Source organism: Streptomyces cavernicola (assembly GCF_029968035.1).
Classification (GTDB): domain Bacteria; phylum Actinomycetota; class Actinomycetes; order Streptomycetales; family Streptomycetaceae; genus Streptomyces; species Streptomyces cavernicola.
Genome location: NZ_JASCIQ010000028.1, coordinates 1 through 56875 on the forward strand (window position 1 = coordinate 1; position 56875 = coordinate 56875).

The 56875-nt window shown below is 71.4% G+C and carries 47 protein-coding genes, 1 pseudogene and 2 riboswitches; of the genes and pseudogenes, 21 read left to right on the top strand and 27 right to left on the bottom strand.

The window, feature by feature from the left end; all coding sequences use genetic code 11:
• Positions 1-207 precede the first annotated feature (207 nt).
• The 5 genes from QIS96_RS24515 to cycA all read left to right on the top strand — a co-directional run bounded on the left by QIS96_RS24515 (position 208) and on the right by cycA (position 6815).
• The gene (locus QIS96_RS24515) at positions 208-1050 is read left to right on the top strand and encodes a nitrilase-related carbon-nitrogen hydrolase (protein ID WP_282544893.1); all 843 of its coding nucleotides are present in this window, start codon (positions 208-210) and stop codon (positions 1048-1050) included.
• Positions 1047-2327, top strand: coding sequence for an aspartate aminotransferase family protein (locus tag QIS96_RS24520; RefSeq protein ID WP_282544894.1), 1281 nt, complete (start codon positions 1047-1049; stop codon positions 2325-2327). Before QIS96_RS24515 ends, QIS96_RS24520 begins: the two co-directional genes overlap by 4 nt.
• A 40-nt stretch (positions 2328-2367) precedes the next feature.
• The gene (gene hydA, locus QIS96_RS24525; protein WP_282544895.1) at positions 2368-3774 is read left to right on the top strand and encodes a dihydropyrimidinase; all 1407 of its coding nucleotides are present in this window, start codon (positions 2368-2370) and stop codon (positions 3772-3774) included.
• A gap of 30 nt (positions 3775-3804) precedes the next feature.
• Entirely contained in the window at positions 3805-4827 is a 1023-nt protein-coding gene (locus QIS96_RS24530) for a TIGR03842 family LLM class F420-dependent oxidoreductase (protein ID WP_282544896.1), read from the top strand.
• 52 nt (positions 4828-4879) lie between these two features.
• Positions 4880-4977, top strand: a riboswitch (glycine riboswitch).
• A riboswitch (glycine riboswitch) is annotated at positions 4978-5067 on the top strand.
• A gap of 254 nt (positions 5068-5321) precedes the next feature.
• A complete protein-coding gene (cycA, locus tag QIS96_RS24535) occupies positions 5322-6815 on the top strand; it encodes a D-serine/D-alanine/glycine transporter (protein ID WP_282544897.1) in 1494 nt (497 codons plus the stop codon).
• An 88-nt stretch (positions 6816-6903) separates the two neighbouring features.
• Here the strand turns inward: cycA and QIS96_RS24540 are convergent, their stop codons facing one another.
• The 3 genes from QIS96_RS24540 to QIS96_RS24550 all read right to left on the bottom strand — a co-directional run bounded on the left by QIS96_RS24540 (position 6904) and on the right by QIS96_RS24550 (position 11514).
• Complete coding sequence (locus tag QIS96_RS24540; RefSeq protein ID WP_282544898.1) at positions 6904-8706, bottom strand: vWA domain-containing protein; 1803 nt, start codon at positions 8704-8706, stop codon at positions 6904-6906.
• A complete protein-coding gene (locus tag QIS96_RS24545; RefSeq protein ID WP_282544899.1) occupies positions 8703-9764 on the bottom strand; it encodes an ATP-binding protein in 1062 nt (353 codons plus the stop codon). The genes QIS96_RS24540 and QIS96_RS24545 overlap by 4 nt, the downstream gene beginning before the upstream one ends.
• Positions 9765-9966: 202 nt before the next feature.
• Positions 9967-11514 (bottom strand): NCS1 family nucleobase:cation symporter-1, encoded by a 1548-nt coding sequence (locus QIS96_RS24550; protein WP_282544900.1) that lies wholly within the window; start codon positions 11512-11514, stop codon positions 9967-9969.
• A 285-nt stretch (positions 11515-11799) separates the two neighbouring features.
• Between QIS96_RS24550 and QIS96_RS24555 the strand changes: the two genes are divergently transcribed.
• Positions 11800-12225: a hypothetical protein gene (locus tag QIS96_RS24555; RefSeq protein ID WP_282544901.1), complete on the top strand. Its 426-nt coding sequence runs from the start codon at positions 11800-11802 to the stop codon at positions 12223-12225.
• Between the two features lie 6 nt (positions 12226-12231).
• On the opposite strand, the gene QIS96_RS24560 is transcribed toward QIS96_RS24555, so the two are convergent.
• Positions 12232-12867: a hypothetical protein gene (locus tag QIS96_RS24560; RefSeq protein WP_282544902.1), complete on the bottom strand. Its 636-nt coding sequence runs from the start codon at positions 12865-12867 to the stop codon at positions 12232-12234.
• A gap of 165 nt (positions 12868-13032) precedes the next feature.
• A complete protein-coding gene (locus tag QIS96_RS24565) occupies positions 13033-14127 on the bottom strand; it encodes a carboxymuconolactone decarboxylase family protein (RefSeq protein WP_282544903.1) in 1095 nt (364 codons plus the stop codon).
• A gap of 206 nt (positions 14128-14333) precedes the next feature.
• Here QIS96_RS24565 and QIS96_RS24570 point away from each other — a divergent pair, with 206 nt between their 5' ends.
• Entirely contained in the window at positions 14334-15593 is a 1260-nt protein-coding gene (locus tag QIS96_RS24570) for a sensor histidine kinase (RefSeq protein ID WP_282544904.1), read from the top strand.
• Positions 15590-16270: a response regulator gene (locus tag QIS96_RS24575; protein WP_282544905.1), complete on the top strand. Its 681-nt coding sequence runs from the start codon at positions 15590-15592 to the stop codon at positions 16268-16270. Before QIS96_RS24570 ends, QIS96_RS24575 begins: the two co-directional genes overlap by 4 nt.
• 19 nt (positions 16271-16289) lie before the next feature.
• Here the strand turns inward: QIS96_RS24575 and QIS96_RS24580 are convergent, their stop codons facing one another.
• The 3 genes from QIS96_RS24580 to QIS96_RS24590 form a co-directional block, all read right to left on the bottom strand.
• Positions 16290-17345, bottom strand: a complete 1056-nt coding sequence (locus QIS96_RS24580; RefSeq protein ID WP_282544906.1) for a lipoate--protein ligase family protein — start codon at positions 17343-17345, stop codon at positions 16290-16292.
• Between the two features lie 213 nt (positions 17346-17558).
• Positions 17559-18851 carry a TIGR02569 family protein gene (locus QIS96_RS24585; protein ID WP_282544907.1) on the bottom strand — a complete coding sequence of 431 codons (1293 nt, stop codon included), beginning with the start codon at positions 18849-18851 and terminating at the stop codon, positions 17559-17561.
• Between the two features lie 239 nt (positions 18852-19090).
• Positions 19091-20335, bottom strand: coding sequence for a S8 family peptidase (locus QIS96_RS24590; protein WP_282544908.1), 1245 nt, complete (start codon positions 20333-20335; stop codon positions 19091-19093).
• A 300-nt stretch (positions 20336-20635) separates the two neighbouring features.
• On the opposite strand from QIS96_RS24590, the pseudogene QIS96_RS24595 reads away from it, so the two are divergent.
• Together QIS96_RS24595 and QIS96_RS24600 are read left to right on the top strand one after the other, a co-directional pair.
• A pseudogene (locus tag QIS96_RS24595) lies at positions 20636-21362 on the top strand (gamma-glutamyltransferase); the annotation flags it as partial.
• Positions 21363-21513: 151 nt separating this feature from the next.
• Positions 21514-22353: an inositol monophosphatase family protein gene (locus QIS96_RS24600; RefSeq protein ID WP_282544909.1), complete on the top strand. Its 840-nt coding sequence runs from the start codon at positions 21514-21516 to the stop codon at positions 22351-22353.
• A 104-nt stretch (positions 22354-22457) separates the two neighbouring features.
• Here the strand turns inward: QIS96_RS24600 and QIS96_RS24605 are convergent, their stop codons facing one another.
• Positions 22458-23027 carry a hypothetical protein gene (locus tag QIS96_RS24605; protein WP_282544910.1) on the bottom strand — a complete coding sequence of 190 codons (570 nt, stop codon included), beginning with the start codon at positions 23025-23027 and terminating at the stop codon, positions 22458-22460.
• Positions 23028-23115: 88 nt separating this feature from the next.
• On the opposite strand from QIS96_RS24605, the gene QIS96_RS24610 reads away from it, so the two are divergent.
• Together QIS96_RS24610 and QIS96_RS24615 are read left to right on the top strand one after the other, a co-directional pair.
• Positions 23116-24531 (top strand): phytoene desaturase family protein, encoded by a 1416-nt coding sequence (locus tag QIS96_RS24610; protein WP_282544911.1) that lies wholly within the window; start codon positions 23116-23118, stop codon positions 24529-24531.
• A gap of 211 nt (positions 24532-24742) precedes the next feature.
• Positions 24743-25255, top strand: coding sequence for an O-acetyl-ADP-ribose deacetylase (locus tag QIS96_RS24615; protein ID WP_282544912.1), 513 nt, complete (start codon positions 24743-24745; stop codon positions 25253-25255).
• A gap of 259 nt (positions 25256-25514) precedes the next feature.
• Here the strand turns inward: QIS96_RS24615 and QIS96_RS24620 are convergent, their stop codons facing one another.
• Positions 25515-26741 (bottom strand): sensor histidine kinase, encoded by a 1227-nt coding sequence (locus QIS96_RS24620; protein WP_282544913.1) that lies wholly within the window; start codon positions 26739-26741, stop codon positions 25515-25517.
• Positions 26734-27399, bottom strand: a complete 666-nt coding sequence (locus QIS96_RS24625; protein WP_282544914.1) for a response regulator transcription factor — start codon at positions 27397-27399, stop codon at positions 26734-26736. Before QIS96_RS24625 ends, QIS96_RS24620 begins: the two co-directional genes overlap by 8 nt.
• Positions 27400-27596: 197 nt before the next feature.
• Here QIS96_RS24625 and QIS96_RS24630 point away from each other — a divergent pair, with 197 nt between their 5' ends.
• Positions 27597-29165 carry an alpha/beta hydrolase gene (locus QIS96_RS24630; protein ID WP_282544915.1) on the top strand — a complete coding sequence of 523 codons (1569 nt, stop codon included), beginning with the start codon at positions 27597-27599 and terminating at the stop codon, positions 29163-29165.
• Between the two features lie 72 nt (positions 29166-29237).
• Here the strand turns inward: QIS96_RS24630 and QIS96_RS24635 are convergent, their stop codons facing one another.
• A complete protein-coding gene (locus QIS96_RS24635; RefSeq protein ID WP_282544916.1) occupies positions 29238-29912 on the bottom strand; it encodes a helix-turn-helix domain-containing protein in 675 nt (224 codons plus the stop codon).
• Between the two features lie 293 nt (positions 29913-30205).
• Between QIS96_RS24635 and QIS96_RS24640 the strand changes: the two genes are divergently transcribed.
• The 4 genes from QIS96_RS24640 (at position 30206) to QIS96_RS24655 (ending at position 34530) form a co-directional block, all read left to right on the top strand.
• Positions 30206-31645: an NCS2 family permease gene (locus tag QIS96_RS24640; RefSeq protein ID WP_282544917.1), complete on the top strand. Its 1440-nt coding sequence runs from the start codon at positions 30206-30208 to the stop codon at positions 31643-31645.
• A 97-nt stretch (positions 31646-31742) separates the two neighbouring features.
• Complete coding sequence (locus tag QIS96_RS24645) at positions 31743-33221, top strand: AlkA N-terminal domain-containing protein (protein ID WP_282544918.1); 1479 nt, start codon at positions 31743-31745, stop codon at positions 33219-33221.
• A 10-nt stretch (positions 33222-33231) separates the two neighbouring features.
• Complete coding sequence (locus QIS96_RS24650) at positions 33232-33741, top strand: methylated-DNA--[protein]-cysteine S-methyltransferase (protein WP_282544919.1); 510 nt, start codon at positions 33232-33234, stop codon at positions 33739-33741.
• A gap of 54 nt (positions 33742-33795) precedes the next feature.
• Positions 33796-34530 carry a hypothetical protein gene (locus QIS96_RS24655; protein WP_282544920.1) on the top strand — a complete coding sequence of 245 codons (735 nt, stop codon included), beginning with the start codon at positions 33796-33798 and terminating at the stop codon, positions 34528-34530.
• Here QIS96_RS24655 and QIS96_RS24660 read toward each other — a convergent pair.
• The 3 genes from QIS96_RS24660 to QIS96_RS24670 form a co-directional block, all read right to left on the bottom strand.
• Positions 34527-35267: an SIR2 family NAD-dependent protein deacylase gene (locus QIS96_RS24660; protein WP_282544921.1), complete on the bottom strand. Its 741-nt coding sequence runs from the start codon at positions 35265-35267 to the stop codon at positions 34527-34529. The genes QIS96_RS24655 and QIS96_RS24660 overlap by 4 nt on opposite strands.
• Positions 35268-35282: 15 nt before the next feature.
• On the bottom strand, positions 35283-35711 hold the full coding sequence (locus QIS96_RS24665; RefSeq protein WP_282544979.1) for an NUDIX domain-containing protein: 429 nt from the start codon (positions 35709-35711) through the stop codon (positions 35283-35285).
• A 109-nt stretch (positions 35712-35820) separates the two neighbouring features.
• Positions 35821-36906: an ADP-ribosylglycohydrolase family protein gene (locus QIS96_RS24670; protein ID WP_282544922.1), complete on the bottom strand. Its 1086-nt coding sequence runs from the start codon at positions 36904-36906 to the stop codon at positions 35821-35823.
• A 234-nt stretch (positions 36907-37140) separates the two neighbouring features.
• Here QIS96_RS24670 and QIS96_RS24675 point away from each other — a divergent pair, with 234 nt between their 5' ends.
• On the top strand, positions 37141-38316 hold the full coding sequence (locus QIS96_RS24675) for a glycerate kinase (RefSeq protein WP_408907245.1): 1176 nt from the start codon (positions 37141-37143) through the stop codon (positions 38314-38316).
• A gap of 713 nt (positions 38317-39029) precedes the next feature.
• Here QIS96_RS24675 and pssA read toward each other — a convergent pair.
• The 9 genes from pssA to QIS96_RS24720 form a co-directional block, all read right to left on the bottom strand.
• Positions 39030-39815, bottom strand: a complete 786-nt coding sequence (pssA, locus tag QIS96_RS24680) for a CDP-diacylglycerol--serine O-phosphatidyltransferase (protein WP_282544924.1) — start codon at positions 39813-39815, stop codon at positions 39030-39032.
• Between the two features lie 58 nt (positions 39816-39873).
• Positions 39874-40530: a phosphatidylserine decarboxylase gene (locus QIS96_RS24685; protein ID WP_282544925.1), complete on the bottom strand. Its 657-nt coding sequence runs from the start codon at positions 40528-40530 to the stop codon at positions 39874-39876.
• A gap of 171 nt (positions 40531-40701) precedes the next feature.
• Positions 40702-41907, bottom strand: coding sequence for an acyl-CoA dehydrogenase family protein (locus QIS96_RS24690; protein ID WP_282544926.1), 1206 nt, complete (start codon positions 41905-41907; stop codon positions 40702-40704).
• 2 nt (positions 41908-41909) lie between these two features.
• A complete protein-coding gene (locus QIS96_RS24695) occupies positions 41910-42422 on the bottom strand; it encodes a MaoC family dehydratase (RefSeq protein ID WP_282544927.1) in 513 nt (170 codons plus the stop codon).
• 5 nt (positions 42423-42427) lie between these two features.
• Positions 42428-43390: an HpcH/HpaI aldolase/citrate lyase family protein gene (locus QIS96_RS24700; protein ID WP_282544928.1), complete on the bottom strand. Its 963-nt coding sequence runs from the start codon at positions 43388-43390 to the stop codon at positions 42428-42430.
• Positions 43387-45435 (bottom strand): protein meaA, encoded by a 2049-nt coding sequence (locus QIS96_RS24705; RefSeq protein ID WP_282544929.1) that lies wholly within the window; start codon positions 45433-45435, stop codon positions 43387-43389. Before QIS96_RS24705 ends, QIS96_RS24700 begins: the two co-directional genes overlap by 4 nt.
• Positions 45436-45457: 22 nt before the next feature.
• Entirely contained in the window at positions 45458-46795 is a 1338-nt protein-coding gene (gene ccrA, locus QIS96_RS24710) for a crotonyl-CoA carboxylase/reductase (protein ID WP_282544930.1), read from the bottom strand.
• A 439-nt stretch (positions 46796-47234) separates the two neighbouring features.
• Positions 47235-48071 carry a TetR family transcriptional regulator gene (locus QIS96_RS24715; RefSeq protein ID WP_282544931.1) on the bottom strand — a complete coding sequence of 279 codons (837 nt, stop codon included), beginning with the start codon at positions 48069-48071 and terminating at the stop codon, positions 47235-47237.
• A 73-nt stretch (positions 48072-48144) separates the two neighbouring features.
• Positions 48145-49929 carry a 3-hydroxyacyl-CoA dehydrogenase family protein gene (locus QIS96_RS24720; protein ID WP_282544932.1) on the bottom strand — a complete coding sequence of 595 codons (1785 nt, stop codon included), beginning with the start codon at positions 49927-49929 and terminating at the stop codon, positions 48145-48147.
• A gap of 392 nt (positions 49930-50321) precedes the next feature.
• Here QIS96_RS24720 and QIS96_RS24725 point away from each other — a divergent pair, with 392 nt between their 5' ends.
• A complete protein-coding gene (locus QIS96_RS24725) occupies positions 50322-50915 on the top strand; it encodes an adenylosuccinate lyase (RefSeq protein WP_282544933.1) in 594 nt (197 codons plus the stop codon).
• Positions 50916-50999: 84 nt separating this feature from the next.
• On the opposite strand, the gene QIS96_RS24730 is transcribed toward QIS96_RS24725, so the two are convergent.
• The 3 genes from QIS96_RS24730 to QIS96_RS24740 all read right to left on the bottom strand — a co-directional run bounded on the left by QIS96_RS24730 (position 51000) and on the right by QIS96_RS24740 (position 54426).
• Positions 51000-51578, bottom strand: coding sequence for a GNAT family N-acetyltransferase (locus tag QIS96_RS24730; RefSeq protein WP_282544934.1), 579 nt, complete (start codon positions 51576-51578; stop codon positions 51000-51002).
• Positions 51579-51676: 98 nt separating this feature from the next.
• Entirely contained in the window at positions 51677-53299 is a 1623-nt protein-coding gene (locus tag QIS96_RS24735) for an alpha/beta hydrolase (protein ID WP_282544935.1), read from the bottom strand.
• A 113-nt stretch (positions 53300-53412) separates the two neighbouring features.
• Positions 53413-54426: an Rv2578c family radical SAM protein gene (locus QIS96_RS24740; RefSeq protein WP_282544936.1), complete on the bottom strand. Its 1014-nt coding sequence runs from the start codon at positions 54424-54426 to the stop codon at positions 53413-53415.
• Positions 54427-54590: 164 nt separating this feature from the next.
• On the opposite strand from QIS96_RS24740, the gene QIS96_RS24745 reads away from it, so the two are divergent.
• Positions 54591-55190: a TetR/AcrR family transcriptional regulator gene (locus tag QIS96_RS24745; protein WP_282544937.1), complete on the top strand. Its 600-nt coding sequence runs from the start codon at positions 54591-54593 to the stop codon at positions 55188-55190.
• On the top strand, positions 55187-56362 hold the full coding sequence (locus QIS96_RS24750; protein ID WP_282544938.1) for a GDSL-type esterase/lipase family protein: 1176 nt from the start codon (positions 55187-55189) through the stop codon (positions 56360-56362). The genes QIS96_RS24745 and QIS96_RS24750 overlap by 4 nt, the downstream gene beginning before the upstream one ends.
• Positions 56363-56875 lie beyond the last annotated feature (513 nt).

Sequence of the window (56875 nt, forward strand, 5' to 3'; positions counted from 1 at the left end):
CACGTGGGTGGGCCCTATGTGGGCGGGCCACATGTGGTCACTTCACCCGCAAGAGTGCCGAAAGCCGATCGACTCCGCCGGTTCACGACGATGGTCTTGCCCAGGACTGTGACGCGGCTTACGTTCGTGACTCCACGCTCGGCTCTACGGGCGTAGAGGCTCGGAAGCTTGGAAGCTTTATCGGCGGGTCTGTCGAAGGAGCAGCTCATGGCGCACGTCGTACGCGCGGCCCTCGTCCAGGCGACCTGGACGGGCGACACCGAATCCATGATCGCCAAACATGAGGAGCACGCCCGGGAGGCCGCCCGGCAGGGCGCGAAGGTCATCGGGTTCCAGGAAGTCTTCAACGCCCCCTACTTCTGTCAGGTCCAGGAGGCCGAGCACTACCGCTGGGCCGAGCCCGTGCCCGACGGCCCGACCGTGCGCCGGATGCGGGAGCTCGCGCGCGAGACCGGCATGGTGATCGTCGTCCCGGTCTTCGAGGTCGAGCAGTCCGGCTTCTACTTCAACACCGCCGCCGTGATCGACGCCGACGGCAGCTACCTCGGCAAGTACCGCAAGCACCACATCCCGCAGGTCAAGGGCTTCTGGGAGAAGTACTACTTCAAGCCGGGCAACCTCGGCTGGCCGGTCTTCGAGACCGCCGTCGGCAAGGTCGGCGTGTACATCTGCTACGACCGGCACTTCCCGGAGGGCTGGCGCCAACTCGGCCTGAACGGCGCACAGTTGGTCTACAACCCGTCGGCCACCTCGCGCGGCCTCTCCGCGTACCTGTGGCAGCTGGAGCAGCCCGCGGCGGCCGTCGCCAACGAGTACTTCATCGCCGCGATCAACCGCGTCGGCCAGGAGGAGTACGGCGACAACGACTTCTACGGCACCAGCTACTTCGTCGACCCGCGCGGCCAGTTCGTCGGCGAGACCGCGAGCGACAAGACCGAGGAACTCGTCGTGCGCGACCTGGACTTCGACCTCATCGACGAGGTCCGCACCCAGTGGGCGTTCTACCGAGACCGCAGGCCCGACGCCTACGACGGGCTGGTGCAGCCGTGACCGACCTCTACCAGCGCCACCGCGCGGTCATGCCCGACTGGCTCGCGCTCTACTACGAGGACCCCATCGAACTCACCCATGGTGAGGGCCGACATGTGTGGGACGCACACGGCAACAAGTACCTCGACTTCTTCGGCGGCATCCTCACCACCATGACCGCGCACGCCCTGCCCGAGGTCACCAAGGCCGTCAGCGACCAGGCCGCGCGCATCATCCACTCCTCGACGCTCTACCTCGACCGCCCGATGGTCGAACTCGCCGAGCGCATCGCCCAGTTGTCCGGCATCCCGGACGCCCGGGTCTTCTTCACCACCTCCGGCACCGAGGCCAACGACGCGGCCCTGCTGCTCGCCACCGCGCACCGCCGCTCCAACCAGATCCTGGCGATGCGCAACAGCTACCACGGCCGCTCCTTCTCGGCCGTGTCGATCACCGGCAACCGCGGCTGGTCGCCCACCAGCCTCTCGCCGCTGCAGACCCTGTACGTCCACGGCGGCGTCCGCGGCCGCGGCCCGTACGCGCAGCTGTCCGACGCCGAGTTCATCGACGCCTGCGTGGCCGATCTGGAGGACATGCTCGGCCAGACCCGCGGCGTCGCCGCCCTGATCGCCGAACCCATCCAGGGCGTCGGCGGCTTCACCTCCCCGCCCGACGGCCTGTACGCCGCGTTCCGCGAAGTCCTGCAGCGGCACGGCATCCTGTGGATCGCGGACGAGGTGCAGACCGGCTGGGGCCGTACCGGCGAGCACTTCTGGGGCTGGCAGGCGCACGGCCGGAACGGGCCGCCGGACATCCTCACCTTCGCCAAGGGCATCGGCAACGGCATGTCCATCGGCGGCGTCGTCGCCCGCGCCGAGGTCATGAACTGCCTCGACGCCAACTCCATCTCCACCTTCGGTGGCTCCCCGGTCACCATGGCGGCGGGCCTCGCCAACCTCACGTACCTCCTGGAGCACGACCTGCAGGGCAACGCGCGGCGCGTCGGCGGACTGCTCCTGGAGCGGCTGCGGGCGATCGGCGCGAGCACCGAGCACGTACGGGAAGTGCGCGGGCGCGGCCTGATGATCGGCGTCGAACTGGTCAGGCCGGGCACCGACGAGGCCGACCCGCAGGCGGCGACCGCCGTCCTGGAGGCCGCCCGCGAAGGCGGACTCCTCATCGGCAAGGGCGGCGGCCACAACACCAGCGTCCTGCGGATCGCCCCGCCCCTGTCCCTGACGGTCGCCGAGGCCGAGGAGGGCGCCGCCGTACTCGAACACGCCCTGCGCGGCCTGTAGTTCAGCCCCACCGCCCGTTTGCGACCTGCGAGGGGAAGCCATGAGCACCCGCACCCTGATCCGCGGCGGACTCGTCGTCACCGCCGCCGACGAGACCCACGCGGACGTCCTGATCGAGGACGGCCGGATCGCCGCCCTCGCGGCCCACGGCAGCGAACAGGCCGCCTCCTGGACCGCCGACCGCGTCATCGACGCCACCGACAAGTACGTGATCCCGGGCGGCGTCGACGCCCACACGCACATGGAGCTGCCCTTCGGCGGCACCTTCGCCTCCGACACCTTCGAGACCGGCACCCGCGCCGCGGCCTGGGGCGGCACCACCACGATCGTGGACTTCGCCGTGCAGAGCCAGGGCCGCTCCCTGCGCGAGGGGTTGGACGCCTGGTACGCGAAGGCCGACGGCAAGTGCGCCATCGACTACGCCTTCCACATGATCCTCTCCGACGTCAACGAGTCGACGCTCAAGGAGATGGACCGCCTCGTGGAGGAGGGCATCACCTCGTTCAAGCTGTTCATGGCCTACCCCGGCGTCTTCTACAGCGACGACGGCCAGATCCTGCGTGCCATGCAGCGCTCCGCGGGCAACGGCGGGCTGATCATGATGCACGCCGAGAACGGCATCGCCATCGACGTACTCGTCGAACAGGCCCTGCAGCGCGGCGAGACCGACCCCCGCTACCACGGCGAGGTGCGCAAGGTCCTCCTCGAAGCCGAGGCCACCCACCGCGCCATCCAGCTCGCCCGCGTCGCCGGCGCCCCCCTCTACGTCGTGCACGTCTCCGCCGAGGAGGCCGTCGCCGAACTCGCCGCCGCCCGCGACAAGGGCCTCCCTGTCTTCGGCGAGACCTGCCCGCAGTATCTGTTCCTGTCCACGGACAACCTCGCCGAGCCGGACTTCCACGGCGCCAAGTACGTCTGCTCCACCCCGCTGCGCCCCCGCGAACACCAGGCGGCCCTCTGGCGCGGCCTGCGCACCGACGACCTGCAGGTGGTGTCCACGGACCACTGCCCGTTCTGCTTCGTCGGCCAGAAGGAGCTGGGCCGCGGCGACTTCTCCAAGATCCCCAACGGCCTTCCCGGGGTGGAGAACCGCATGGACCTCCTCCACCAGGCCGTCGTCGACGGCCACATCTCCCGCCGCCGCTGGATCGACATCGCCTGCGCGGCCCCGGCCCGCATGTTCGGCCTGTACGGCAAGAAGGGCACGCTCGCCCCCGGCGCCGACGCGGACGTCGTCGTCTACGACCCGACGGCCGAGCAGACCCTCTCCGCCGAGACCCACCACATGAACGTCGACTACTCCGCGTACGAGGGCAAACGTATCCGCGGCCAGGTGGAGACGGTCCTCTCCCGCGGCGAAGTCGTCATCGACCGGCGCGAGTTCACCGGACGCGCGGGGCACGGGCACTACACGCCGCGCGGGACCTGCCAGTACCTGAACCACTAGAGCGACTCGAAACAACTAGGAGGCCAGCGCATGGACTTCGGACTCGTCCTGCAGACCGATCCCCCTGCCGCGCAGGTCATCAGCCTCATGAAACGTGCCGAGCGGAACGGCTTCCGGTACGGGTGGACGTTCGACTCCGCCGTGCTCTGGCAGGAGCCGTTCGTCATCTACAGCCAGATCCTGGCCAACACCCGGCGGCTGATCGTCGGCCCGATGGTCACCAACCCGGCCACCCGTACCTGGGAGGTGACCGCGTCCACATTCGCCACGCTCAACGACATGTACGGCAACCGCACGGTCTGCGGCATCGGGCGGGGCGACAGTGCGATGCGGGTCGCGGGGCGGCCGCCGAACACCCTCGCCCGGGTCAGCGCCGCGATGAAGGTGATCCGCGCCCTCGCCTCCGGCCAGGAGGCCGACCTCGGCGGGGGCACGACCGTCCACTTCCCCTGGGCGGGGCAGGACGCGCGGCTGCCCGTGTGGATGGCGGCGTACGGGCCCAAGGCGCTGAAGATGGCGGGGGAGGAGGCCGACGGGTTCATCCTGCAGCTGGCCGACCCGTATCTGACGCGGACCATGGTGCAGGCCGTGCGGGACGCCGCGGCCGCCGCGGGCCGGGACCCGGGCGAGGTCACCGTCTGCGTCGCGGCCCCCGCGTACCTCACCGAGGACGACTCGGCCGAGTCCCTGGCGCACGCGCGCGAACAGTGCCGCTGGTTCGGCGGCATGGTCGGCAACCATGTGGCCGACCTGGTCGCCAAGTACGGCGCCCACTCCGACCTGGTCCCGGAGGCGCTCACCGACTACATCAAGGCCCGCGAGGGATACGACTACGCGCACCACGGCCGGGCCGACAACCCCGACACCGCCTTCGTACCGGACGACATCGTCGACCGCTTCTGCGTCATCGGGACCGCCGAGCAACACATCGCCAGAATGCGGGAGTTGAAGGACCTGGGCGTCGACCAGTTCGCGCTGTACGCCATGCACGACGCCCGGGAGCGGGTCATCGACGGGTACGGGAGCTCGGTCATCCCCGCTTTGCGTGGCTAGTACACCCTTGATTTCCGGGGGAACTCGGCCTAGCCTCGCGGCAACTTGCCGTTCACCCCGCAGCGGGAGAGCACCGGAGCAGCCAGCCCCGGGCGCCGAAGGAGCAACACCTCCCCGGAAACTCTCAGGCATCCCTACCGCGCGGGCAGGCAACTCTGGAAAGCAGGCGTTGCGGCGTCTCGCCCACGGTGCAAGCGGCCTCAGGACCGTGAAGCTCTCAGGCTCGATGACAGAGGGGGAGGCTCACTTCGCAGCACGGGTAACCGGCCCGTGCTCGACCTGCGAGGAGCCCCCGATGGCTGTTCCGATGCCCGAGCCGTGGCCACCGCCCGCCCGCCCGACGGCGGCGGGCTGATCTCCTGCTTTCTCCTGCTTTCTGCTGCTTTCTCCGGCCCGAGCGGCCTCAAGGCCTGCCCCGAGCGGGCCGAACTCCCCTGTGGAACGAGTGTGTAGAGTGCGCGCCCGCATGCGCGCGAGATCAGTGAGGTTCGTCCATGCACGACAGCAGTGACTCCGGTTCGACCGCGACGGCGGTGTCAGGCGGTGGCGGCGGCTCCGGCACGGCGGGCGCCCCGGCCACGGCCGGCGAAGGCCCCCAGCTCGACCGGCAGTTGTCCAACCGGCACATCCAGCTCATCGCGATCGGCGGTGCGATCGGCACCGGCCTGTTCATGGGCTCGGGCAAGACGATCTCCCTCGCCGGCCCCTCGGTGATCTTCGTCTACATGATCATCGGCGCGATGCTGTTCTTCGTCATGCGCGCCATGGGCGAACTGCTCCTGTCCGACCTGCGGTACAAGTCCTTCGCCGACTTCGCCTCCGACCTGCTCGGCCCGTGCGCGGGCTTCTTCACCGGCTGGACGTACTGGTTCTGCTGGATCGTCACCGGTATCGCCGACGTCGTGGCGATCTCCGGATACGTCGCCTTCTGGTGGGACGACGCCCCGCTGTGGATCCCCGCGCTCGCCGCGGTCGTCGTGCTCATCGGGCTCAACCTGCCCACGGTGAAGGCGTTCGGCGAGACCGAGTTCTGGTTCGCGCTGATCAAGATCGTCGCGATCGTGTCGCTGATCGTCGTCGGCCTCGTCATGGTGTTCAAGGGCTTCGAGTCCACCAGCGGCGCCACCGCGAGCTTCGCCAACCTCTGGAACGACGGCGGCTTCTTCCCGACCGGGCCCATGGGCTTCGTGGCCGGCTTCCAGATCGCCACCTTCGCGTTCGTCGGCATCGAGCTCGTCGGCACCACCGCCGCCGAGACCAAGGACCCGGAGAAGAACCTCCCCAAGGCCATCAACTCGATCCCCGTGCGCGTGATGCTCTTCTACGTCGTCGCCCTCGTCGTGATCATCTCGGTCACGCCCTGGCGGCAGATCAACGCCGACAAGAGCCCGTTCGTCGTGATGTTCACGCTCGCAGGCCTCGCCGTCGCCGCCTCGGTGATCAACTTCGTCGTCCTCACCTCGGCCACCTCGTCCGCCAACTCCGGCATCTACTCCACGTCCCGGATGGTCTACGGCCTGGCCCACGAGGGCGACGCGCCCGCCTCGTTCGGCAAGTTGAGCTCGCGCCGGGTGCCGGTCAACGCGCTGCTGCTCTCCGGGGTGTTCCTGCTCGGCGGCGTCGTCATGGTGGCGATCGGCGGCTCGATCATCGAGGCGTTCACGCTGGTGACGACGATCTCCTCGGTGTGCTTCATGTTCATCTGGACGATGATCCTGATCAGCTACATCGTCTACCGCCGTCGCCGCCCGCACCTGCACGAGGCCTCGAAGTTCAAGATGCCCGGCGGCGTCGCCATGTGCTACGTGGTGTTCGCGTTCTTCGCGTTCCTGATCTGGGCGTTCACGCAGAAGGAAGACACCCTGCAGGCGCTCCTGGTCACCCCGGTCTGGTTCCTGGTCCTCGCCGTCGCATGGCTGGCCATGGGCCGCAGCCGCGCCCGCCAGGCCGCCGCCGAGCCGGCGTCGACGTCGGTCGAGAAGGACTGACACAACACCGGTACGCGGCAGTACGCGTACGAGTGCGCGTACGAGGAGACGGCGGCGGTCAGCGCGACCGCCGCCGTCTGCCGCAGCTTCAGTGCATCTCGAAGACCGGACCCCGCGGAGTGAACGGCAGACGGGCCCCGCGCGGCAGCAGGAAGGCGTGCTCGCGCCGCACCCGCAGAACGTCGCAGGCTCCGTCGGTGATCAGCAGCACCGGAGCGCCCGGCGGGAAGTCCTCGGCCGCGAGCAACAGCTCCACCCCGGGTTGCAGCACGGTCCCGCCACGGCCCCGCACCCGCACCCGGTTCGCGATCTCGGTGGCCGGCAGGTAGCCCGCGTCGAAAGGCGCCGCGTCGCAGAAGACCACCCGGGCCGCCGGCACGTCACGTGACTCGGCGTACGAGGCGATCGCGCCCAGCGCCTTGCCGAGGAGCCGCCGGTCCATGGAGCCGGAGGTGTCAAGGACCACCCCGAAAGTGCAGCGCTCCAGCTCATCGGGCGGGAAGTACCGTCCCGCGCGCGGGATATGGGGGGTGGATGCCTGCCGGCGGGCGGGGCGGGCGAAGCTGCGCAGCGGCTCCGGACGGGGCACGTACTCGTCGAACCAGCGGGCGAGCCGCACGTCCCAGGGCAGTGGAGGATGGGCGAGCGCCTGGATCTCCTCCACGAGTCCGGCGGGCAGCGCCCCGCGCCTGCGGTCGTGCAGGTCGAAGCCCTGGAGCAGGCCACGCTGGTAGAACTCGTCCAGGTCGACGTAGTCCGCCGGGGCGCCGGAGTGCGGCAGCGGCTCGTCCAGGACGTCGCCGCGGCCCTTGCCGCGCAGGGTGGCGAGGCGGCGCTTGCGGCGGGCGTCGGTGGTGATCCGGTCGTACACCTCCTCGGCGGACAGACCGGCCAGCTCCGGGTCGTGCAGCACCCCCTCCGGCATCTCACCGACGCCCATCTCCAACAGCCAGCCGTTGATCACGTAGTCGCAGGCGACGTTGAAGAGGTACGGGTCGCGGGCGCCGCGGCGGTCGGCGTGACGCAGGGCGGCGTGCAGCATCTCGTGCGCCAGGATGAACCGCCACTCCTCCTCGGTGTGCGTGCGCCGGGGGTTGACGTAGATCTCGCCGACGGCGGCGTTCACCGCGGCCACCGAGATCTGGTGGGTGCGGGCCAGGTCCGCGTCCGCGATCACCGTCATCCCCGAGGCGATGCCGCCCAGGAGCGGATACGAGGAGACGAACCAGTCGAGCGCCCGGTCCCACGGGCCCTTGGGGGCGCCGTCTGGTCCGCGGCCTGCGGCGTTCATCGCGGTCGAGATCCTGCGCGTCAGCGCACGGGCGAACACCTCCCGCCAGTCCTCGGGGTCCCGGCCGTACGGCCAGGGTTCCAGGCGCTGGTCGGGCTCCGGCCCACCCACCCCGCAGTGCGCGAAGCGCTCCGGGATGCCGTCGCGGCGGAAGCGCTCAGCGAGCTGTTCCTCGTCCCCGCCCGGAAACGACTCCGGAAGCTCGAACGGCGGGCGGCCCACCGGGAACGACTGCTGGAAACGGTTCACCACCACGCAGCGGGCCGCCAGCTCGTAGCGGTCCGGCTGCACCCGGGCGCCCCGGGCCGCCGGCACATGGCCGAAGCCCAGGTGCAGCAGACAGTGTGCGAGGACCCAGGCCCACTCGCTGGGTTCGGCCAACCGCTTCGGGTTCACATGGACGCAGCCGTCGGACTCCACCAGCGCCCAGCCGTCCTTCGGGGCGACGTGGCAGCCGTAACGGCAGAAGTCCGCGTCGAGTGAGTTGAGGGCGGCGTCACGGCGGACGATGTCCAGGCCGCGCCGGTAGTTGGCCTCGATGAGGGGGTCGGGACGGGGTGGTTGCCGTCGTGGGCCCCTGCCGCGTGCGGGCCCGCTCACCGGCGGGCCTCCACGAGCCGGGGCATGTCGCGGGCGGCCTCCACCAGGAACCAGGCGGGCAGCACCGGGTTGCCGTCCTCGTCGTCCGCGATCACCGTCTGCGCGACCTCGACCGATACCTCGGCGAGCTGCACAAGGAGGGCTTGCGCCCGGTACGCGGTCTGCCGTACGGAGGGCGAGGCGTGCTCCTTGTTCGCCGGAAGCTCCTTGATCAGCCGACCGCGGAAAGACTCGGCGAGGTAGTAGAGCAGGTCGCGGTCCTGCACGCGGTTCGGCCATCGGGCATCGCCCTTGATGATCGCGTCGATGCCGAACTCACTCCGCACGATCTTGACGTAACCGCAGAACGCCGAGGCGTGGGACGGGGTGAGCGTGCCATGGGCGAGGACCTTGAGCGTGTCCTCGTCCAACGCAGGGCCGAAGGACTGGATCGCGTCCGAGAGCATGTGCCAGGAGCGCGGGGTGGAGAACGGCTCCTCCGTCTTCGGCGGTTTGGACCACAGGTGGTGCGGACGGTCGGTCAGGTAGTCGGTCACCCACGGGTGGATGCCGGCCCCGGCCGCCCAGCTCAGCCAGTGCTTGGGCGACGCCTGGAGATGGACGTGGGTGAGCCGGTTGACCAGAGCGGACGCCAGCGGGCGGGCGAGGGCGTTGTCGGTGGAGCGGTTGCCGGCGCCGATGACGATGCTGCCCTTGGGGAGTTCGTAGTTCCCGATACGGCGGTCCAGGATCAGCGAGTAGAACGCCTTCTGCACATCGGGTGTCGCCGCGTTCAGCTCGTCCAGGAACAGGCAGTACGGCTCATCGCGGGCGATCACCTCGGGCGGACAGAACACCGAGCGGCCGTCCCGGATCTGCGGTACGCCGATGAGGTCCTCAGGGGCCAACTGGGTGCCGAGGAGGCTCACGCACTCCAGGCCGAGCGAATCGGCGAACTGCCGTACCAGCGAGGACTTTCCGATGCCGGGCGCGCCCCAGAGGAACACGGGGCGGACGGTGGCCAGGCCGAGCAACAGCTCGGGCACCTGGGCCGGGTTCACGGCGACGGCGGCCTGCACGGGCGGATCAGCTCCTGGAAGGGTCGGGTGACGGCGGCCGAGAACAGCTCCAACTCCTGGAGCGTCGGGCGCTGTTCATGATCTACGGCTGATGGAGACGCCGCATCCGACTTTCGCGGTTCCGAGGGCCATGGGTAGATCCTTGGGCTCACCTGCCGTCAGGCCGAGGGGGAGTACGGGCAGGAGAGGACGGCGGCGGTCGTCACGACCGTCGCCGTCTGCCGTGTCCGGCCGGTCGGCGGCTGGTGGCCGCGTACAGCACGAGCGCCGTCACCAGGCCGACCGCCCAGCCATAGTCCGCGAGCGGGCGCAGCGCGGGGATCAGGCCGTCCTCGGGGAACGGGCCCTTGCCGGGCGCGGAGTGCGAACCGCCCACGGCGAGCAGTCCGCCGACGCCGAAGGCGAGCAGGGCCCGCCAGTTCCAGCCGCCCGCGTACCAGTACGGGCCGTGCCGGTCGTAGAGCCCCGCCAGGTCCAGGGCGGTGCCGCGGACGAGCCAGTAGTCGGCGATCATCACCCCGGCCACCGCGCCGAGCAGGCCGCCGACGACGCCGAGCCACGTGAAGATGTACAACTCGGGCGTCGCGGTCAGCTTCCACGGCATCACGAGGACCCCGACGACACCCGTGATCAGTGCCCCCGTACGGAAGTTCACGACCTTCGGCAGCAGGTTCGACAGGTCGTACGCGGGCGACACCACGTTGGCCGCGATGTTCACGGAGATCGTCGCGATCAGGACCGTGACCAGGGCGAAGAGCAGCCCGAAGACGTTGTCGGTCTTCGCCGCGAGCTGTACGGGGTCCCAGACCGGAGCCCCGTACACCACCTGCGAGCCGGAGGTGACGAGGACGGAGAGCAGCGCGAAGGCCGTCATGGTGGTGGGCAGGCCGAGCGACTGGCCCCAGACCTGGGCCCGTTGGCCCTTGCCGAAGCGGGTGAAGTCGGGGATGTTCAGGGACAGCGTCGACCAGAAGCCGATCATCCCCATCAGCGCGGGGAAGAACACCGGCCAGAAGTCCGCGCCCCAGCCCAGCTTCGACGGCTGGTCGAGCAGCGGGCCGAAGCCGCCGGCCTTCACCGTGATCCACACGAGCAGCGCCACCGCGCCGACGAGTACGAACGGGGCCGCCCAGTTCTCGAAACGGCGCAGCGCCTGCATCCCCCGGTAGATGATGGCCAGTTCGAGCGCCCAGAAGAGCACGAAGCAGAGCCACAGCGTCCACGGGTGGCCGCCGATCTCCGTGGCGGTGGTCCAGCCGCCGAACACCTTGCCCAGGAGCAGGAAGACGCCCTGCCCGCCGATCCACGTCTGGATGCCGAACCAGCAGCAGGCCACGGCGGCGCGAAGCAGCGCGGGCAGGTTGGCGCCCCGGAGCCCGAACGAGGCCCGTACGACGACCGGGAACGGAATGCCGTACTTCGGTCCCGCGTGCCCGGTGAGCAGCATCGGGAGCAGCACGATCACATTGGCGAGGGCGATGACGAGCACCGCCTGCTTCCAGTCCATGCCGAGCGCGACGAGGCCGGAGGCGAGCGTCCACGACGGGATGTTGTGGGCCATGCCGATCCACAGGGCCGTGTAGTTGTAGACGCCCCAGGTGCGGCGCTCCATCGGCACCGGCAGCAGGTCGCCGTTGGCGAACCGCGGATCGTCGAGGGTCACGCCCTCGGCGAGCGACACCCGCCCGTCGGGGTGCGTGCGTTGGGTGACCGGCGTCGCGCCGGGCGCGGATGGAACCGTCGATGACATCGTGCCCTCGCTCTGCTGAGTCCGTCGGATACGTCAGATACGTCGGATGCGCCGGGAGAGTCGGAAGAGGGGCGAAGCGGGTGCCGTCGTGCGGGTGGGGGAGGACTCTACAGATCCGGGGCGGGTTGCGGGAGTGGTTGTGCGTATACCTGGGTGCCGGGGCGGTGTAGGCGGACACACCGGTACGAGCCCGGTGTTTCGGGCACTGTCGAAAGGCGTGGAGGTGGAGGCGCACCGGCCTCTACGGTCGGCGACGACATCAGGGGGAACACGGATCGGAGAAACATGAAGCGCAGGGCGCTCACCTTTCTGGCGGCGACGGCGGCCGCGGCCGGGGCACTGACCACCACGCAGGCCCAGGCCGGACCGGCCGAGACCCACAACTACAAGGCGAAGACGGCGAAGTTGGACGGGGCCAAGGCCACCTGTGACCTGGTCACCTGGGGTGCTCTGCAGGACCACGCCCGGCTGACCTGCAAGGTCAAGGACACCGAGGCCGACGGGTATCAGCCCTACGTGGTGTGGCGCCAGGACGGCTTCGGCGAGGTCGACTTCGGCTACAACAGCGAGGGCGCCGGCCACACCATCACGGCGTCGGACGCGCGGGTGAACCTTGACGCGGGCTTCCAGAAGATCTGGTTCAGGACCTGCATGACCACCCTGGGCTGGGACGACTGCAGCAACGAGAAGTCGTGGAAGGTGAAACGGTAGGGCTCGTCAGGGATGTTCCGGGAGCGCGGTGACCGCCGCTCGGGCCGCCCGTACGGCACCGTCGCGCATCTTCTCCGCCTTCGGCGCGGACTGGGACTCGAAGTCGCTGCCGGTGTACGTGACCGTCACCAGGGCGTTGCCGGAGCGGACGACCAGCTTGGCCTCGCGGCTCTGCTGGTCGTCCTTCTCGCTCAGCCTCATGACGACGGCGGCCTGCTCGCCGAGCCCCTCCACGGCCTCGGCGGCGCCGCCCGCGCGCGTGGCGAACGCGGAGCGGGCGGCGGCCGCCGAATCCCGCAGGTCGTAGCCGACGTCGAGCCAGCGGTAGTCGTACCCCTTCAGGGCGCTCCACGAGCAGGTCCGGCGGCGCTCCGGGTCGGTGAGCCGCAGTTCCTTGCCGTCGTGGTCCGCGTCCGGCACGAGAGCGTCGACCGTGTCGGCCGGCAGCGCCTCGCAGGGCGCGGGCGGCTTGTCGTACGCCTGCTCGTCCTCGGTCACCTCGGCGGCCTTGGGCTCGGCGGCGATCGCCGGGCGGTCCTCCTCCTCCGGTGCGAGCGGGCCGCTCGTCCAGGCCCAGCCCGCCGTGGCCAGGGCGGCGACGGGCAGCAGCCGTGCGGCGAGCAGCAGCGGCAGGGAACGCACGGTCGGCCTCCTCGTGCGGCGGGACGCGGTCGATCGGTGGGGTGCATCGATGCCTGCATCGGCGATGCGTATCAGCGATGCGTATCAGCGATGCGTATCGGTGAGGTGTGAGGCACGAGAGTGTCACATGGGAAGCGGTACGGGATAGGGGCGTCGGGCCGAAACCTACGGACGGGTACGGCCCGCAGCGGGAACGCCCGTCCAGGCGGCCGCGAGGGCCCGCTCCACCCGCTCCACAGCCAGGAACGCCCCGTACGCCACCAGGTGCACGAGGCAGTGGTCCGTGTGCGGCGGCGTCAGCCAGGCCGCGACGTCCTCCTCCGTGATCCGGTACGGGGCGAGGGCCGCGAGCACCGCGAGGCGTGCCCCCGGACGGTCCGCGCCGGGCAGCTCGGGCCAGTGGAGCGGGGGATGAGCGCCGTCCCAGCCGTCGACCGTCCCCCTGACCAGGGCCTGGTCCTCCTCGCTCAGCAGTCCGGCCCCCATCGAGGCGGCCGCGCGCAGGGCCTCGTAGGCGGGAGCGACGGGGGTGCCTGCGGCCCAACTCGGGGCGTTCGAAGGCTGGTTGGGGTCGGACTGCGGTGTGGGCGGCAGGAAGCGGAGGCTCGCGCCCGGCTCCGGGGTGCGCCGCATGGCCTGCGCGAGGGCCTCGCCCGCCGGGCTGCGCAGCACGTCCTGCGGGCGTACGCCCTCCGGCATCAACTCGTCGTGGAGCAGGGCCGATGCGATGCGGTTGATGAAGTGGAACGCGAGCACGGTGCCGATGTACCCGGCTGCGTCCGCCGCCGCGAACGGGACCTGCGCCAATTCGGGCGCGCCCGGCGTGCGCGACGCCTGCGCCCAGGCCAGCACGCGCGCGTGCTGCACGGTTTCGGGTACGCCGCCCCCGGTCACCGTGTCGGCGAGGTCCCGCTCGCCCGTGGCGTGCAGCAGCAGCGTGTGCGCGTCCACGCAGAACGGGCACCGGTTCGCGAGCGAGACGCCGAGGGCCGCGACCTTCTTCCCGGTACGCGAACCGGGCCCGGCGAGAAGCGACTCGCGCATCAACGCCCAGGCAGGGGCGAAGAGTTCGGGCGCAGAGGAGAGGACGACGAACGGGGCGGGCTCCGGGATGCCGAAGTCCACGGCCATCTGCGCATACAGCTCGGCGGCCGTTCCCGTCGCCTCCTGCGGGGGCGTGGGGTCGGTGTAGCGGTAGGGGGTGCGGGGGGTGGCTGCCTGCGCTTGGGGCTGGGGCTGGGGCTGGGGCTGTCCGGTCATGAGGAGTCGTCCTCTCGGTGGTGTAGGTGCTGTGCGATGTGGGTCGATGCTCGTCCGGCGCGGGGGCTCGGGGCGTCGTACGGCCGGAGTGAGTTGGGGCTCGGCGGAGGGGTGCGGGGGCGGCCGCGACTACTCCCGGGGGAGTAGTCGGGAAGCGGTCCGCTCGGGCGAGGCGCGTTGTCAGTGGGGCCGCCTACAGTTCAGGCATGGGAGAAGAGCGCACCGGGCCGGTCGGGCCCGGCACCGGGCGAACTCGGCTGATCCGCAAGGCGGTTGCGGCCGCGGTCGCGGCCGTCGTCGCGGCGATCGTGTGCGTCGCCGCGTCGTTCGCGGACGCCACCGCGCTTGACTACGGGCTGATCGTCGTCGGCTCCCTCGCGCTCGCCGGCCAGGGGGCCGCGCCGCGCGCCGGTCTCGCCGTGACGACCGTCTGCCTCTCCGCCCATGTGCTGCACGCGCATCCGGGTGCGGTGGCGGCCGTGCCCGTCGTGGGGGCGGTGCATGCCGCGTCGCGGGTGGGGCGAAGAGGGGTCGCCGCGCTCGCAGGCGGGGCGTTCCTTGCGGCGTTCCTGGCGGCCGACCTCATGGCGGGGCAGTCCGCGGGGCGGACGCTGCTGCTCGCGGGCTGGTTCCTGTGCGCCCTGGTCACCGGGCTCGCCGACAAGAACTGGCAGGCGTATCTGCGGCAGACCGAGGAGCGGGCGGCCGAGGCCGAGCGCACGCGCGAGGAGGCCGCGAGACGCAGAGCGGGCGAGGAACGCCTGTGCATCGCAAGGGAGTTGCACGACTCGCTCACCCACAGCATCTCCATCGTCAAACTGCAGGCGGGCGTCGCCGCCCACCTGGCGCGCAAGCGCGGCGAGGACGTGCCGGAGGCGCTGCTCGCCATCCAGGAGGCGAGCGGCGAGGCCATGCGCGAACTGCGCTCCACGCTCGACGTGCTGCGCGAGGACCAGGCGCCGGGACGCCTCGACGAGCTGGTGCGAAGAGCGAGAGCGGCGGGCCTCGCCGTGGACCTGACGATCCGCGACCACACCGACCTCGGCTCCGGTGCTGGTGGAGGTGGCGGTGTACGTGTCGGGGCCGGAGTCGCGCTGCCTCCTGCCGTGGACGCGGCGGTGTACCGCATCGTGCAGGAGGCCCTCACCAACGCCGCCCGGCACGCGGGACCGGCCGAGGTGAAGGTTGAACTGACCGTGGCTGAAGGCGAGTTGGAGGTGTGTGTGACGGACGACGGCGGGGCCGTGCCCGACGTGCCGTGTACGCCGGGCACAGGACTGACCGGCATGCGTGAGCGGGTCACCGCCCTCGGCGGCACGCTGCAGACCGGCCCGCGCCCGGGGGGCGGCTTCCGCGTCCTGGCCCGCATACCGACGGCGGTGGCCCGCATACCGGCGGCGGGCGAACCGGAGACCGTCGTCGACGGGGCGTCAGGAAGGGCGTCGAGAAGGGCGGCGCGCGCGTGATCAGAGTGGTGCTCGTCGACGACCAGGCACTCATGCGGGCCGGGTTCCGCGCGCTCCTCGACGCCGAGGACGACATCGAGGTGGTCGGCGAGGCGGCCGACGGCGCGGCCGGACTTGAACTCGTGCGCGCGCACGTACCGGACATCGCGCTCGTCGACGTGCAGATGCCCGTGATGACGGGCATCGAGACGACCCGGCGGATCGCGGCCGACCCGTGCCTCGCGGGCGTGCGCGTCGTCATCCTCACCAACTACGGCCTGGACGAGTACGTCTTCGACGCGTTGCGCGCGGGCGCCAGCGGCTTCCTGCTCAAGGACACCGAGCCCGCCGACCTGCTGCAGGCCCTCGGCGTCGTCGCGGGCGGCGAAGCGCTGCTCTCCCCGTCGATCACACGCCGCCTCATCGGCGAGTTCGTGGCCCGCCCGCCCGATCGGTTCACCGCGCCCGGACTCGACCACCTCACCCGCCGCGAACGGGAGGTCACGGCCCTCGCCGCCCGCGGCCTCAGCAACGAGGAGATCGCGGCGCACATGGTCATCAGCCCGTTCACGGCGAAGACCCATGTGAGCCGGGCGATGACGAAGACCGGCGCCCGCGACCGCGCCCAACTCGTCGTGTTCGCCTACGAGTCGGGCCTCGTACGGCCACGGGAAGGAGTCGACCGCGACGGGGGCTAGGCGCCCCTCCAGAGGGTGGCTAGGGCACGCGGCCCGTCCACTCCGGTGTCGAGAACTTCGTACGGGCCAGGTGCTGGGCCGTGGCCAGTTCGTCCTCCGTGACCTGGCCGGCCGTGAGGCCGTGCCGGGTGCGGAACGAGTCGATCATGCGCTCGATGACCGCCTCGCGCGGCAGGCCCGTCTGCCGGCGCAGCGGGTCGACCCGCTTCTTGGCGCTCCGCGTGCCCTTGTCCGACAGCTTCTCGCGGCCGATCCGCAGCACCTCGACCATCTTGTCGGCGTCGATGTCGTACGACATCGTCACGTGGTGCAGGACCGCGCCGTCCCCGCCGGCCACCCGCTTCTGCGCCGCGCCCGCGATCTTCCCGGCGTCCGTGGCGATGTCGTTCAACGGCTGGTACCAGGCCTTGATGCCCATGTCGCCGAGCGCGCCGAGCACCCAGTCGTCGAGGTACGCGTAGCTGTCGGCGAAGGACAGGCCCTGGACGAGGGCCTCCGGCACCGACAGCGAGTACGTGATGGTGTTGCCCGGCTCGCAGAACATCGCGCCGCCGCCGCTGATCCGCCGCACCACCTCGACGCCGTGGCGGCGCGCGCCCTCCGCGTCCACCTCGTTGCGCAGCGACTGGAAGCTGCCGATCACCACCGCGGGCGCCGCCCACTCCCAGACCCGCAGTGTCGGCGGCCGCAGACCGGCCGCGACCTCGGCGGTGATCACCTCGTCGAGCGCCATGTGCAGGGCGGGGGACTGCGGGCCCTCGTGGATCAACTGCCAGTCGTAGTCCGTCCAGTCCGTGGCGTGCGCGAGGGCCCGCCGTACGGCTACACCGACGCCCTCCGCCGTCAGCCCGTACATCACGGTGCCCTCCGGCAGGGCCGCCTCGATACGGGCGGCGAGACCCGCCGCGTCGGTGTCGGAGGGCGCGCCCTCCAGAGAGCGGCTCAACGCGAGGAAGGCGTCGTCGGGTTCGAGGAAGAAGTCGCCGGCGACCCGCACGTGCCGCAGCTCGCCGTCCTCCACTTCCAGGTCCACGACGACGAGCTTGCCGCCCGGGATCTTGTACTCACCGTGCATGCGCCATCCTCCAGCCGGCCGGGCGTACGTCGTACCTGGGCTCACACCTGGAGTGAACCGGTGCAAATCGTACTCCCGTGGGTCGGGGCGCGGCGGGTGTCCCGAGGGGCGCAGGGGTGCGCGAAAACCGCCTCTGCCACGCGAAAACCGCCACTGTGACGCGGAAAACCACCGCACGCGCGTGCCGGGTCCGGGCGCGCGCGTGCGGTCGGTTCATGACGGCGAGGAATCGGGCGACGAGGAGTCCGAGGGGGAGTCCGAGCGGGATTCCGAGGCGGAGTTCGAGGATGAGGAGTCCGGTGACGGGGGTGGGGCGAGTGGGCCGACCGTGGGCAGTGCGCGCGCCACGGACACGGGCTCCGGCTCCCTGTGTGACTCCGGCCGCGACCCCATCTGCGGCTGCGGCTGCGGCTGCGGCTCCGGGTTCGGGTTCGGTTCGGGGAGGGGTGTGGCCACGTCGAACATCTCCTGCCGGGGCTCGGGGCGGGTGCGCGTCGCCTCCCGCGTCGCCTCCCGCGAGGCCTCCTGCCCGGCCGAGCGCTCGGTCCGCGGTCCGGTCCCCGGTTCGGTTCGCGATGCGGTTCGCGGTTCGGTCCGCGTCGCCGGGGCCGTCTTCGGCCAACTGCCGTCGAGGACCAGGTCGATCACCGGCCGGTACGCCGACTCCAGGTCGCCGTCCAGGTGCAGGTGCGTGGCGATGCGGAACAGCAGGGCGCGGACGAGGAGTTGACGCCAGTGCGGCACGTGCTCCCAGTGGTCGAGCACACTCGGCTCGGCCCCGTGCCAGCACAGCGCGTCCACGACGGCCACGGCGGACGCCCAGCCCGTCGGCCGCCAGTACGCGGGCCAGTCGATGATCGCCGGCGGCAGCCCGTCGGCGTCGGCGAACAGGACGTTGCCGAGCAGATCGCCGTGGACGACCTGTGAGGCGTCCTCGGGCAGCGGGGCGCGGGCCGCGATCAGCGGAGCCACCAGGTCGAAGTCCCTCGCGGGCACGCCCTGTTCGGCGGTCACGGCCTCGGCGGAGCCCGCCGCGTACCCCCAGGAGAACCGGTCCGCCCGCGTCCACGGGTCGTCCCGCTCGTCGAGGAAGGCCGGGCGCGGCAGTTCGGCGAGGGCGGCGTGGAAGGCCAGGCCCGCGCGTACGACGTCGTCCACGCGCCGCTCGTCCGCGGTGCCCGGCACGAGCCGCCAGGCCTCCCAGCCGCCCGCTGTCCAGGTGCCGTCCATGGACCGCACCGGCGGCGCGATCCGGAACTCGTTCGATTTCGGCAGGGCGTTGAGGGTGTTGGCCCGCCAGGCGGTCTCGGTGCGCAGACCGGTCCGCTTCAGGACGATGCCGTCCGCGCACCAGGTGCCGCCCTGCCCGCCGGGCAGCGGCCGGGCCGGACCCTCGGAGCCGAACGCGGCGAGCACGGCGAGACTGGGCGGCTCCTGCCGGGTGAGCGTCGAGATCGAGGTGATGTTATTGGGGGAATTGGGCTTATTTTGTCGGATCGCGAACATGGCGCGGAGCGTAGCGGCGATCATGGCCCGCCGCTTCTCGTTCCGCTTCGGCGTGGCGTCGAGAGGCCCTGCGGGAGGTCGCGGTCCCGTCGCTGCGGAGGAGAGCCGGGGAACGCGAAGTGGCCGCCCGGCGAAGGCCGGACGGCCACAGTGCCGTCGTGCTGTCCTGCCGTGCTGCGTTGCCTCGTGCAGTCAGGCCGTCGGTCAGTCGGTCGGTCGGGCTGTTGTGCCGTCGTACGTCAGAACAGCGAGTGGAGAAGTTTGTTCGGGGATCCGGTGCCTGGCTGTTTCACGATGCCGGCGGTGGCGTTGGCGGTCAGCGCGCTGCTCACCTGCGCCGGGGTCGCCGAGGGGTGGTCGGCGAGATAGAGCGCGGCGACGCCGGCGGTGTGCGGGCTGGCCATGGACGTGCCGCTGATGGTGTCGGTCGCGGTGTCGCTGCTGTTCCAGGCGGAGGTGATGTCCACGCCGGGCGCGAACAGGTCGACGCAGGAGCCGTAGTTGGACCAGGAGGCCTTGGTGTCGGTGCGGTCCGTGGCCCCGACGGTGAGCGCCCCCGGCACGCGGGCGGGCGAGGAGCCGCAGGCGTTCTCGGGCAGCCCGATGATGTTGCCGTTGCCCGCGGCGACCGCGTAGCTGACGCCGGAGTCGATCGACCGCTGCACCGCCGTGTCCAGGCTGGTGCTGGCGCCGCCGCCGAGGCTCATGTTGGCCACCGCCGGCTTGACCGCGTTGGCGGTCACCCAGTCGACACCGGCGATCACCCCGGAAGTGCTGCCCGACCCCAGGCAGTTGAGCACACGGACGCCGACGACCGAGGCGGACTTGGCCACGCCGTACGTCGATCCCGCGGCGGTCCCGGCGACATGGGTGCCGTGCCCATGGCAGTCGTTGCCGTTCTGGCCGTCGCCGATGGTGTCGGCGCCGACGCTCGCCCGGCCGCCGAACTCGCTGTGGCTGACCCGTATTCCGGTGTCGATGACGTACACGTGCACGCCGGACGCGGTGGTGTTGTACGTGTACGAGCCGTCGAGCGGCAGGTTCCGCTGGTCGATGCGGTCCAGGCCCCAGGTGGCGCCGTTCTGGGTGACGGCCTTCCGCTTGGCGCCGTTCCGCGTGGGGGCGACGCGGACCTCGGCGTCCTGCTCGACGTACGCGACGCGCGGATCGGCGGCCAGACGGAGGGCCTGGGCCTTGTCCATCCGCACCGAGAAGCCGCGCACCGCGGAGCGGTACACCTGGGCGAGTTCGCCGTCGTAACGTGCGGTCAGGTCCTCGGCGGCCGTACGGACCGAGGCCTTGGGGGTGTCCTTGAGTACGGCGATCCAGCTGCCGGAAATGGCGGTCTCGACCGGTGCGGTGCGCAGGTCGACGGTGGGGCGGTCCGCGCTCTGTGCGGGGGAGGCCGCGAGCAGCCCGGCGGTGAGAGTCGCGAGAGCGGCGACCGGGGCGAGTACGCGAAGTCTTCGCGTCGGGGATCTCATGAGGAGGAACCAGTCCTTTCGTTGGCAGGCCGTGCCCAGGGGACGGATGGCAGTGCTGCCGCCAAATCCCGGAACAGGCCTTGGCGTTGACGAAAGTGCGGGAAGTGGAATCCCTTCCCCCGGCGGACTGTCCCACCGGTGATCAACGACCACAAGGTTCTTGACTGAACGCCGTCAAATTCGCCGGCCTGTCCGCCCCATCAGGCAGTGGCCAGACGGGGTGGCCAGGGGACCGGTGAGGGGGCGACGGGGCAGCGGCGCGCGGTGATCGTCAACCTGCCGGGGCCGCCGGGCGGTCCCAAGGCGGGCGGCTGGAGTCAGGGCCCCCGCGTTCCTGCAGCAGCTCGCCCTGCTCCCCGAGGACCCGCGCGAGCTGCCCGAACCCGGCACCGCCGACTACGTTCACCGGCTCGTCGAGGGCTGCAAGCTGGCGATGGCCGACCGCGAGGCCTGGTACGGGGACGCCGACGAGGTGCCGCTCGACGCGCTGCTCTCCGCCGCGTACAACGCCGAGCGGCGCGCCCTCATAGAGGAGCGGGCCTCCCGCGAACTGCGGCCCGGCAGCCCCGAGGGGCGTGAGCCGCGTCTGGCCAGGGCCGCCGAGACCGTGCTCGAAGGGGAGTACGCGATGGGCACGCCCGTCGCGGGCGCGGGTGAGCCGACCGTCGCGCGGGACGGCGGCACCCGCGGCGAAATGTGCCACCTGGACATCGTGGACCGCTGGGGCAACTTGGTCGCGGCCACGCCCAGCGGCGGCTGGCTGCAGTCCAACCCGATCGTGCCCGAACTGGGCTTCCCGCTCGGCACCCGGCTCCAGATGGCCTGGCTCGAACCCGGACTTCCCAACTCCCTCACCCCGGGCCGCCGTCCGCCCACCACGCTCACCCCGTCGCTCGCCCTGCGCGACGGCGAACCCGTGCTCGCGTTCGGCACGCCGGGCGGGGACCAGCAGGACCAGTGGCAGCTGAACTTCTTCCTCGCCGTCGCCCTGCGCGACCCGGTGCGCGGCGGTCTCGACCTGCAGGGGTACGCGGTGGGGCGGTGACCGTGCGTGAGCGCGCATCCCCGCACGCGCGCGACCGTACGAAACAAGCCGAACCCGAAGCGTTCACGGCGATTCAAGCCGCTGTCCACCGGTCGGGTGGGGATTGTCAGTGTCGCGTGATCTGATAGGACACATGATCGAAGACCTCGAAGGCTTTCTCGACACCGGCCTGACCGACGTGGAGGAGGCCGTCCGCAAGGCCGCCGCGGCCGAGGTGATGCCGCGCTTCCGTCAGCTCGCCGCGCACGAGATCGACGAGAAGGAGGGCCCGCACGACCTCGTGACGGTCGCCGACCGCCGTGCCGAGGAGCACCTCACGGAGTCCCTGACGGCACTGCTGCCCGGCTCGGCGGTGGTCGGCGAGGAGGGCGTGCACGCCGACCCGTCGAAGCTGGACGCTCTGCACGGCGACGCGCCCGTGTGGATCGTCGACCCGGTCGACGGCACGCGGCAGTTCGTCCACGGCGACCCGGGGTTCTGCACGCTGGTCGCGCTCGCCCACCGAGGCGAGGTCCTCGCGTCGTGGACGTACGCGCCGGCGCTCGAAGAACTCGCCGTGGCCGTCCGCGGCCGGGGCGCGCGCCTCGGCGACCGGGTGCTGCAACCGGGCGCGCCCGAGCCCGGCCACGTCCTCGAAGTGGCCATGTCCCACCCGGACTTCACGACCGACGAGCAGAAGCGCGCGCTCCTCGGCCTCGACGTGGACGGGGTGCACAGCAGGCCCTGCGGCTCGGCCGGCCTGGAGTACCTGGCCATAGCGAAGGGCGAGGTGGACGCGGTCGCCTTCTCCTGGGAGAACGCCTGGGACCACGCGGCGGGGCTGCTCCTCGTGGCCGAGGCGGGCGGCACGAACCGCACGCTCGCGGGCGAGCCGTTCCGCATCGAGGGCGGGAACGCGCTGCCGTTCACGGCCGCCCGGGACGCGGACACGGCCGAGCGGATCCTGCAGCTGCTGCGGGCCGGGGCGGCCTGAGCCGAAACCGCATCCGAGCCGCATCCGAGCCGCATCCGAGCCGCATCCGAGCCGCATCCGCGACGGCTGCTCAACGCAAGGCTGCTGCTCACCGCGACGGTCGCTCAGCTCACGGGCCTGAGCCTGGCCTGCGGCCGACTCCGGCTCTCCGCCTCGCAGTTGAGCCGCACGCCGAGCACCTCGTACGTCCCGGCCGTGCCCACCGCGGGCCATAGTTCGGGTGTGCGCGGCAGCTGGCCCATGTCGACGAAGCCCGGGACGGGCAGGCCGAGTTCGACGAAGAGGCCGGTGATGCCCGCGCCCCACGGGATGAGGCTGACCGTTCCGTTCAGGCGCAGGCCGACCGGCAGGGGGCCGGCGACGATCCGGGTGAAGTGCCGCCCGCGCCGGGCCTCCCGCCAGGCCCGCTCGAACTCCGCCGCCGTCACCGGGAGCCCCTCAGGGACGGTCCCGCCCACCGGAATCCCGTACGTCGCCTCGTACAGCTGGACGCCGAAGTCGCCGAACTCCGCGCGCATCCAGTCGAGTTCGGAGCGGTCGGCGGCGGCGAGCGCGGCGCTGTCCGGCGGGCCCGCCGCGAACGACGCCTGCCGTGCCACCACCCCCGAGTCGTCGTACTCGAACCAGTGGTGCGTGTCGTCGGCCGCGTCCCAGCGGTGTGTCCAGTTCGGCATCGGGCGAACGCTACCCCCGGCGGCGGTGTCAGTGGCCCGGCATATCCTGGGCAGCACCGACTGACAAAGGAGTCCGAAGGTGCCGTCGATGCTCGATGCAGTCGTCGTGGGGGCGGGGCCCAACGGCCTGACAGCCGCCGTCGAGCTGGCCCGGCGCGGCTTCTCGGTGGCCGTGTTCGAGGCCGAGGGGACGGTCGGCGGCGGTGCCCGCACGGAAGAGCTCACCCTCCCCGGCTTCCGGCACGACCCGTGCTCGGCCGTGCACCCCCTGGGCATCGGCTCACCCGCCTTCTCCCGCCTGCCCCTCGGGCGTTACGGCCTGGAGTGGCTGCACGCGCCGCTGCCGATGGCGCACCCGTTCCCCGACGGCTCGGCGGCCGTCCTCTCCCGGTCCGTCGCCGAGACGGCCCTGTCGTTCGGCCCGCGCGACGCGGGTGCGTACCGCCGCCTCGTCGCGCCCTTCATCGGCAAATGGGACACGCTCGTACGGGACTTCATGTCCCTGCCGTCCACCGCGCTGCCCCGCGACCCGGTCACCCTCGCCCGCTTCGGCCTCGCCGGACTCGTCCCGTCCACCTGGCTGATGGCCCAGCGGTTCCGGGACGAGCGGGCGAAAGCCCTGTTCGCCGGGCTCGTCGCGCATGTCATCGCCCCGCTCGGCGGTCCCGCCACCGCCGCCGTCGGCCTGGTCTTCGCGCTCGCCGCCCACGAGCGCGGCTGGCCCGTCGCCAAGGGCGGCTCGCAGTCCGTCTCCGACGCCCTCGCCGCGTACCTGCGCGACCTCGGCGGCGCGGTGCACACCGACTTCGAGGTGAAGCGCCTCGACGACCTGCCGCCCGCCCGCGCGTACGTCTTCGACACCGCGCCCACCGCCCTCGCGCGGATCGCGGGGCTCGGCCGGGCGTACGACGGATACCGGTACGGCCCGAGCGCGTTCAAGATCGACTACGCCCTGGACGGACCCGTGCCCTGGACCGCCGAGGAGGCGCGCAGCGCGGGCACCGTGCAGATCGGCGCGAGCAAGGCCGAGATCGCCGCCGCGCTCGACGCCGCGTCCCGTGAGCGGCGCGCCCCGGACCGGCCGTTCCTCATCACCGCCCAGCCCAGCCTCGTCGACCCGAGCCGCGCGCCGGAGGGCAAGCACGCCTTCTGGGCGTACGGGCATGTGCCCAACGGCTGGGAGGGCGACCTCACCGACGCCGTGGAGCGCCAGTTGGAGCGGTTCGCGCCCGCTTTCCGCGACCGGGTCCTCGCCCGCGCCACGGCGGGCCCGCCCCAACTCGCCGCGCGTAACGCCAACTACATCGGCGGGGACATCGCCTGCGGCGCGGCCGCCGGACTCCAACTGCTGCTGCGCCCCAAGCTCTCGCTCTCCCCGTACAACAGCCCGCACCCGGCCGTGTTCCTCTGCTCCTCGGCGACGCCGCCGGGTCCCGGCGTCCACGGCATGTCGGGCCACAACGCGGCGAAGGCGGTGTGGAGACGGTTGCGGGGTGCCCCGTAGGGGCGCGGGGAACTGCGCGGCCAGCCACGGCGAGAGCCGCACCCGCCGACGATGCGTACCCGGCAGACGCGGCTGCCCGATCAGCGACGCCGGCAGCTGCGGGCCGTCGAGGGTTGCTCGCGCAGTTCCCCGCGCCCCTGACGGGCCACTCACCCGACCCCGGGCCCGGGGCGGAGCCCCGAGGGGGCACCGGCATGCGCATAGTGGAGGTATGAGCACGCACCTCACCCTCGTCCAGGGCGACATCACCCAGCAGTCCGTCGACGCCATCGTCAACGCCGCCAACTCCTCGCTCCTCGGCGGAGGCGGCGTCGACGGCGCGATTCACCGGCGCGGCGGACCCGAGATCCTCGCCGCCTGCCGGGACCTGCGGGCCTCGCACTACGGCAAGGGGCTGCCGACCGGGCAGGCCGTCGCCACGACCGCCGGGCGGCTCGACGCGCGCTGGGTGATCCACACGGTGGGCCCGCGCTGGTCCGCCGACACCGACCGCTCCGACCTCCTCGCCTCCTGCTACCGCGAATCGCTGCGCGTGGCCGACGAGTTGGGGGCCCGTACCGTCGCGTTCCCCGCCGTGTCCGCCGGGATCTACGGCTGGCCGATGGACGACGCGGCACGCATCGCCGTCGAGACGGTGCGGGCCACGGAGACGGCCGTCGAAGAGGTCCGGTTCGTGCTGTTCGACGAGACGGCCTACGAGGCGTTCGCCGCGCACGTGGGCTGACCGGCTCGGCCCACCGCCGGGATGCGCTCATCGGTTCCCCGACAGTGGGGCGGAAAACCTGCGAACAGGCGGACCCCGTACGGGACTTGGCCCGTAAGCATGGGGGTTCGTACGGGACAAGAACCCCGTACGCGTGGGGGGGTTCGTACGGGAGGTGGGCCCGTACGGGGTCCGCTGCTTCGAGTCTCCGCAGCCGGGCCGCCGGCCGCGTCAGCCTCCGGTGCCGGCCGGTCTCCGCCTCGGGTCGGACCCCGGCGAACTAAAGTCGCGGCCGCTCGGGGCCCTCCGCGTACGGCAGCGCCGCGCGCACCTCGTAGCCGCCGTCCGCCGTCGCGCCCGCCGTGAACGCGCCGCCGCACTCGGCCACCCGCTCGCGCATCCCGACGAGCCCGTGGCCGCTGCCGGGCAGCGCCTCGAAAGCCGTGGCGCCGCCGGATGCTGGCGCGGCGTTCCGTACGACGACGGCCACTTCGGCCGTGCCGTACGCCACGCACACCTCCGTCGCCGCTCCGCGCGCGTGCTTGCGGGCGTTGCTGAGCGCCTCCTGGACCAGCCGGAACACGGTGTGTGCGACCGGCGCGGGCAGCGGCCGCTCCGCGCCGTCCATCCGCAGCCCGACGGGCAGGCCCACGTCCCGCGACTCCTGTACGAGGGCGCGCAGCGCGGGCAGCCCGCCGTGCGCGGCCGCCCCGCCGGGGGCCGGGTCCGTGCCGGCGGCGCGCAGCACGCTGATCACCTCGCGCAGCTCGGCAAGCGCCTTGCGGCCGCTGTCGCCCATGCGCTGCCCGATCTCGCGCAGCTGCGCCGGATCGTCGTCGGCCGCCGTCTGCAGCACATTGCTGTAGACCACGACCAGGCCGATCTGGTGGGCCACCACGTCGTGCATCTCCCGCGCCATGCGCGCGCGTTCCTCCGCGAGGGCCTGCGCGGCGAGCAGATGCCGCTCGCGCTCCAGCTGCTCGGCGCGCTCGCGCAGCTGCGCCACCAGGCGGTGCCGGGTCCGCAGATACGCGCCGAGCAGCAGCGGCACCGCGACGAGCGCGAGCGCCACGGCCGCCTCCAGCCACCAGTCCGTCGAGCCACCGAGCTGCTCGCCGGGGAGTACGGAGCTCAGCGCGGTCACCGCGTACGCGACGCCGGTCAGCCACGCGGACCGCCGCCCGATGCCCTCGTACCGGCCGAGCGCGTACAGGGCGAACGGGATCAGCCAGTCGCTGCCGAGCAGGAGCACCACGAGCGCGCCGACCGTGAGCAGCGCGGGCCGGGTGCGGCGGACGAGGAGAAGCCCCGCCCCGGCCGTGACCACGAGGAGCTGCAGGGCGCGCAGCGGCACCGGCAGGCCAGGGAAGACGCCGCGCAGGTCGAGCAGGACGAGCGCCGCCGAGCACAGGGCGAGCAGCACGTCGAGGACGGCGGCGCGACGGCTCGGCCACCACAGCGGGCCGGTCGACGTGCGGGCCGTCCGGCCCGGCGGAAGCTCAGCCACGGGGGACCAGGCCCGCGTCGATGGCGGCGATGGCCAGCTGGACGCGGTTGTCGCAGCCGAGCTTGGCGAGGAGCCGGCTCACCCGGCGCTTCACCGCGCCCTCGCTGAGCGAGAGGCTGCTGCCGATGGCCGCGTTGGAGTGCCCGCCGCCGACCAGGGTGAGCACGGCCAGCTCCTCCTCGTCGAGCCCGGCGATGCGCTGCGCCCCGGTGTCGCGGGCCGTGTCCACCGGCGGCACGGCGGAGTGCGCGAGGTCGAGGACCCGGCGGGTGACGGCGGGGGCGAGGACGGCTTCGCCGCGGTGTACGGCGCGTACGGCGGCGGCGAGCTCCTCGTGCTCCGCGTCCTTGAGTAGGAAGCCGGAGGCGTGCGCGGCCACGGCGGCCTCGACGTGGGCGTCGAGGCCGAACATCGTCAGGAGCAGCACGGCCGGGGGGTCGGGCAGGGCGGTGATCTCGCGGGTCGCGGTCAGGCCGTCCGTGCCCGGCATCTGGATGTCCATGAGGACGACGTCGGGTCGGTGCGTGCGCACGGCGGCCACGGCGGCGGCGCCGTCTCGTACCTCCGCCACGACGGCGATGTCCTCATGGCTGTCGAGGACGAGCCGCAGCGCCGTCCTGACCAGGTCCTCGTCGTCGGCAAGCAGTACGCGGATCACGGGGGTCACCCTAACGGCACGGTCGGCGGGGGCTGGGCTCCTCCTTTGCTCCCCGTCCCGCCCCGCGAACTTTTGATCGCCCCCCTCCACCCCCGGTCGGACCCCCACTCCCGCCCAGAGGCTGATTCCCGCGGCGGACGCGGCTGTGAGCCTGGATGCGCAGCCCCATCCACCCCCTCCGGACGGACCAGAGCCCCATGCCCAAGAACTCCGCACGCCTCAGCGCCCTCGCCCTGACCACGGCAGTGCTCGTCGCCTCGACCGCCGCCTGCCAGGGCGGCGACTCCACGGAAGCAGCGGCGGCGGACGCCGTCCCCGCCGCGCTCACCGGTCAGCGGCTCGACTGGCGTTCCTGCCCCGCCCCGAGCACCGCCCAGGGCGGCGGCCCCGCGCCGGGCGACGCCTGGCAGTGCGCCACGCTCAAGGCGCCGCGCGACTACGCCGCCCCCGACGAGGGCACCCTCGACATCGCCCTGATCCGCAAGAAGGCCACGGACGAGAAGCGCCGCATAGGCTCCCTCGTCTACAACTTCGGCGGCCCCGGCGGCTCCGGCGTCACCACCCTGCCGGGCCTCGCCAAGGACTACGCGAAGCTCAACTCCCGCTACGACCTGGTCAGTTTCGACCCGCGCGGCGTCGGCGCCAGCTCCGGCGTGCGGTGTCTGGACGCCGAGGGCGTGGACGCCATGAGCGCCGCCGACGCCACCCCGGACGACGCCGCCGAGGTCAGGAAGATGCGCGCGGAGAGCAAGGCGTACACGGCGGCGTGCGAGAAGAACTCCGGCAAGGTGCTCCCGCACGTCGACACGGTCAGCGCGGCCCGCGACATGGACCTGATGCGCGAGGTCCTCGGCGACGACAAGCTGCACTACTTCGGCATCTCGTACGGCACCGAACTCGGCGGTGTCTACGCCCACTTGTTCCCGAAGAAGGTCGGGCGCGCGGTGCTCGACGCGGTGGTCGACCCCACCGAGGACCCCGTTGAGGGCGCGCTCGCCCAGACGAAGGGCTTCCAACTGGCCCTGGAGAACTTCATGAAGGACTGCACGAGGACCGCGAAGGCGCAGGGCCTGCCCGCCTGCCCGACCGGCAAGGGCGGAGCGGAGGGCAGCGCGCGGATCGCCGCGCTCCTGAAGAAACTGGACGCCGAGCCGCTGCCGACGAAGAGCGGCCGCGCACTCACCGAGAGCCAGGCCCTCACCGGAGTGGTCGCCGCCCTCTACAGCAAGGAGCAGTGGCCGCTGCTGCAGGTCGCCCTGACGGAGGCGATGGGCATGGGCGCCGGCGACACGCTGCTCGCCCTGAACGACAGTTACCTCGGCCGCGACGACAAGGGCCGCTACAGCACCATGAACGACTCCAACCGGGCCATCAACTGCGTGGACGACAGGCAGCGTTACACCGAGAAGGACGCCCGCGCGCACCTGCCCGAGTTCCGCGAGGCGTCCCCGGTCTTCGGCGCGTACCTGGCCTGGGGCCTGACCGGCTGCAGCGACTGGCCCGTGGAGGGCGAGACGGACGGCCCCGAGGTCTCCGCGAAGGGCGCCGCCCCGATCCTGGTCGCGGGCACCACGGGCGACCCGGCCACCCCGTACGAGGGCGCCCGCAAGATGGCCGCGGCGCTCGGCGAGGGCGTCGGCGTCAACGTCACGCTGAAGGGCGAGGGCCACGGCGGCTACAACAGCGGCAACCCCTGCCTGCAGCGGACCGTCGACGCCTACCTCCTGGACAGCGAGGTCCCGGCCGACGGCACGACCTGCGCGTAGCCGACGGACAAGACCTGCGCGTAAGGCACGACCTGCGCGTAAGAGAGCAAGAGCCGCCCCGCCGGTCGCGGGCTACCTCTCCAGGCCCTGCCAGAAGTGGTCCACGATGTTGTCGAGGTAGAGCTGTCCCGCCTCGCCCGCGGCCGAGTTGGCGCTGGCCCGCATCAGGGTCGCGGCCATCAGCGTCTGGTACTCGTCGTGCATGCCGCGCAGCGTCTCCTTCAGCTCCTTCTTGTCCCTGGAGAGGAGCTTGGCGATGTCCTTGATGTGGGCCTGCCAGCGGGTGGACACCGCCTCGGTGAGCAGCCGCGCGAGCTCCTCCTCCAGGCCCGTGACGGCGACCAGGTCCCGTGGGGCCAGGCCGAGGATGCTGCCGAGCTTGGCGGACTGCTGCGCGTCGCCGTTCCAGACGCCGCTGGCCTCCATCTGCTGGTAGGCCTCACGCGAGAGGCCGGTGGCGTCGGCGATGTCGTCCGCGGCGATGCCGCGGGCGAGGCGGTGTTCGTGCAGCGTACGCGGTCGGCCCATGAGCTCGCCGGGAGCGCACCACAGCGCGCCCGCGAGCGCGTTGAGCTCATGCGCGGTGGGAGCGGCGACGCCCCGTTCCCACGCGGTGATGTGGTCGGGGGTGATGTGGGTCATTCCGTACGAAGCGCTCATGCCGTACGCGACGTGTCCGGGGGCCATCCCGAGTTTCTCGCGCAAGGTCCGGGCGGCACGCGCGTTGAAGGGGATCGGTGGATGCACGGACAGAGAGTAGGCACTCACGGACGGCGACCGCAGGGGAGCTGTCGCCTGCGTCCGCTTTTGGTGGAGTAGATCCACAACGATTTTGTAGGAAACAACATGGTGATCACTAGTCGGACGCCTGCCTCAAGTCCCGCCATATCTCAACGGAATTGAGAACTGCGGCACGCCGCGTATGATCCAGCCCCGAGGTGCCGCATGTGCGTTCGTACGACGGCCTGACATGCGCCTGCCGTGGCACCCGACAAACCCCCAAAGACGCCCCAGCACGTGCAGGGCCAGGAGAAGCAGTCATGCAGACCAGCAAGGGGCAGGCAGCGCCGCCCGTCAGATCCGGTGGCCCCCTCGACCGGTTCTTCCGAATAAGCGAGCGCGGCTCGACGTACGCCCGGGAGGTGCGCGGCGGTGTCGCCACGTTCTTCACCATGGCCTACATCCTGGTGCTCAACCCGATCATCCTCGGCAGCGCCAAGGACAAGTTCGGCGACCAGCTCGACCCCGCCCAACTGGCCACTGCCACCACGCTCGTGGCCGCGGTGATGACGATCATCATGGGTGTCGGCGGCAACCTCCCGCTCGCCCTCGCTGCGGGCCTCGGCCTCAACGCCGTCGTCGCCTTCCAGATCGCCCCGCTGATGAGCTGGGACGACGCGATGGGCCTCGTCGTCCTCGAAGGCGTCCTGATCTGCATCCTGGTGATGACCGGCCTGCGCCAGGCCGTCATGCACGCCATCCCGCAGGCCCTCAAGCAGGCCATCAGCGTCGGCATCGGCCTGTTCATCGCCTTCATCGGCTTCGTCGACTCCGGCTTCGTGACCCGCGTCCCGGACGCCGCCAACAGCACCGTCCCGGTCCAGCTCGGCTCCGGCACCCTCGTCGGCTGGCCGATGCTGGTGTTCTGCCTCGGCGTGCTCCTGACCGTCGTGCTGCTCGCCCGCAAGGTCACCGGCGCCATCCTCATCAGCATCGCCGCGATGACGGTCCTCTCGGTGATTATCAACTCGGTCGCCGACGTGAAGTCCTGGGGCCTGATCTCCCCTTCGCTGCCCGACAACGCGGTCGCGGCCCCGGACTTCGGGCTGCTCGGCCAGTTCGACGTCGCCGGAGCCTTCGGCCAGGTCAGCATCCTCACCGTGGTCCTGCTGATCTTCACCCTGATCCTGTCGGACTTCTTCGACACGATGGGCACGATCGTCGGCGTCACCGCCGAGGCCGGCCTCCTCGACGAGCGCGGCCAGGTGCCCGACCTCGGCCGCGTCCTGCTCATCGACGGCGCCGCCGCCGTCGCCGGCGGTGCGGCCTCCGCCTCCTCGGCGACCACGTACGTCGAGTCCGCCGCGGGCGTCGGCGAAGGCGCGCGCACCGGCTTCGCCAGCGTCGTCACCGGCGGCCTGTTCGCCGCCGCGCTCTTCCTCACGCCGGTCCTGACGATCGTGCCGCTGCAGGCCGCGTCCCCGGCCCTCGTCGCCGTCGGCTTCCTGATGATGACCCAGGTCAAGCACATCGACTGGGAGCGCTACGAGCTCGCCATCCCGGCCTTCCTCACCATCGCCGTGATGCCGATGACGTACTCCATCACCAACGGCATCGGCGCCGGCTTCGTCTCGTACGTGATCATCAAGGCCTGCCTCGGCAAGGCCCGCGAGGTGCACTGGCTGCTGTGGGGCACCGCCGCCCTGTTCACCGTGTACTTCGCGATCGACCCGCTGGAGCAGCTGCTCGGCCTGAAGTAACACCGGCAGTCTCTGGAGGCCGTCGGGGCCCTGGCAGTCCGATGTCGATGTCGGATTCTCGCCAGCCCCGGCGGCCTCCTTCGGTGAGGCTGTACGCATGCACACCGACACCGAGAGCTGTGTCCGCGCGGTCCGGGCGAAGGACGCGCGCTTCGACGGAGTGTTCTTCACGGCCGTCCTGACGACCGGGATCTACTGCCGCCCGAGCTGCCCCGTCGTCCCGCCCAAACCCCGGAACATGCGCTTCTACCCGAGCGCCGCCGCCTGCCAGCAGGCCGGCTACCGGGCCTGCAAGCGCTGCCGGCCCGACACCACGCCCGGCTCGCCCGCCTGGAACCACCGGGCCGACCTCGTCGCCCGCGCCATGCGGCTCGTCGCCGACGGCGTCGTCGACCGCGAGGGTGTCACCGGCCTCGCGACCCGCCTCGGCTACAGTACCCGGCAGGTGGAGCGCCAACTCCTCGCCGAACTCGGCGCGGGACCGCTCGCCCTGGCCCGCGCGCAGCGCGCCCAGACCGCCCGCATCCTGATCGAGACCACTCAACTGTCCATGGCGGAGATCGCGTTCGCCGCCGGCTTCGCCTCGATCCGCACCTTCAACGACACCGTCCGCGACGTGTACGCTCTCGCCCCCGGCGAACTCCGCACCCGCGCCGCCGGATTGCGAAGCCGCACCGCACCCGGCACCTCCGGAATCCTCTCCCTGCGGCTCCCCTTCCGGGCCCCGCTCAACCCGAGCAACCTCTTCGGCCACCTCGCCGCGACCGCCGTACCCGGCGTGGAGGAGTGGCGCGACGGCGCGTACCGCCGCACCCTGCGCCTGCCGCACGGCTCCGGCGTCGTCGCCCTCACCCCCGCCCCCGACCACGTCGCCTGCCGGCTCGCCCTCACCGACCAGCGCGACCTCACCGTGGCCATCAGCCGCTGCCGCCGCCTGCTCGACCTGGACGCCGACCCGGTCGCCGTCGACGAGCAGCTCCGCACCGACGAACTCCTCGCCCCGCTCGTCGAGAAGGCCCCTGGCCGCCGCGTCCCGCGCACCGTCGACGAACCCGAGTTCGCGGTACGCGCGGTGCTCGGCCAGCAGGTGTCCACGGCCGCCGCCCGCACCCACGCGGCCCGCCTCGTCCGCGCCCACGGCGAGCCGGTCGACGACCCCGAGGGCGGCCTCACCCACCTCTTCCCGACCCCCGAAGCCCTCGCCGCCCTCGACCCCGAATCCCTCGCACTGCCCCGCAGCCGCCGCACCACTCTCACCGGACTCGTACGCCAACTGGCCGACGGCACATTGAAGTTGGGTGTCGACAGCGACTGGGGCGAGGCCCGCGCCCGGCTCACCGCGCTGCCCGGCTTCGGCCCCTGGACGGTCGAGGTCATCGCGATGCGCGCGCTCGGCGACCCGGACGCGTTCCTCCCCACCGACCTCGGCGTCCGCCGCGCCGCCCAGGGCCTCGGCCTGCCCTCGACCCCGGCCGCGTTCACCGCCCGCGCCGCGGCCTGGCGCCCCTGGCGGGCGTACGCGGTCCAGTACCTGTGGGCGACGGACGACCACCCCATCAACTACCTCCCGGAATAAGGACGTTGACATGACGACCACGCACACCCGCATCGACAGCCCGTACGGCCCCCTCACCCTCGTCGCCGCCGACGGCGCGCTGTCCGGCCTCTACATGACGGACCAGCGCCACCGCCCGCCCGAGGAGACCTTCGGCCCGCGCGTCCCGCCCGACGAGGAGCCCTTCGCCGAGACGGCCCGCCAGCTCACGGAGTACTTCGCGGGCGAGCGGCACACCTTCGACCTGCCGCTCCGGCTGACCGGCACACCCTTCCAACGCCACGTCTGGGAGGGCCTGTTGACCATCCCGTACGGCGAGACCCGTACGTACGGCGAACTCGCCGCGGAACTCGGCAAGCCGAACGCCTCCCGTGCGGTGGGCCTCGCCAACGGCAAGAACCCGGTCGGCATCGTCGTCCCCTGCCACCGGGTCGTCGGCGCGAACGGCAGCCTCACGGGGTACGGAGGCGGCATCGACTGCAAGCGGCGCCTTCTTGACCTGGAGAGGGGCGGCCCACAGGCGGATCAGGCGCTGTTCTGAACGCCGGGTAGGGTCCGCGGGGGAACGGCCCAACTAGGCGTGAAAGAGCGGATGATGACGACGACGGTACGGCTGAGCCTGCGAAGCAAGGACGAGACGGCGGCTGATTCTGACGAGGGGGCAGTGAGGCGCAAGCTCTCGGTGCAAGACGGGGCCCCCGTGTACGGCATGATGGGCCAGCCCTACGCCTTTCCGGAGCGGGTGCTTCCGCCCGGCGGAGTCGAGGAATACCGCAAGTTCCGCAAGGAAGGCATACGGACCTTCGTCCTCTGGGTAGACCCTCACCGGCAGCAGCTCCTTGCCCGCGTCGTCACCAGGCCCGCGCCCGAGGGCGAGGCGCCGACGTACGAAATCCTCGGTGCCGCAGGGGAGTCCCTGGCGGTCGTCACGCGGAAGCGCGCCTTCACGGGCGGGGTGAGGACCCGCTGGACCGTGCAGCAAGCGGGCGGTCTGTCGGCCGTCGGGCGCAAGGGGAGCCCGTTCTGGTGGCTGGTGTGGTGGCTGATCCTGCCGATCCAGACTGCCCTCTTCCTGCCCGCCATCGTCGTCGGCGGTGACCTTGCCCGCACTCCGCGCCGCACGAAGTGGTGCCTCGACGGCCGGGCCGTCCTCGACTGGGCCGACAACACGACACTCGCCGTGACCGACGAGCGCTGGGACCCCCGGGTCACGGGCGGCCTCGTCCTCCTCCTCAAGAGCTGGGACGGGCTGCTGGGCGAACCCTGGGACAGGGGGAAGACGCCCGAGGACGGGATACCGGGCGAAACCCTGGACGGGGCGAAGAACTAGCCAGCCTGGGCCGCCGCCACCCGCCCCAACAACGCCGGCAACGCCGTCCCGATCGGCTCGCGGACAACCTCCGCGGCCAGCTCGTCGTACGGCGTCGCCTCCGCGTTGACGATGATCAGCCGCGCCCCGTGCTCCACCGCCAGCCCCACCAGGGACGCTGCCGGCTGCACCTGCAGGCTCGTGCCGACCGCGAGGAACAGGTCGCAGCCCTTCGCGACGGTCATCGCGGCGCCGAGCACCTCCGGGTCGAGCCGCTCGCCGAACATCACGGTCGCCGACTTCAGGATCCCGCCGCACACCAGGCAGGCCGGATCCACCTCCCCGACCTCCACCCGCGCGAGCGCGTCCGCCATCGACGAGCGCACCCCGCAGTCGACGCACACCACCGAGCGCGCGCTGCCGTGCAGTTCGAGCACCTTGCGCTCGGGCATCCCGGCCAGCTGGTGCAGCCCGTCCACGTTCTGTGTGATCACCCGCACCGGAACGCCCGCCCGCTCCAGGTCGGTGATCGCCCGGTGCGCCGCGTTCGGCTCGGCCTGCAGCGTGCGGTTCGCCCGCCGCATCTGCCAGGACCGCCGCCGGATCTCCGGATCCGACACGTACGCCTCGTACTCGACGAGCTTCTGCGCCTCCGGGTCGCGCCGCCAAAGCCCTTGCGGGCCGCGGTAGTCGGGGATGCCGGAGTCGGTGGAGATCCCGGCCCCGCTCAGTACGGCGACGAGAGGCAGCTGGCTCATACGCCGAGCGTACGCTCAGGCCGCCGGAAGCCCGTCCACCAGCTCCACGGGCCCCGCGCCGGACTCCAGCGCGGCGAGCGCGGCCCGTACGCGCAGGGTCAGCCACGGCGGCCCGTACGCGTCGAGCTCCGCAGCCGGGACCAGACGCCAGGAGTCCAGCTCCTCCTGCTGCAGCACGATCGCGTCCAGCTGCTCCGGCGCGAGCACCCCGCCGTCGTAGAGGTACGAGGCGATCGGCGGGCGGCCGGGGCCCGAGACCCAGTCGATGGCGAGCAGCGCGCCGGGGGAGACGTCCAGGCCGATCTCCTCGACCGTCTCGCGGCGGGCCGCGTCGCGCGGGGTCTCGCCGTCGTCCGACTCGATCGTGCCGCCCGGCAGGGCCCAGCCCTCGCGGTAGTTCGGCTCCAGGAGCAGCACCCGCCCCTCGGCGTCCCGGAACAGCATGGCGGCACCGGCGAGGATCTTGGGCAGGCCCGCGATGTACGTGGCGAAGTCGGCAGTCACACAGCCGAGCTTATGCGCAGCCGCAGCGGGCCCTCGCACCCGCCCGCGATCACTCCGCCGCGCGCGCCAACTCCACGGTCTCCGCGGCCAGTTCGCTGATGCGCGCCCCGTCCCGGCCGAACACCGCGCTGCGCACCCGGTCCGCGAGCGGCTCCGCCCACTGCGGCGGCAGCGCGGCCGCCCCGCAGCGCACGCCCGCGACCGCGCCCGCCGTGGCGCCGTTGGAGTCCGTGTCGAGGCCGCCGCGCACGGTCAGGGCGACGGTGCGGCTGAAGTCGCCGTCGCCGTACAGGAGTCCGGCCGTGATCACCGCCGCGTTCGGCACCGTGTGGATCCAGCCGAACTGCGCCGTCTCCTGCCCGACCACGTCCAGGGTGTCCGACCACGGCAGGCCCGCTGTGTGCAGCGACAGGACCCGGCGCACCGTACGCGCGAGGCGGCTGCTCGCCGGGATCACCGCCTGCGCCGCCTCGATCGCCGCACGCGGGTCCGGCGCCGTGAACGCGGCCGCCACGAGCGCCGCCGCCCACATCGCCCCGTACACCCCGTTCCCGGTGTGCGAGAGCACCGCGTCCCTGCGGGCGAGCGCGGCGGCCCGGCGCGGCCGCCCCGGGCTCGTCAGACCGAAGACGTCCGCGCGGATCAGCGCCCCGATCCACTCCTGGTAGGGGTTGTCGCGCGTCGCGGTCAGCGGCGGCCGCAGCCCGTCCGCGAGATTCCGGTACGCGACCCGCTCCGCGGTGAACGTCTGCAGATACGGCAGCCGCAGCAGCCACAACTGCCCCACCTGCTCGGTCGTGAAGCCGAAGCCGTGCGCGGTGAGCAGGTCGAGGCCGAGGATCGTGTAGTCCACGTCGTCGTCCCGGCAGCTGCCGTCGATCCGGCCGCGCACGCAGTCGCGCCACTCGGGCCGCAGGTCGGCCTCGTCGGCGGCGTCGGCGGGCTCGGGCAGATAGTCGGTGAGCGGCAGGGCGCCGGCCCGCCGCAGATAGCGGTCGATGCGCGCCCGCGTCCACACCTCGCCCTGCTCGACCGGCTTGCCGAGCATGTTGCCCGCGATCCGGCCGAGCCAGCCGCCGTGGATCCGGTCGGCGACGTCCGCGTCCACGACAACCGCGTCCACGACAGGGGTCATGCATCCGGTCTACCGAACCTCGTGCGATACCGCGCGGCCAGAACCACCCCCACGCTGATCGATCATTTCCGCCCCCGCAGCACCCCACTATCAGCACTTATTCCTCCCCAAACCGGGGCGATGCGCTGTCTCGTCGTACGGGCAGCCATGGGCAGGGACCCCCACCTGGGGATAGGGTCTCAGCGGCGCGACTGCCTTGACGCGAGCAAGGCCCGGAAAGCAAGGGGATCCAAGGTGGCGGACGCTGCAGTGACGGCGGAGTCGGAACGCGCGCAGGCGCGACGCGTGCTGATTGCCGCGGACAAGTTCAAGGGCTCGCTGACGGCCGTGCAGGTCGCGCAGCGAGTGACGGCGGGCCTGCGCCGGGTCGACCCCGAGGTGCGGGTCGAGGCCCTGCCGGTCGCCGACGGCGGCGACGGCACGGTGGCGGCGGCCGTCGCGGGCGGATTCGAGCGCCGCGAGGTGACGGTGACGGGCCCGCTCGGCGCCGAGGTCACCGCGGCGTACGCGCTGCGTGGCGACACCGCCGTCGTGGAGATGGCCGAGGCCTCCGGCCTCCAGCTGCTCCCCGAGGGCGTCTTCGCCCCGCTCACGGCCACCACGTACGGCTCCGGCGAGCTGCTCAGCGCGGCCCTCGACGCGGGGGCGCGCACCATCGTCTTCGGCGTCGGCGGCTCCGCGACGACGGACGGCGGGGCCGGGATGCTGGCCGCGCTCGGCGCGAAGTTCCTCGACGCGGACGGCGAGCCCGTCGGCCCCGGCGGCGGCCCGCTGCGCGACCTGGCGTCGGCCGACCTCTCCGGCCTCGACCGGCGCTTCGCCGAGGTCGACCTGATCCTCGCGAGCGACGTCGACAACCCGCTGACGGGCCCGAAGGGCGCCCCGGCGGTGTACGGCCCGCAGAAGGGCGCGACGCCCGAGGACGTGGCCACGCTCGACGCGGCCCTCGCGCACTTCGCCGTCGTCCTGGAGAAGGCCGTCGGCCCGAGGGCCGCGGAGCACGCGAAGGCGCCGGGCGCGGGTGCGGCGGGCGGCATCGGGTACGGGGCCCTGGTCGCCCTCGGCGCGCGGTTCCGGGCGGGCATCGACGTGATGCTGGACGTCCTGGGCTTCGCCCCGGCCCTGGACCGGGCCGACCTGGTCATCACCGGTGAGGGGTCCCTCGACGAGCAGACCCTGCACGGCAAGGCCCCGGCGGGGGTCGCGGCGGCGGCGCGGGCGGCGGGCGTGGAGGTCGTGGCGGTCTGCGGCCGCCTCAAGCTGACCGAGGAGGCGCTGGCCGGCGCGGGCATCTCGCGGGCGTACCCGCTGAGCCTCGTGGAGTCGGACGTCGCCCGCTGCATGGCCGAGGCGGGGCCCATCCTGGAACAGGTCGGCGAACTCATCGCCCGAGACCACCTGACCGTCTGAGCCCTCCCTCTTCCCCTCCCCGCCCCTTCCCGAAATCCTGCGGACCCCCGGGGGCTGCGCCCCCCGGACCCCCACTCCCTGGGGCTGCCGCCCCTGGCCCCCGCTGCGGGGGCCAGCCCCCGACCCCCGCTCCTCAAACGCCGGAGGGGCTGAATTGCCCCTGCTCCTCAGCGGGGAGGGGAGGGGGAGGGGAGGGGCTGAAGGTCCCCGCCCCCCCAAGGGGGGTGCTGGATTTGCCCGGCCCCCAATAACCGGAGGGGCTGGATCTGCCCCGTCCCTCAAACGCGGGAGGGGGCGGCGGGGTAGCGCGGCTGGATCTGCCCCCGCCCCTCAGGGGCCAGAGAGGCCGGACTTGTGGCGGGACCGCGGCTGCGAGGGCCCCCGATAGGGGCGCGGGGAACTGCGCGACTGGCCACGGCGGCGCTGCAGTCGAGTAACCGGCCGGGTTCTGGGGCGGAGCCTTTGCTCAGGGGCGCGGGGAACTGCGCGATCGGCCACGATGGCGCTGCAGTCGAGTAACCGGCCGGGGTACGGGGCGGAGCCCCGAGAACGCGCTCCAGGGGGCGGCAGCCCCGGGCAGGGAGGAGGGACGGGGGCAACAGCCCCCCCGTAGCAGGGCAGGGCCCCGGGGCCGCAGCCCCCGTAGCGGAACAGCAGAAGGGGCCGGAACCCTTACAGGTTCCGGCCCCTTCGCGCGCCGCGAGGGCGAAAAGCTACGGCAGCTGCGCCGCGCGCGCCTCGCGCCGGTTGTCGCGGAAGTTGTTCACGCGACGAGCCGTCGCGAACAACGGAATCACCGCTCCGAGCACCAGCTGCAGCGCACACCCCGTCTGCAGCAGCAGCTGACCGCCGGGAGCGTCGAACGCCCAGGCCGCGAGCAGCCCCATGCTCGCGACGATCCACGACAGCATCGCCACGGCGAGACGCCCACGCGGCTTCGGGTACTCGACCCGGCTCACCATCAACCAGGCGGTGCCGATGATCGCCAGGAGCGTCGCCACGAAGGGCAGCTCCAGGAGCACGATCGACACGACCGTCAGCGCCCCGAACGGGGACGGCATGCCCTGGAAGGTGCCGTCCTTCACGGTGACGCACGAGAAGCGGGCAAGCCGCAGCACCACCGCCAACAGCACCACGATCGCGCCCACCGCCGCGACCCGCTGGTGCACGGTGTTGTCGGCGACCATGCCGTACACGAGCACGAAGTACGCGGGCGCGAGACCGAAGCTGATCAGGTCGGAGAGGTTGTCCAGCTCCGCACCCATCGGCGAGGACCGCAGTTTGCGGGCCACGAGGCCGTCGAACAGGTCGAAGACCGCCGCGCACAGCATGAGGATCACCGCGGTGGCGGCGCTGTTGCGAGCCATGCCCGACTCGTCGCTGCCGGTGAGGTGCGGGATCAGGATGCCGGTGGTGGTGAAGTACACCGCCATGAAGCCGCAGGTGGCGTTCCCGAGCGTGAGGGTGTCCGCTATCGAGAGCCGCAGTGAGAGCGGCATCTCTTCTTCGGAGTCGTCCTCATCGGCCTCGGGAACCCACCCGGCCTGTGTCTCTGGATCAATCACGGTCAATGCGAGTCACCCCAGCCACGGTCTTCTGACCGACCTCGACATCCACGTCGACGCCCTCGGGGAGGTAGATGTCGACGCGCGAGCCGAAGCGGATCAGGCCGATCCGCTCGCCCTGCTCCACCTTCGTGCCCTGCGGGATGTAGGGCACGATGCGCCGGGCCACGGCGCCCGCGATCTGCACCATCTCGATGTCGCCGAGCTCGGTGTCGAAGTGCCAGACAACGCGCTCGTTGTTCTCGCTCTCCTTGTTGAACGCCGGGACGAACCCGCCGGGGATGTGCTCCACGGACGTCACCGTGCCGGCCAGCGGCGCGCGGTTGACGTGGACGTTCAGCGGGCTCATGAAGATCGCGACGCGGGTGCGCCCGTCCTTCCACGGCATGATGCTCTGCACCACGCCGTCGGCCGGGGAGATGACCCGGCCCTGGGCGATCTCGCGCTCCGGGTCGCGGAAGAACCACAGCATGCCCGCCGCGAGCGCGGTGGCGGGTACGGCGACGGCCTTGGCGGCGCCGGAGCGTCGCGCACGGGCCAGGCTGAGTGCCGCGGTCGCGACGGTCGGCAGGAGCCACGGCGATGCTCCGCGAGCAATGCGGCCGCCCAGGAGGCTGTCGCGTGGTGCAGAGGTTTGGCTGTGGGGCATGGATGACCTTCGTAGCGGATGATGCCGCGCAAGTGACGGGGGACGGCGGCTTTTCCGGGGATGCTATCGGTTGCGAGCCGCAACTGGGCAAGCCAGGAAGCCGAGTCGGCCGCTGAAGAGTGTTGACGGGGTGTGATCTTCCTCCCGGAGATAACACCCTAAAAAGGACTTTCAGCCCTGGAATCGATACTCTTCGAGCAGTCGACGACCAATGATCATTTTCTGGATCTCGGCGGTACCTTCGCCGATCAGCAGCATCGGGGCCTCCCGGTAGAGACGCTCGATCTCGTACTCCTTGGAGAAGCCGTATCCGCCATGGATACGGAACGCGTCCTCCACGACTTCTTTGCAGTATTCGGAGGCGAGGTACTTCGCCATCCCTGCTTCGAGGTCGTTTCGCTCCCCGGAGTCCTTTTTGCGTGCTGCGTTCACCATCATCGCATGCGCGGCCTCGACCTTGGTGGCCATGTCGGCGAGCTTGAACTGAATCGCCTGGTGCTGGGCGATCGGCTTTCCGAAAGTGTGACGTTGTTGGGCGTATGAGACACCCAACTCAAATGCACGCTGCGCGACTCCGCAGCCACGGGCAGCGACATTCACGCGGCCGACTTCGACGCCGTCCATCATTTGGTAAAACCCTCGGCCGGTGGTCCCACCGAGCACACGGTTGGCCGGAATTCGCAGGTCCTGCATGACCAGTTCGGTGGTGTCCACCCCCTTGTATCCCATTTTGTCGATCTTGCCGGGAATGGTGAGTCCGGGACGGACCTCGCCGAATCCGGGCTCCTTCTCGACGAGGAAGGTCGTCATCGACTTGTGCGGGGCCGTGCCCTCCGGGTGGCCTTCGTCACTTCGGCAGAGAACGGCCACGAGAGTCGACGAACCACCGTTCGTCAACCACATCTTCTGGCCGTTCAGAACGTACTCGTCGCCGTCCTTCACACCCTTCGACGTGATCGCCGACACGTCCGAGCCGAGACCCGGCTCCGACATCGAGAACGCGCCCCGCGTCTCGCCGGCCGCCATTCGCGGCAGGAAGTAGTCCTTCTGCTCCTGGGTGCCGTGCTGCTTGAGCATGTACGCCACGATGAAGTGCGTGTTGATGATCCCGGACACGGACATCCAGCCGCGCGCGATCTCCTCCACGCACAGCGCGTACGTGAGCAACGACTCGCCCAGACCGCCGTACTCCTCGGGGATCATCAGGCCGAACAGGCCCAACTCCTTGAGGCCGTCCACGATCTGCTGCGGGTACTCGTCCCGGTGCTCCAGCTCCGTCGCGACCGGAATGATCTCCTTGTCGACGAAGTCCCGGACGGTGGACAGGATCTCCTGCTGCACGTCCGTGAGACCTGCGGTCTGTGCGAGTCGGCTCATGGTTACTTCTCCTGCGCCTTCAGTTCCGGGCGGCCGGGCTGCTCGCCGCCGCGCTCCTTGATGTACGTCTCGGTGGGGACCATGACCTTGCGGCGGAAGACGCAGACCAGGGTGCCGTCCTGCTTGTAGCCCTTGGTCTCCACGTAGACGATGCCGCGGTCGTTCTTCGACCTCGACGGGGTCTTGTCGAGGACCGTCGTCTCGCCGTAGATGGTGTCGCCGTGGAAGGTCGGCGCCACGTGCTTGAGCGACTCGATCTCCAGGTTGGCGATGGCCTTGCCGGAGACGTCCGGGACGGACATGCCGAGGAGCAGCGAGTAGATGTAGTTGCCGACGACGACGTTCTTGCCGAAGTCGGTCGTCTGCTCCGCGTAGTTGGTGTCCATGTGGAGCGGGTGGTGGTTCATGGTGAGGAGGCAGAAGAGGTGGTCGTCGTACTCCGTGACCGTCTTCCCGGGCCAGTGCTTGTAGACCGCCCCGACCTCGAACTCCTCGTAGGTGCGTCCGAACTGCATGGTGCTCAGGCCTCCGGGGCTTCGAACTTGGACGTACGGGTCATGCCGGCGGCGCGGCCCTTGCCGGAGATGACCAGGGCCATCTTGCGGCTGGCCTCGTCGATCATCTCGTCGCCGAGCATCGCGGAGCCCTTCTTGCCGCCCGCCTCGGACGTGTAGTAGTCGTACGCGTCGAGGATCAACTCGGCGTGGTCGTAGTCCTCCTGGGACGGCGAGAAGATCTCGTTGGACGCCTCGACCTGGCCCGGGTGCAGGACCCACTTGCCGTCGAAGCCGAGCGCGGCGGCGCGGCCCGCGACCTCGCGGTAGCCCTCGATGTTGCGGATCTGCAGGTAGGGGCCGTCGATCGCCTGGAGGTTGTTGGCGCGGGCGGCCATCAGGATCTTCATCAGGATGTAGTGGTAGGCGTCGGCCGTGTAGCCGGGCGGCTGCTCGCCGACGACCAGGGACTTCATGTTGATGGAGGCCATGAAGTCAGCCGGGCCGAAGATGATCGTCTCGGTGCGCGGCGAGGCCTGCGCGATCTCGTTGACGTTGTTCAGGCCCTGGGCGTTCTCGATCTGCGCCTCGATGCCGATCTTGCCGACCTCGAAGCCCATGGTCTTCTCGATCTGCGTGAGCAGCAGGTCGAGCGCCACGATCTGCTGGGCGTCCTGGACCTTCGGCAGCATGATGCAGTCGAGGTTCTGGCCCGCGCCCTCGACGACGGTGACGACGTCGCGGTAAGTCCACTCCGTGGTCCAGTCGTTGACGCGCACGACCCGCGTCTTGCCCGTCCAGTCACCCTCGTTGAGGAACTTCACGATGGTGTGCCGGGCCTCCGGCTTGGCCAGCGGGGCGCAGGCGTCCTCCAGGTCGAGGAAGACCTGGTCGGCCGGCAGGCCCTGGGCCTTCTCCAGGAAGCGGGGGTTCGAGCCGGGCACGGCCAGACAGGAACGGCGCGGGCGAAGGCGGTTGACCTGAGTCATGCGGGGACCTCCAGAGGGTCGAGCTTGTTCGCTAGCCGGATCTCGTCGACGATACGGCCGATGATCTCCGTGATGCCGAAGTCCTTCGGGGTGAAGACGGCGGCGACTCCCGCCCTCTTCAGGTCCTCGGCGTCGGCGTTGGGGATGATGCCGCCGACGATCACGGGGATGTCGGTGGCGCCCGCCTCGCGCAGCCGGTCGAGTACGTCCGGCACCAGCTCGGCGTGCGACCCGGAGAGGATCGACAGGCCGACGCAGTGCACGTCCTCGGCGAGCGCGGCGGACACGATCTGCTCCGGGGTGAGCCGGATGCCCTGGTAGACCACCTCGAACCCGGCGTCGCGGGCCCGCACGGCGATCTGTTCGGCGCCGTTGGAGTGCCCGTCGAGGCCCGGCTTGCCGACCAACAGGCGGAGCTTGCCGCCCAGTTCGTCACCGGTGCGGCGGACCTTCTCGCGCACCTCGGCGAGGGGCGTGCCCTCCTCGGCGGCCACCGCGACCGGCGCCGACGAGACGCCCGTGGGGGCGCGGAACTCGCCGAACACCTCGCGCAGCGCGCCCGCCCACTCGCCGGTCGTGACGCCGGCGCGGGCGCACTCCAGGGTGGCCTCCATCAGGTTCTCCGTGCCGGCCGCGGCCTCCTTCAGGCGGTCGATGGCCTGCTGGGTGGTCGGGAAGTGGAACGGGTCGCCCATGCCCTGCCGGTCCGAGGACTCCTGACGGGTCGTCTTCCAGTCGCCGATGGCCCGGACGACCCTGGCCTCGACGGCGTGGTCGACGGTCATGATCGCGGCGTCCAGGTCGGCGGTGAGCGGGTTGGGCTCGGTCGACTCGTAGCAGTTGACGCCGACGATCTTGTCCTCGCCGGCCTCGATCTTGGCCCGCCGCTCGGCGTGCGAGGAGACCAGCTGCGACTTGAGGTAGCCGGACTCGACGGCCGCCATCGCGCCGCCCATCTCCTGGATCCGGTCGATCTCGGCGAGGCACTCCGCGACCAGCTCGTCGACCTTCTTCTCGATGACGTGCGAGCCCGCGAAGATGTCCTCGTACTCCAGGAGGTCGCTCTCGTGCGCCAGGACCTGCTGGATGCGGAGCGACCACTGCTGGTCCCACGGCCGCGGCAGGCCCAACGCCTCGTTCCAGGCGGGGAGTTGGACGGCGCGGGCGCGGGCGTCCTTGGAGAGGGTGACGGCCAGCATCTCCAGGACGATGCGCTGGACGTTGTTCTCCGGCTGGGCCTCGGTCAGGCCGAGCGAGTTGACCTGCACGCCGTAGCGGAAACGGCGCTGCTTCGCGTTCTCGATGCCGTACCGCTCGCGCGTGATCTGGTCCCAGATCCGCCCGAACGCCCGCATCTTGCACATCTCTTCGATGAACCGGACGCCCGCGTTCACGAAGAAGGAGATACGGGCCACGACGTCCCCGAACTTCTCCTCGGGGACCTGCCCTGAGTCGCGTACGGCATCGAGAACCGCGATGGCGGTGGACATCGCGTACGCGATCTCCTGGACCGGTGTGGCCCCCGCCTCCTGGAGGTGGTAGCTGCAGATGTTGATCGGGTTCCACTTGGGGATGTTCGCCACCGTGTACGTGATCATGTCGGTGGTGAGCCGCAGCGAAGGCCCCGGCGGGAACACGTGCGTGCCCCGCGACAGGTACTCCTTGACGATGTCGTTCTGCGTCGTCCCCTGGAGCTGCGTGATGTCCGCGCCCTGCTCCTCCGCGACGACCTGGTAGAGCGCCAGAAGCCACATGGCGGTGGCGTTGATGGTCATCGAGGTGTTCATCTGCTCCAGGGGGATGTCCTGGAACAGCCGGCGCATGTCACCGAGGTGGGAGACGGGGACGCCGACCCGGCCGACCTCGCCGCGGGCGAGGATGTGGTCGGGGTCGTAGCCCGTCTGGGTCGGCAGGTCGAAGGCGACCGACAGACCCGTCTGCCCCTTGGCGAGGTTGCGCCGGTACAGCTCGTTGGACGCTTCCGCCGTGGAGTGACCGGCGTAGGTCCGCATGAGCCACGGCCGGTCCTTCTGACGCTCAGTCATCTGCAGCTTCTCCTAAGGGAGTTCAGACGTTCCGGAAGCGGTTGATGGCGTCGATGTGCTGGGCGCGCTTCTCCTGGTCGCGCACGCCCAGACCCTCCTCGGGCGCGAGCGCGAGGACGCCGACCTTGCCCTGGTGGAGGTTGCGGTGCACGTCGTACGCGGCCTGGCCGGTCTCCTCCAGGGAGTAGACCTTGGAGAGCGTCGGGTGGATCTTGCCCTTGGCGATCAGGCGGTTGGCCTCCCACGCCTCGCGGTAGTTGGCGAAGTGCGAGCCGACGATGCGCTTCAGGGACATCCACAGGTAGCGGTTGTCGTACTCGTGGTTGTAGCCGGACGTCGACGCGCAGGTGACGATCGTGCCGCCCTTGCGGGTGACGTAGACGGAGGCGCCGAAGGTCTCGCGGCCCGGGTGCTCGAAGACGATGTCGACGTCCTCGCCGCCGGTGAGCTCGCGGATGCGCTTGCCGAAGCGCTTCCACTCGCGCGGGTCCTGCTCGTGCTCGTTCTTCCAGAACTTGTAGCCCTCGGCGTTGCGGTCGATGACCGCCTCGGCGCCCATGGCCCGGCAGATGTCGGCCTTCTCGGGGGAGGAGACGACACAGATCGGGTTGGCGCCGCCGGCCAGGGCGAACTGGGTGGCGTACGAGCCGAGGCCGCCGCTCGCGCCCCAGATCAGGACGTTGTCGCCCTGCTTCATGCCGGCGCCGTTCTGCGAGACCAGCTGGCGGTAGGCGGTGGAGTTGACCAGGCCCGGGGACGCGGCCTCCTCCCAGCTGAGGTGGTCCGGCTTCGGCATCAGCTGGTTGGACTTGACGAGCGCGATCTCGGCGAGGCCGCCGAAGTTGGTCTCGAAGCCCCAGATGCGCTGCTCGGGGTCGAGCATCGTGTCGTTGTGGCCGTCCGAGGACTCCAGCTCGACGGAGAGGCAGTGCGCGACGACCTCGTCACCGGCGTTCCAGGCGTTCACGCCGGGGCCGGTGCGCAGGACGACGCCCGCGAGGTCGGAGCCGATGATGTGGTACGGCAGGTCGTGGCGCTTGCTGAGCTCGCTGAGGCGGCCGTAGCGCTCCAGGAAGCCGAAGGTCGAGACCGGCTCGAAGATCGAGGTCCAGACCGAGTTGTAGTTCACGGAGCTGGCCATCACGGCGACCAGGGCCTCGCCGGGGCCGAGCTCGGGCACCGGCACGTCGTCCAGGTGGAGCGACTTGCGGGGGTCCTTGTCGCGGCTCTCGAGCCCGGCGAACATCTCCTGCTCGTCCTTGTGCACGGTGATCGCGCGGTACGAGTCGGGCAGCTTCATGGCGGCGAAGTCGGCGGACGTGGCGGTCTGCGACTGGATCGCGTCCAGGATTTCCTTCACGGGGGTTCCTCCGGCGAAAGCATGTTGCGGGAACGCTTTTGAGGGGACGTCGGGGTGGTGAAGCGGTGCTGAGTGGTGCCGTCGGTTCGGCGGAGGTGGTGGTGCTCGGCGAGCGCCTGGTGGGCGCGGGAGGTGCCTGTGACGCAGGCGTCCGGGCGGGCGCGAAGCCCCGTGCGGAGCTTGCTGGGACAGCCGGCGTACGGAGGATCTCTGTACGCCGGCCGCCCGGACTGACTTCAACGTATGGCACGCCGTGCCAGTGCACAAGACACTCGGTGCCAACGATTTCTCTCAGTTGTCAGCGAGCCGCTTCATTTGAGCGATGATCGATCATTGCAGGTCAGAAGGGGTATGCACCGGGCGTACGACGAAGGCGCCGGGCGAACTGATCGATCAGTTCGCCCGGCGCCTTCGCGTCGCGGTGCTGTGAGGGGTGCGGTCAGCGGTCCCGCAGTGCCGTCTCGATGGTGCGCATGACCTCGTCGAGCGGAGCGTCCGTACGGGCCACGGTGACCAGTACCTCGCCGTGCGCGGAGGCGGTCGCCGCTGGGGCCGGAAGAGCGGTGCTCTCCCGACCCGCGCCTATGCCCGAGCCGAACGTCTTCCGCACGATCGCGAACGCGTGGTCCAGCTGCGTCTCCACGTCCCCCTGGCCGCCGGCCCGCAGCCAGCGCCGCAGCACGTGATTGTGGGCGGTGACCACGGCCGAGGCCGCGACCTCGGCGAGCAGCGGGTCGTCGTTGCCGTCGTGGTGCGCTTGCTCGTCGAAGTGGCCGAGCAGATAGCGGGTGAAAAGGCGTTCGTACCGGGCCACCGAGGCGATCTCGCGCTCCCGGAGCGTCGGCACCTCGCGGGTCAGGCGATAGCGCTCCACCGACACCGTCGGCGAGGCCGCGTACATCTTCATGACTTCCTTGATGCCACGGCACACCGTGTCGAGCGGGTGCTCGTGCGGCGGGGCGGCGTTGAGGACCGCCTCGGCGCGGATCAGGGTGTCGTCGTGGTCCGGGAAGATCGCCTCTTCCTTGGAGCGGAAGTGGCGGAAGAAGGTGCGCCGGGCCACCCCGGCCGTGGCCGCGATCTCGTCGACCGTGGTCGCCTCGTACCCCTTCGTCGCGAACAGCTCCATCGCGGCGGTCGCCAGCTCCCGGCGCATTTTCAGCCGCTGGGCGGCGGCACGGGAGCCCGCAGGCGTCGCGGGCGCCTCGGGAGCGTCGGTGGAGGAGGGCGTACGGGGGGACTTGGCGGCCTTGGACATGGACCGAACGTACTGCATGTCCGCAGCCTGCCGCGCCTCCGGGAGCGGGCCACCCGGCCCACCGAGCAGCCCGCCCCAGCCGGTGTGCGACTCAGCGCCTGGCATATTCGCGGAAGCCGCGGCCCGTCTTGCGGCCGAGGCACCCCGCGGCGACCAAGTGCTCGAGGAGCGGCGCCGGGGCCAGGCCCGGGTCGCGGAACTCGCGGTGCAGCACCTTCTCGATGGCGAGCGAGACATCCAGACCGACGACGTCCAGAAGCTCGAACGGGCCCATCGGGTAGCCGCCGCCCAGCTTCATCGCGGTGTCGATGTCGTCGAGCGAGGCGTAGTGCTCCTGGACCATCTTGATCGCGTTGTTCAGGTACGGGAACAGGAGCGCGTTCACGATGAAGCCGGCACGGTCGCCGCAGTCCACCGGGTGCTTGCGGATCTTCGCGCACACCTCGCGGACTGTGGCGTGCACATCGTCCCCGGTGAGGACCGTGCGGACCACCTCGACCAGCTTCATCGCCGGGGCCGGGTTGAAGAAGTGCATGCCGATCACGTCCTGCGGGCGCGAGGTCGCGCGGGCGCAGGCGACGACGGGCAGCGAGGAGGTCGTGGTCGCGAGGACCGCACCCGGCTTGCAGACCTTGTCCAGGGTCTGGAACAGCTGCTGCTTGACCTCCAGGTCCTCCGCGACCGCCTCCAGAGCCAGGTCGACCTCGGCGAACGCGTCGAGGGAGCCCGCCGGGGTGATCAGGGCGAGGGTCGCGTCGGCCTTCTCCTGGGTCATCCGGCCCTTGGTGACAGAGCGCGAAAGCGACTTGCCGATACGGGACTTGGCGGTGTCGGCCTTCTCCTGGCTGCGCGCCGCGAGCACCACCTCGTACCCGGCCTTGGCGAACACCTCGGCGATGCCGGACGCCATGGTGCCCGAGCCCGCGACGCCCACCGAGCGGACCTCGCGGCCCTGCGCGGCGTCCGACGCGGCGGCCGGGGTGAGCGCGTCCGGCACGACCTCGTCGCTGCCCGCCTCCGCGTACGTGTAGAAGCCGCGCCCCGCCTTGCGGCCGGTCAGGCCCGCCTCGCTGAGCTGCTTCAGGATCGGCGCGGGGGCGTGCAGGCGGTCCCGGGAGTCCGCGTACATCGCGTCCAGGACGGTCCGCGCGGTGTCCACGCCGATCAGGTCGAGCAGCGCGAGCGGGCCCATCGGCAGGCCGCAGCCCAGCTTCATCGCCGCGTCGATGTCCTCGCGGGACGCGTACTTGGCCTCGTACATCGCGGCCGCCTGGTTGAGGTAGCCGAACAGCAGCCCGTCCGCGACGAAACCGGCGCGGTCGCCGACCGAGACGGGCTCCTTGCCCAGGTCCACGGCGAGCTCGGTGACCGCGTCGACGGCGTGCGGCGCGGTCAGCACCGACGAGACCACCTCGACCAGCTTCATGGCCGGCGCCGGGTTGAAGAAGTGCAGGCCGACGACGCGCTCCGGGTTGGTGGAGTCGGCCGCGAGGCGGGTCACGGACAGGGCGTTGGTGCCGGTGGCGAGGATCGTGTCGGGGCGCACGATCGCGTCGAGCTCCCGGAAGACCTGCTGCTTGATCTCGTAGGACTCCGGCACCACCTCGATGACCAGGTCGGCCTCGGCGGCGGCCTGCAGGTCCGTGAAGGTGCGGAAGCGGGAGAGGGCGCTCTGCCGCTCCTGCTCGGTGAGGCGCTCGCGGCGCACGGCCCGTGCGGTCGAGGCTTCGAGGGCGCCGACGGCCTGCGCCGCGGCCACCTCGCTGATGTCGATGCCGATGACCTCGCGGCCCGCACGGGCGAGGACCTCGGCGATCCCGGTGCCCATGGTGCCGAGGCCGACGACGGCGACGGTGTGCAAGGGGGTACGGTCCATCGCGGACTCCAGATGGTGAGAGTGACGACTGAGAGGGCGCACGGCGCGCGGGCCCGGCCGGAAGAGGGATCGGCATACGGGCGACTGCGAACTGCGTCGCGGCGTGCGGGAGTTGGTGTCATGCTCCGGGCCGCCGCGTGCGAGCAGCGGGCCCAGTGAGGTGGAGCTGAGGTGAAGCGACGGGCCCTGTCCCCGGGCCGCGTCGTGAAACTCGTGCTGTACCGAGCCGAACCGACTTGTCCTCGGCGGCTGCGTCACCAGGCCGCCGAGCGATGCGGGTGTGACCCGCTCTAATGAGCTTAACCAGCGGGTAACGAGCGCGCCAGTCCTGGAGCGGTGTGACGTGGATCGCCCCCTCCTGGTGAAGCCCGACGATCGCTACGCTGAGCTGCATGGACGAGGAGTTGCGAGCGGTCACGGAACGTTTACGGAAAGAGGCCGCGCAGGACGCGGACCCGTCGGGTGCGGCCCGCTTCGAGCGGTTGCGGGCGACGGACGACCACGACGAGCTGGCCGAGGTCCTCACCGCGCCCCAACAGCCGCTGTGGGCCCGGGAGATGGCCGCGTTCCGGCTCGGCTGCGCGGGGGAGCGGCGGGCCTTCGAGTCCCTCGTCCTGCTGCTCAACCACCGCGACCCGGAGCGCTGTGCGAGCGCCGCGCAGGCGCTGGCCCGGCTCGGTGATCCGCGTACGGCGCGGGCGGCGGCGGCGCTCGCCACGAATGAACTCCGCGTCGCCTACGCGTTGCATCCGGTCCGGCTGCTCACGGTGCTGCGGGCGCCCGAGTCGGCGCCGGCGTTGATCACGGCCCTGAAGCGGCGGTTGTCCTCGCCGCACGATCCTTACTGGCGGATCGCGCTGGCGTGTGTGGAGGGGCTGGGGGCGCTGGCCGACAAGCGGGCGGTGCCTGTGCTCGATTCGGCTCGAGCCCATCCGCGGCTCGCGGCGGCGGCGGTGGCGGCGCTGGCGCGGATCGGGGAGGCTTAGGTTTTCTTCTTCCCCACCCCGCCCCTTCCCGAACTGGGGCTCCGCCCCAGACCCCGCTCCTCAAACGCCGGAGGGGCTGATTATTCAGCCCCTCCGGCGTTTGAGGAGGCCTGTCCGGCAGGACTTTCGGGAAGGGGCGGGGAGGGGGAGAGTCAGGCGGAGCTCCGGGACCCGGACGCCGTCCAGCTCGGAGACCTCCTCCGCCCCGTCCGGCGTGAACCCGGCGGATGCGTAGAAGCGGCGGGCACGCATGTTGTCCCGGAGGACCCAGAGGCGTACGCGCGGCGTGGCGAGCGCCGTGCAGTGGGCCAGGACCGACCGCATCAGGGCCCGCCCCGCGCCCGTCCCGATGTGCTCGGGGTGCACGTAGAGGGCGTACAACTCGGTGTCCGTGGGCGGGAGATCACTGTCCCGGTACGGCCCGAAGCTGGCCCAGCCGACCGTCGTCCCGGCGCGTTCGGCGACGAGGCCCACCACGGCCGGATCGCCCCGCGCCTGCCGCTCGCGGCAGCGTTCCGTGTCCGCGGCGATGTCCATCGCGTCCAGATACGACTGCGGGATCAGGCCCGCGTACGCGAACTGCCAGCCCCGCACCCGTATTTCGGCCACCGCGGGACAGTCGTCGGGGGTCATCTGCCGTACGGATACGACGGATTCGTTCATGGGCGCACCCTACGAGTCGTGTGCGGGCGTGGTCGTCCCCATTTCTCCGGGCATGCCGGGGCACACGGGTTCCGGTGTGTGCCCCGGCGGGTGGGCGGTCAGCGGTGGCGGCCGATCAGGCCGTGCAGCGCCAGGCCCTTGCGGACGTCCGAAGTCCGCTTCGCTTCGGCCGACTTGGGCTCCGGCTCCGGCTCCGGCTTCGGCTCCGGTTTCGGCTCGGGCAGGGCGTCGCAGGTCGCGTCGGCCGGGGTGTGGCCGCGGCCGCGCGGGACCTCGCCGGTGGCGAGGTAGTCCGCCAAGTACCCGTCCAGGCAGTCGTTTCCGCTGAGCGTGACGCCGTGGTTGCCGCCGCCCTCCTCCACGACGAGGCTGGAGCGGTCCAGCTTGCGGTGGAGTGTGACGGCGCCCTCGTACGGGGTCGCGGCGTCGTCGGTGGCCTGGAAGAGGAGCACCGGGGGCAGTTGGGAGTTGGTGACGTCCGGTGGGGTGAGGTTGCCGGTCGGCCAGAACGCGCACGGGGCGTTGTACCAGGCGTTGCTCCAGGTCATGAAGGGCGCCTTGGCGTGCGACCGCCAGTTGTCCGCGCGCCAGGTGTTCCAGCTGCGCGGCCAGGGCGCGTCCCTGCACTGCACCGCCGCGTACACCGAGTAGCCGTTGTCGCCGTCCGCGTCGACGACCCCGAGCGCCTCGTACGCGTCGACGAGCGGGGCGGTGTTCTCGTCGTTCACGTACGCGGCGAACGCCTCGGCGAGTTCCGGCCAGTAGCCGTTGTAGTAGCCGCCGGGGATGAAGGCGTCCTCCAGCTCGGCCGGGCCGACCTTGCCGCCGGCGGGGCGCTCGGCGACGGCCTCCCGCATCGCGTACCACTTGCCCTCGACCTCGGCCGGGTCGGTGCCGAGGCCGTACGTCGCGTCGTGCCGGGCGACCCAGGCGGCGAAGGCCTTGTGGCGGTCGTCGAACGCGAGGTTCTGGTCGAGGTTGTCGCGGTACCAGACCCCGGTCGGGTCGACGACGGAGTCCAGGACGGCCCGGCGGACCCGCTGCGGGAACAGCTTCGCGTAGACCGCGCCGAGGTGCGTGCCGTACGAGTAGCCGAAGTAGTTGATGCGGGGCGCGCCGAGCGCCTCGCGGATCAGGTCCATGTCGCGGGCGGCGCTCACCGTGTCGAGGTGCTCCAGGAGCGGCCCGTGCTTCTCCTCGCAGGCGTTCGCGAAGGCCTTGACGCGTTCGAGGCCCGCCTCTTCGACACCCTTGCCGATCGGCACCGTGTCGGGGCGCACCGGGGCGAAGTGGCCGGGGCGGCAGTCGACGGCGGGCCGGGAGGCGCCGACGCCGCGCGGGTCGAAGCCGATCACGTCGTACTGCGCGGCGACGTCGCGGGGCAGCGCGCCCGCGACGAAACCGGCGAGGCCACGGCCGCTGCCGCCGGGTCCGCCGGGGTTGACCAGGAGCGGGCCCTGGTGGTGTTCGGGGTCGGTGTGCGGGACGCGGGACAGAGCGAGGCTGATCTGTTTCCCGTCGGGTTTCGCGTGGTCGAGCGGGACGCGCAGCGAGGCGCACTGCAGGGTCGGGTACTTCTTCGTGGCGCAGTCCGTCCACTTGAGCGCGGCGCGGGCTTTCGGGGCGGTCGCCCCGCGTGGGTCTGCGGCGGACTGCCCGGCCGAAAGGAGTCCGGCGGCTGTGGCGAGGGCGCCGAGCAGCGCGACGGCACGGGTTCTCATCTGGCCTCCCGAGGCGGAGGAGTTCGGACTGCGCGTGCCGCAGCCCGCTGCCGCATGCTCTCGGAAATACCGTCAGAAATCGTGCTTTGTACGTGAAGTTGACCCGAAGGGTGTCAGAGGAGGGTGAGTTGGGTGCCGGTCTCACGGTCGGGTTCGCGGACAGGTGTGATGCGCCGCGCCGCCGCCGAGGGCTTGGGCCCGATGCCGTACTCCTGCGCGAGTTCGTGCACATGGCGGGTGATGCGGCGCTGGTACCACTTCGGCGCGTAGGCCCCTTCCGCGTACAGCCGTTCGTAGCGGCGTACGAGATGGGGGTGGTGCGCGGCGAGCCAGCTCATGAACCACTCGCGGGCGCCGGGCCGCAGGTGCAGCACCAGCGGGGTGACGGAGGTGGCGCCGGAGGCGGCGATCGCGCGGACCGTGGCGCGGAGTTGCTCGGGGGAGTCGCCGAGGAACGGGATCACCGGGGCCATCAGGACGCCGCAGCCGATGCCGTGCTCGGTGAGCGTGCGGACCACGTCGAGACGGCGCTCGGGGGCCGGGGTGCCGGGCTCGACCGTGCGCCACAGCTCGCGGTCCGTGAAGCCGACGGAGACCGAGATGCCGACCTCGGTGACCTGGGCGGCCTGCACGAGTAGGTCGAGGTCGCGCAGGATCAGCGTGCCCTTGGTGAGGATGGAGAAGGGGTTCGCACGGTCGCGCAGGGCCGCGATGATGCCGGGCATCAACCGGTACTTCCCCTCGGCCCGTTGATAGCAGTCCACGTTGGTGCCCATCGCGATGTGCTCGCCGTGCCAGCGCGGGGAGGCGAGCTGCCGCCGCAGGAGCTCGGGGGCGTTGACCTTCACCACGATCTGGCTGTCGAAGCCGAGCCCGGTGTCCAGGTCCAGATAGCTGTGCGTCTTGCGAGCGAAGCAGTAGACGCAGGCGTGGGTGCAACCCCGGTACGGGTTCACCGTCCACTCGAACGGCATACGGGAGGCGCCGGGCACCCGGTTCACGATCGACCTGGCCCGGATCTCGTGGAAGGTCACGCCGCGGAACTCGGGGGTGTCGAACGTGCGGGTCGTGACGGCGTCCGCGCCGAACAGCGCGGCGTCGTCGGAGATCAGGTTGTCCCAGCGCATGGCGCCTCCTCGGTAGCACTGGGCACAGAATAGAACAAGCGTTCCCATGATCGTGCGGGTCGGTGCCGGCTAGCCACCTTCGCTGTTTGCCTAATGGTGTTAGGCAGATGCAGGATGGGATTAGGTATGGGATTAGGTAATGGCTGGATTCGTTGGGAGGAACTGTGGCCGTACGACCTGGCCTGACCGCGGAACGCCTGGTCCGCGCCGGGGCCGAGCTCGCCGACGAGGTCAGGTTCGAGCACGTCACCGTCTCCGAGCTGGCCCGGCGGTTCGACGTGAAGACCGCGAGCCTCTACTCGCACCTCAAGAACTCCCACGACCTCAAGACCCGCATCGCCCTGCTCGCCCTCGCCGAGCTCGCCGACCGCGCGTCCGAGGCCGTCGCCGGGCGCGCGGGCCGGGACGCCCTGACCGCCTTCGCCGCCGCCTATCGCACGTACGCGGTCGAGCACCCCGGCCGGTACGCCGCCGCCCGCTTCCCCCTCGACCCGCAGACCGCCGCCGCGAGCGCCGGGCCCCGCAACGCCCGGCTGACCCGGGCCGTCCTGCGCGGGTACGGCCTGACCGAACCCGCCGAAACCCATGCCGTACGACTGCTCGGCAGCGTCTTCCACGGCTTCGTCAGCCTGGAGACGGCCGGCGGATTCAGCCACAGTGCGCCGCCCGCCGAGGAGACCTGGGACTGGATCCTCGACGCGCTCGACGCGCTGCTCCACTCCACCCCCACGCCCGCCGGCACGACCGAGGCAGCCACCCCATGAGTACGTCCCCGTCCCTGATCAGTACGCCCCTCACCGCCGAACTCATGCGCGGAGCCCTGGAGTTGGAGCCCACCGCGCGCGGACTCCTTCCGCACCGGCTGCCCGCGCAGGCCCGGCGGCAGATCTCCGACGGCCAGACCGCCATGGCCGAGGCCCAGCCCGCCGGGGTCCGCCTCGCGTTCCGCACCGCCGCCACCGTCGTCGAGCTCGACACGCTGCCCACCAAGCGCGCCTACCTCGGCGTGCCCGGACCGGCCCCGGCCGACGGGGTGTACGACCTGCTCGTCGACGGCCGCCTCACCGCGCAGGCCAGTGTTCCCGGCGGGAACGTCCTGACCGTCGACATGGCTGCCCAGTCCTACGAGCTCACCGAGGGTGAACCCGGCACCGCCCGGTTCGCCGGACTCCCCGCGGGCGAGAAGGACATCGAGATCTGGCTGCCGCACAACGAGCGGACCGAGCTGGTCGCCCTGCGCAGCGACGCGCCCCTGGCGCCGCTGCCCGACCGCGGCCGCAAGGTCTGGCTGCACCACGGCAGTTCCATCAGCCACGGCTCCAACGCGACACATCCGACGGGCACTTGGCCCGCGCTGGTCGCGGGGCGGGCGGGCGTCGAGCTGATCAACCTCGGCCTCGGGGGTGCGGCGCTGCTCGACCCGTACACCGCGCGTGCGCTCCGGGACACCCCCGCCGACCTGGTCAGCGTCAAGATCGGCATCAACATCGTCAACGCCGACGCGATGCGGCTCCGCGCGTTCGGGCCTGCAGTGCACGGGTTCCTCGACACCATCCGCGAGGGGCACCCCACGACCCCGCTGCTGGTCGTCTCCGCCGTGCTCTGTCCCGTGCAGGAGGACACGCCTGGGCCACTCGCGCCCGACTTCGCCGACGGGGCCGTGCGGTTCAAGGCCACCGGCGACCCCGCGGAGGTCGCCGCGGGGCGGCTCACGCTGAACGTCGTACGCGCGGAGCTCGCCCGGATCGTGTCCGAACGTGCGGCGGACGATCCGCAGCTCTTCTACCTCGACGGGCGGGAGCTGTACGGCGAGGCCGACCATGTGGAGCTGCCCCTCGCGGACGCGGTCCACCCTGGCGCCGAGGCGCACGTCCGTATCGCGGAGCGGTTCGCGGGGCTGGCGTTCGGGGAGGCGGGGGCGTTCGCGGGCCGCTGATCTCTTCCCCACCCCGCCCCTTCCCGAAGTCCTCAGCGGACAGCCCGGGGTCTCCGCCCCCCCAGTCCCCGCTTCGGGGCTGTGCCCCTGGACCCCGCCGGGGCTGTGCCCCTGGACCCCCATCGCCCTCCGGGCTCGTCCTCAAACGCCGGACGGGCTCAATTGGGCTCGTGCGCTCTGGGGCGGGCGGGCCGACGGGCAGGCTGCTTGGGCCGGTGGCCCTCAAGGGCGGAACGTGGATTCGGGTCGGTGCCCTTGGCCCGACGGGCTCGATTGGGCTCGCGCCCCGGTTCAGACTGGCTGGACTCGGGTCGGTGCGCCCGGGGGCCGGGGGGCTGGTTCTGGGCCGATGCCCCTGGTTCGACGGGGCGATTGGATTCTGGCCCCAGTCGGACGGGCTGGACTTGGGTGGGTACTTCCAGGGCCGGAGGGGCTGGATATCGACTCGGGCCTCTGGTGCGGTCGCACTGGTCAGCGCCGGTACGTCTGGTTCGACGGCTCGATTGGGGCCCC

What these genes read in the sequence shown, in the direction of transcription:
- QIS96_RS24650 (WP_282544919.1), top strand. Translation starts at nt 33,232, where the DNA reads ATGACGACCACGCACACCCGCATCGACAGCCCGTACGGCCCCCTCACC.
- QIS96_RS24750 (WP_282544938.1), top strand. Translation starts at nt 55,187, where the DNA reads ATGAGTACGTCCCCGTCCCTGATCAGTACGCCCCTCACCGCCGAACTC.
- QIS96_RS24600 (WP_282544909.1), top strand. Translation starts at nt 21,514, where the DNA reads ATGATCGAAGACCTCGAAGGCTTTCTCGACACCGGCCTGACCGACGTG.
- QIS96_RS24530 (WP_282544896.1), top strand. Translation starts at nt 3,805, where the DNA reads ATGGACTTCGGACTCGTCCTGCAGACCGATCCCCCTGCCGCGCAGGTC.
- QIS96_RS24700 (WP_282544928.1), bottom strand. Translation starts at nt 43,390, where the DNA reads ATGACTCAGGTCAACCGCCTTCGCCCGCGCCGTTCCTGTCTGGCCGTG.
- cycA (WP_282544897.1), top strand. Translation starts at nt 5,322, where the DNA reads ATGCACGACAGCAGTGACTCCGGTTCGACCGCGACGGCGGTGTCAGGC.
- QIS96_RS24630 (WP_282544915.1), top strand. Translation starts at nt 27,597, where the DNA reads ATGCCCAAGAACTCCGCACGCCTCAGCGCCCTCGCCCTGACCACGGCA.
- QIS96_RS24615 (WP_282544912.1), top strand. Translation starts at nt 24,743, where the DNA reads ATGAGCACGCACCTCACCCTCGTCCAGGGCGACATCACCCAGCAGTCC.
- QIS96_RS24730 (WP_282544934.1), bottom strand. Translation starts at nt 51,578, where the DNA reads ATGAACGAATCCGTCGTATCCGTACGGCAGATGACCCCCGACGACTGT.
- QIS96_RS24585 (WP_282544907.1), bottom strand. Translation starts at nt 18,851, where the DNA reads ATGTTCGCGATCCGACAAAATAAGCCCAATTCCCCCAATAACATCACC.
- QIS96_RS24515 (WP_282544893.1), top strand. Translation starts at nt 208, where the DNA reads ATGGCGCACGTCGTACGCGCGGCCCTCGTCCAGGCGACCTGGACGGGC.
- QIS96_RS24590 (WP_282544908.1), bottom strand. Translation starts at nt 20,335, where the DNA reads ATGAGATCCCCGACGCGAAGACTTCGCGTACTCGCCCCGGTCGCCGCT.
- QIS96_RS24565 (WP_282544903.1), bottom strand. Translation starts at nt 14,127, where the DNA reads ATGACCGGACAGCCCCAGCCCCAGCCCCAGCCCCAAGCGCAGGCAGCC.
- QIS96_RS24605 (WP_282544910.1), bottom strand. Translation starts at nt 23,027, where the DNA reads ATGCCGAACTGGACACACCGCTGGGACGCGGCCGACGACACGCACCAC.
- QIS96_RS24640 (WP_282544917.1), top strand. Translation starts at nt 30,206, where the DNA reads ATGCAGACCAGCAAGGGGCAGGCAGCGCCGCCCGTCAGATCCGGTGGC.
- QIS96_RS24665 (WP_282544979.1), bottom strand. Translation starts at nt 35,711, where the DNA reads ATGCTGTTCCGGGACGCCGAGGGGCGGGTGCTGCTCCTGGAGCCGAAC.
- QIS96_RS24660 (WP_282544921.1), bottom strand. Translation starts at nt 35,267, where the DNA reads ATGAGCCAGCTGCCTCTCGTCGCCGTACTGAGCGGGGCCGGGATCTCC.
- QIS96_RS24670 (WP_282544922.1), bottom strand. Translation starts at nt 36,906, where the DNA reads ATGACCCCTGTCGTGGACGCGGTTGTCGTGGACGCGGACGTCGCCGAC.
- QIS96_RS24690 (WP_282544926.1), bottom strand. Translation starts at nt 41,907, where the DNA reads ATGAGCCGACTCGCACAGACCGCAGGTCTCACGGACGTGCAGCAGGAG.
- QIS96_RS24685 (WP_282544925.1), bottom strand. Translation starts at nt 40,530, where the DNA reads ATGCCCCACAGCCAAACCTCTGCACCACGCGACAGCCTCCTGGGCGGC.
- QIS96_RS24550 (WP_282544900.1), bottom strand. Translation starts at nt 11,514, where the DNA reads ATGTCATCGACGGTTCCATCCGCGCCCGGCGCGACGCCGGTCACCCAA.
- QIS96_RS24720 (WP_282544932.1), bottom strand. Translation starts at nt 49,929, where the DNA reads ATGGACCGTACCCCCTTGCACACCGTCGCCGTCGTCGGCCTCGGCACC.
- hydA (WP_282544895.1), top strand. Translation starts at nt 2,368, where the DNA reads ATGAGCACCCGCACCCTGATCCGCGGCGGACTCGTCGTCACCGCCGCC.
- QIS96_RS24705 (WP_282544929.1), bottom strand. Translation starts at nt 45,435, where the DNA reads ATGACTGAGCGTCAGAAGGACCGGCCGTGGCTCATGCGGACCTACGCC.
- QIS96_RS24735 (WP_282544935.1), bottom strand. Translation starts at nt 53,299, where the DNA reads ATGAGAACCCGTGCCGTCGCGCTGCTCGGCGCCCTCGCCACAGCCGCC.
- QIS96_RS24695 (WP_282544927.1), bottom strand. Translation starts at nt 42,422, where the DNA reads ATGCAGTTCGGACGCACCTACGAGGAGTTCGAGGTCGGGGCGGTCTAC.
- QIS96_RS24655 (WP_282544920.1), top strand. Translation starts at nt 33,796, where the DNA reads ATGACGACGACGGTACGGCTGAGCCTGCGAAGCAAGGACGAGACGGCG.
- QIS96_RS24715 (WP_282544931.1), bottom strand. Translation starts at nt 48,071, where the DNA reads ATGCAGTACGTTCGGTCCATGTCCAAGGCCGCCAAGTCCCCCCGTACG.
- pssA (WP_282544924.1), bottom strand. Translation starts at nt 39,815, where the DNA reads ATGCCGCTCTCACTGCGGCTCTCGATAGCGGACACCCTCACGCTCGGG.
- QIS96_RS24580 (WP_282544906.1), bottom strand. Translation starts at nt 17,345, where the DNA reads ATGCACGGTGAGTACAAGATCCCGGGCGGCAAGCTCGTCGTCGTGGAC.
- QIS96_RS24725 (WP_282544933.1), top strand. Translation starts at nt 50,322, where the DNA reads ATGGACGAGGAGTTGCGAGCGGTCACGGAACGTTTACGGAAAGAGGCC.
- QIS96_RS24740 (WP_282544936.1), bottom strand. Translation starts at nt 54,426, where the DNA reads ATGCGCTGGGACAACCTGATCTCCGACGACGCCGCGCTGTTCGGCGCG.
- QIS96_RS24555 (WP_282544901.1), top strand. Translation starts at nt 11,800, where the DNA reads ATGAAGCGCAGGGCGCTCACCTTTCTGGCGGCGACGGCGGCCGCGGCC.
- QIS96_RS24645 (WP_282544918.1), top strand. Translation starts at nt 31,743, where the DNA reads ATGCACACCGACACCGAGAGCTGTGTCCGCGCGGTCCGGGCGAAGGAC.
- QIS96_RS24610 (WP_282544911.1), top strand. Translation starts at nt 23,116, where the DNA reads ATGCTCGATGCAGTCGTCGTGGGGGCGGGGCCCAACGGCCTGACAGCC.
- QIS96_RS24570 (WP_282544904.1), top strand. Translation starts at nt 14,334, where the DNA reads ATGGGAGAAGAGCGCACCGGGCCGGTCGGGCCCGGCACCGGGCGAACT.